Consider the following 56,463-nt stretch of genomic DNA (forward strand, 5'->3'; position numbering starts at 1 on the left):
TTCCAGGGTCAGCGAATGCTTCGGCTCGTACGAGGATCGCTGGATGGCGGTCGGGGACGCGTCGTACTTCGTCGATCCGCTCTTCTCCTCCGGCATGTCCTTCGCCGTCACGCAAGCGTGGGCGGCCGCCTTGGTGCTGCGCAAGACGTTCGACCAGGAGTTGGACGAGCAGTCCAAGCGAGATCTGTGGCGGGACTACGACGTCGAGTGGCGCGGGATGGCGGAGACCTGGGCGCTGAGTATCGACCAGTGGTACCACGAGATCTCTCGCTCGCATCCGGACAGCCCCTACTGGAGCGCGGAAGGCAGGCGAGTCGAAGCCGACAACGCGACGGAGGGAACCTTCCAGGCGTTGCTGAACACCGCGCTGGTGCCCGACCTGCTGAACATCATGACCAAGGGCACCCGAGATCCGCGCGACCTCGCCAACGAAGGACCGTACCTGCGGGCCTTCACCGCGGCCGACGCGGTCGAACTGGCGCAGGACGACATCGTGGCGCTGTCTCCGGACGCACGCATTCGCACCGGCGTGGCGGCGGACATCCCCGGCTTCAAGGGGATGTCGCCGCCGTTCGAGATTCCGCAGGTGGTTCGCGACGGACTGGCCGCCTACTGGCGGGACCCCATCGCCAACAGCGACGCGGCGCCGTCGCCGCTCGCCGACGCCGTTGCCTGCCATCGGATCTACTCCGCGGCCGACCCGGACATCGAGGTGCGGTGCCTGGAGCGCGACGGTGGCGAGCAACTGTGGGAGACGCTGAAGCGTGGTCCCGCCCGGTGGTCGGAGCTGGCGCCACAGTTGACGGTGCTGCAAGGGCGCGCCCTGAAGCGCTTGATCCGCGCCGGGTTGGTGGTGACGGGACCGGACTCGCAGCAGCGGGTCGACTAGGTCGAGGACATGAGGTCATTGGCTGTTCTGGCCGTCGACGACGTGATTCCGTTCGATCTCTCGGTTCCGCTCGAAATCTTCGGGCGGGCCATGCAGGAAGACGGCACCGCGGCGTACGAGGTTCAGGTCTGCGGGGTGCAGTCGGACGTTCCGTCGAAGTTCTTCGACATCTCATGTCCCGGGGGAATCGACTATCTCGAGGACGAGGCCGAAACCATCGTCGTGCCGGGAGCGATGAGTTATCGGTCGCAGATACCGGATCGGTTGCGAAAGGCGTTGGTGCGCGCCCATGAGCGAGGTGCGAGGGTGGCATCGATCTGCTTGGGCGCGTTCACCCTCGCCTCGGTGGGGTTGCTCGACGGAAAGCGCGCGACGACGCATTGGATGGCCGCTACCGAATTGTCGAGGAGCTATCCGCGCGTTCGAGTGGATCCTACGGTGCTCTACGTGGACAACGGGAGCATCCTGACTTCGGCCGGCGCCGCGGCCGGGTTGGATCTGTGCCTCCATATGGTGCGCACGGATTACGGGACCGCGGTGGCGGCGGATACCGCCAGGTTGTCGGTGATGCCGTTGACCCGCGACGGGGGACAAGCGCAATTCATCGTGGAACGTCCGCGCTCGGAGGCGGACAGCAAGTCCATCAATCCCACACTGGAGTGGGCGGAGATGATGCTCAGTGAGCAGATCACCGTGCTGGATCTCGCGGAACGAGCCGGAGTCAGCAAGCGCACGCTGATCCGGCGCTTCCACGAGCAGGTCCGGATGACGCCGAACGAGTGGCTCCAGACCGCCCGGGTGCGCAGGGCGCAGGTGTTGCTCGAGACGACCATTCTGACGATGGAGTGCATCACCGTTCGAACGGGATTTCCTTCGGTGGCCGCATTCCGGAAGGTCTTTCGCAAGACCGTGGGGGTGACGCCGCAGGAGTACCGGCGGGCCTTCCGCTGACCCGTCGCGCGGCTGTCCGCGTGACCCGTCGTCTCTCGCCGTGGATTCGCGTACCGGTCCGGATCCACGGCGAGAAGTCCCGGGCGCGAGGCCTGCGGGTTCCATGGGTCTGCCGAGGCGGGAGCCGCCGACACGAGAGTGTCGCTCTACTCCGTGTTTCCGCGGTGGCCGCAGTTTTGGTTCATAGTTGGTGCTTCGGTCCCCACGGCGAAGGAGATCATGGTGCCCACGGCGAATTTCGGTACGAAGGACGATCCTGGTTTCGAGCTGGCGCAGAGTCCCGATCTGATCGTGGTGCGCACGCACAGCGGTCGCGGGATCCGGCGGCAATCGGGGTCGGTGCGCACCCCGCTCGGCGCCGAACTCGACGACGCGACACTGGTGCAGGCCTACCCGGAGGCGGGGGTGGAGGTCTACCGGCTGCCCGCGGGATCGAGATCGGTGGAGCAGCGCAAGCCGGTGCTCGACGCCGCGCCGGAGGTGCGGTTCGCCGGGCACGTCCTGGTGGATCCTGGCACCGGGGAACCGGTGCTCTATACGGAGAACATCTTCGTGAAGTTCGTCGACCGCGTCGATCGGGAGCATTGTCTCGCTGTGCTCGAAGCTGCGAATCTTACTGTGAAGCAAGAGGTTTCGTACGCGAACAATGCGTACTTCACGGCGGCAACGGAGGGCACCGGCCAACAGGTGTTCGACATCGCCGCCGCGCTGCTGAATCGCGACGACGTCGAGTACTGCCATCCCGAGCTGATCCGCAGCCGCGCCAAGAAGACCATCTTTCCCCAGCAGTGGCATCTGAAGAAGACCGCCATCGGCGGTGTCACGATCGACGCGCATGCCGGAGTGGAAGCCGCCCACGCGATCACCCGAGGGGCCGGGGTGACGATCGCGATCATCGATGACGGCATCGACATCGACCATCCCGAATTCGCCGGTGCCGCCAAGATCATCGCGCCACGGGACGTCACGGCGAAGACCGGCGATCCGCGCCCGAAGGACAGTTTCGGAACCGGCCCCGACAACGGTGACAATCACGGCACCGCGTGCGCGGGCGTGGCCTGCGCCAACGGCACGGCCGGAGCATCCGGAGTAGCGCCGGAAGCCCGGCTGATGCCGATCCGGCTCGCCTCCGGGCTCGGTTCGCAGGCCGAGGCGGACGCCTTTCAGTGGGCCGCCGACCACGGCGCGGACGTCATCTCGTGCAGCTGGGGCCCGGCCGACGGCGCATGGTTCCAGCCCGGCGATCCGGCGCACAACCGGGTCGTGGCGCTGCCCGCGAGCACCAGGCTGGCAATCGAGCACGCCGTCACCAGCGGACGCGGCGGCAAGGGCTGTGTGGTGCTGTTCGCGGCGGGCAACGGCAACGAGTCCGTCGACAACGACGGCTATGCCGGTTTCGCGAAGGTCATCGCCGTCGCGGCCTGCAACGACACCGGTAAGCGCAGCGTGTACAGCGATTTCGGCAAAGCGGTGTGGTGTGCGTTCCCCAGCAGCGACATCGGGCACCGCCCGTTCGGGCATCCCGCCCCGCTCACGCCCGGAATCTGGACGGTGGACCGGCACGGTGCCGACGGCTACAACCCCGGCACGACGGCGTCGGGCGACGCGGCGGGCGACTACACCAACGACTTCGGTGGTACGTCCAGCGCTTGCCCGGGAGCAGCCGGGACAGTCGCCCTGATGCTGTCGGTGAATCCCGGGCTGTCCTGGGTCGAGGTGAAGAACCTGCTGAAAGGCGCCTGCGACAAGATCGATCCGCAGGGTGGCGGCTACGGGTCCGACGGCCACAGCGACAAGTACGGGTACGGCAGGATCAACGCCCTCGCCGCGGTGCGAGCGGCGCGGCCGGAGGGAGCCGAATCCGCCGCCGATGCGGTGCTCACCGTGGGAGGAGACTGAGGGGGTGACGGCGGAGGGCGTTCGGTTGATCGTGGTGGACGCCGCGAATGTCATCGGTTCACGACCCGACGGATGGTGGCGCGACCGCCCGGGTGCCGCTCGGCGACTGCTCGAGCGGATTGCCGGACTGCCGGAACGTCTGGCGGAACGCACCGAGGTGATCGTGGTGCTCGAGGGAGCGGCGAAGACCGCGGTCGATGCGGCGGACCCGGAGGTCGGCGGCGTGCGGGTGGTGCGGGCGGACGGTTCGGGCGACGACGCGATCGTCGGTGTGGTGGCCGCGGCTCGTGCGCAGGACGACCGCCGTCCGATCACCGTGGTGACGGCGGACCGGGGACTGCGTGACCGCGTGGCGGTTCACGGCGCGGATGCGGTCGGTCCACGCTGGTTGCTCGACCGCGTCGGCTCCTGACGCGGTCAGCGCCGGGCGGTAGGTCTCGCATTGATGACGCCCGGCGTTTCACCCATCTGTCCAGTCCGTTTTGCGGCAGTCTGAGCGGTATGACCGCCTCCGACGTCGTGGGGATGCCGTTGCTCTACCTGGTCGAGATCTCCGAGCCAGGTTACTTCAATCGGCCGTGGTGGAAGATCGCCAGCACCGGCGCGCCCGGTCAGGTTCGCGCGGCGCTCGCCGAACTGGCCGTGCGGGTCGAGCGGGACGTCCAGCGCGCCGGCGGCGCGGGTCGGTGCTGGTACCGCTACGACGTGCGGTGGTCCGACGGCGCGATGCTCGAGTGTTTCCAGGGCGCGATCCGATCGATACTGATACCAGGGGAGTTGCGCTGCCTGGCCGTCGCCCTGACCTCGGCGACGACCGTCGATTTGCGCTCCGCCGAGCGTCCGCCCCGCTGAGTTGGCACTGGTGACAGACGCGTAGAGCCCCGAAGGCTTCGGGGCTCTACCCGTATCCGCGACTCAGTCCAGCAGAGCCGGTTGTTTGGCGTCCTGCTGTGCGGCACTCGCGTGTCCCGCCTCGGTGCGAGCCTCGGCGCAGCAGATCGCGGCCATCATCCGTCGCCCGGATCAGGCGGGCCCGCTCATGAGCCGTATCGGGCGAGACTGCCATGGCCGCTCCAGACGAGATAAGTTGCTTGCGCTATGCAACTATATAGTGATTGCTTGCGCTAAGCAACTAGTGTTGCGACGGTCCTCGGCCGGTCACGGATATGTGCGGTCAGCAGATCGGCAGCTATCTACACGGCGGCGCGGGAATGCCACCACCCCAGGGGTGTCACGATGCCACCCTGTGGGTTTGCCGGGCGCTCCCTGCGGTCCCTGGTTCTGCGGTTGTGGCCAGCGCACAGTAGTAGCCGAACTCCCGATGCCGATCGCTACGAAGGAACCACGAGATGCAGCCGACTTTCGTTCACCACATGAGGCAACAGGTTGCCGAATATGGGGATGCCAGGTCATACACCTATCTTCGTGAGGCCGGGCTCGAGCTCAGCGAGGAGATCCGCACCTACCGTGAACTCGACCGTGACGCCAGAGCGTTCGCGGCTTGGCTCGCGGGCCGTCCGGAGTCGGTCGAGCCGGTCGTGCTGCTCTATCTCGACGGTATGGCCTTCTTGCGGGCGTTTCTCGGGTGTCTGTACGCCGGGGTCGTGGCAGTTCCCGCGCCCGTGCCGCACGATGCGAACAGCACGCGACGACTGGCAAGTGTGATCGCGGATTCCGGCGCCCGATTGGTACTCACGACCGCGCACTTCCAGCCGCTGGTCGAAGCGGCTGCGCCTGTGACCGTAGTCGCGGCCGACGGTCCGCTCGGTGAGCCCGACGCGTGGCGGATGCCCGCCATCGACGCCGCCACGATCGCCTTCCTGCAATATACGTCCGGCTCAACCGGCACACCCAAAGGCGTTGTCGTGACCCACGGCAATCTCATGCACAACGAGGCCGCCATCGCCGCGGGCGGGATGAACGATGCCGGCACCGGCGTCGGTTGGCTTCCGCACTTTCACGACATGGGTCTGATCGGGCTGCTGCTGGGGGCGGTATACGCCGGCGCGAACCTGGTGTTCATGGCGCCGACGACGTTCCTCAAGCGCCCGGTGCGCTGGCTGCGCGCCATCAACAAGTATCGCGGGACCTTCACCGCCGCACCCGATTTCGCCTACGACCTGATCGCGCGCCGGGTGACCGACGAGCAGTTGGCCGATCTCGATCTCAGCACGCTCGAGATCGCGCTCAGCGGCGCCGAACCGATCCGTGAGCGGACCATGACGGCGGTGCTCGAACGGTTCGCGTCCGTGGGTTGGCGGCCGACGACATTCCGGCCGGCCTACGGCCTGGCCGAGGTGACGCTGCTCGCCAGCGGCCGAACCGCCCCTTCGGCGCCGGTCTTCCTCGACATCGGCCACGAAACTCGGCTCGTCGGCTGCGGACACGCGGCCCGTGGTCTCGATATCCGGATCGTCGACCCGCACCGGCGGCAACAGCTGCCGGAGAACACCGTCGGCGAAATCTGGATTCGCGGCGGCAGTGTCGCCGTCGGTTACTGGAACCGCCCAGAGGAGACCCGCGAAACCTTCGAGGCTTACCTCGGCACCGAGGGACCGTTTCTGCGCACCGGTGATCTCGGTCTGCTGAGTGACAACGAGTTGTTCGTCGCGGGCCGCCTGAAGGATCTGTTGATCGTCAACGGACGCAACGTCTATCCCCAGGACATCGAGGGGATGATCGGCGAGTTGCATCCGGCGTTCGCGGGCAGTGCAGGCGTCGCCATATCCGTCGATGCGAGCGGCCGGGAGAGGCTTGTCGTGCTCCAGGGTGTCAAGACGGCGCTGCAAGGCGACACCACCCTCGCCCAACTCACCTCGACGATCAAGTCGGCGATCGCTCGCAGGTTCGACGTGCCCGCGCCGAATGTCGTTCTCGTCGCGCCCAGGTCGGTGCACCGCACTACCAGTGGGAAGGTCCGGCGCAGCTCGATGCGGAAGGCGTTTCTCCAGGGCCGCGTCGCGAATGTGCTGCACGAGGATCTCGAACCGGCGCTGAGCCGATCCATGACCGTCTGATCGATCGAAACCCGCCGAGGAGCCTGAAACATGTTCAGCGCCATCACTGTTCGCCCGAAGACGATCGAGGATTGGCTCGTGGAGCGCGTCGCGGATTACACCGAGCGCGCACCGCACGAGGTGGATCCGTCCGTCCCGCTCGCCGAGCTCGGCCTGGACTCCGTCTCGGCGGTGAACCTGTGCGGTGAGATCGAGGACCGATGGTCGCGCGAGGTCGACCCGATCCTGGTCTTCGAGTACCCGACCATCGCCGATATCGCCGCCTACCTCGCCGCCGAATTCACCCTCGCCGCATGACCGACATCGCCATCGTCGGCATCGACTGCCGATTCCCCCAAGCACCCGATCCGGCCGCGCTGTGGCGGCTGCTGATCGACGGACGTGACGCGATCTCCGAGGTCCCGGCGAGCCGCTGGAACGCCGCCGACTTCCACGACCCGGCCGGTGCGCCCGGCACCATCAACACTCGCGGCGGCGGCTTCCTCGACGACGCGGACGCGTTCGACGCCGAGTTCTTCGGCATCCCCCCGCGCGAAGCCGAGGCGATGGACCCGCAACAGCGATTGCTGCTGCAAGCCACGTGGCGGGCCTTCGAAGACGCCACACTCGACCCGCGCGGCGAGGCCGGTTCGCGGACCGGGGTGTTCGTCGGCGTGATGGCCAACGAATGGGCCAACCTGCAGATGAGCGACTACGCCGCGATCACGCCGCAGCACGGCTCCGGCAACGGCTACTTCATGACCGCCAACCGGCTGTCCTACCAGTTCGACCTGAGAGGACCGAGTGTCGCGGTCGACACGGCCTGCTCGTCGTCGCTGGTCGCGATCCACCTCGCCTGCGGCGCCCTGGCTTCCGGCGAGTGCGACCAGGCCGTCGCCGGTGGCGTCAACCTCGTGCTCACCCCCGCCGTCGGCGTCTTCTACACCCAGGCCGGTCTCTCCGCTCCTGATGCTCGGTGCAAGCCCTTCAGCGGCAGCGCCGACGGGATCGTGCGCGGCGAGGGCGTCGCGGTGCTCGTGCTCCGGCGGCTCGCCGACGCGCAGGCGGCCGGCCTGCCGATCTACGCGGTGATCAAGGGCAGCGCGGTCAATTCCGACGGGCGGAGCAACGGCATCACGGCGCCGAACCGGTGGGCGCAGCAGCAGGTGATCGGGGAGGCGTGCGAGCGTGCCGGGGTACGGCCAGAGCAGGTGGATTTCCTCGAGGCGCACGGCACCGGAACGGTGCTCGGCGACATGATCGAGGTCAAGGCGCTGGGGCAACTGCACGGGCGCGACCGGTCGCGGCCGTGCGGAATCGGTTCGATCAAGGGCAATCTCGGTCACACCGAGGGCGCGGCGGGCGTCGCGGGCCTGATCAAGGTGGCCCTCAGCCTGCGGCACGGTGTCGTTCCGCCGTCGCGGTTCGCAGATCAGGAGAATCCGCGGCTGCGGATGAGTCAGCAGGGTCTGCGTCTGCTCACCGACGCGATGCCGCTGGACGGTCCCGGCTACGGCGGAGTCAGCAGTTTCGGCCTCGGCGGCACGAACGCCCATGTCGTGCTGGGCAGCCCGCCCCTCACCGGAACGTCAGGGACGCCCGGTGGCGGAGTGCTCACCCTGTCGGCGACCGACGCGGAAGGCTTGCGGCGCAATGCCTATCGCCTTGCCGATGCCTTGGCGGCCATGCCACAGGACCAGTTCGCGCAAGTCTGCTGGACCAGCAACCGAATCAAGTCCTCCGGTCGCGCCAGGCTCGCTGTCGCCGCGGCCGATCGCGACGCCGCGATCGCCCGGCTGCGCGACGGTGCGGAGACCGGGGTGGTGCGGCCGGTCGGCGTCGGCTGGATGTGCACCGGCCAAGGTTCGCAATTCGCGGGCATGGCACGCGTGTTGGACGCGGCCGTCCCGCTGTTCCGGCACGCGCTGGAGCAGGTCGACCAGGTCATGGCGGCCCATCTCGGCCGGTCGGTGCGCGAGCTGATGCTCGACGAGCACACCGAGATCGACCGCACCGAACTGGCGCAACCGGCGATCTTCGCGATGGAGTACGCCTTGGCCGAGTCGCTCGCCCGCACCGGCGTCCGTCCGGCCTGGGTGATCGGACACAGCATCGGCGAGTTCGCGGCGGCGGCAGTGGCGGGCGTGTTCGACCTGGACGACGCCTGCCGTCTCGTCGTCGCACGAGGCGAGCTGATGCGGCAGCTCCCGGAGGGCGGCGCGATGCTCGCCGTGCGAGCGGACCCGGCGGAAGTCGCCGGAATGCTCTCCGGCCGAACGGACGTCGCGATCGCAGCCGTCAACGGTCCGGGGGAGATCGTGTTGTCCGGCGCCGCCCCGGCGATCGTCCGCATGCGGGAGGCGCTCGCGGCGCGTGGGGTCGCAACCAGGCCGCTCACCGTATCGCACGCCTTCCATAGCCCGCTGATGGAACCCATGGTGGAGCGGTTCGAGGCGGTCGCCCGCGAATGCGCCTATCGGACACCGGTTCTGCCGCTCTATTCGACAGTGCGCGGTCGCCTGCTCGACGCGAACGAGACGATGGACGCCACTTACTGGACCGAACACGTTCGCGCCACAGTGCGCTTCGGCGAGGCGGTCGAGGCCGCGCTCGGCACCGATCCGAGCCATGTGATCGAGATCGGGCCGCGCCGCGTCCTCGCCGCGCTGGTGGGCCGGATCCGTCCGGATCTGGCGCCGCGCTGCCTGACGCCGAACCCCGGCCCCGGCGCGACCGGCGGCGAATTCGCAGACGTCGTCGCCGCGCTGTACCGCGACGGACTCGACCCCGACTGGGACCGGCTCTACGAACCCGCGCAGCGCGTGCGCCGGAGGCTGCCCGGCTACGAGTTCGCCACCGACCAGCGATTCTGGGTCGACCCATCCACCACGCCTTCCCGATCCACGCAAGCCGAGGAAACCTCCATGGACCAGTTGATCGCACTCTTCCGGGAACAGAACGCCGTCCTGGCGAGTCTCGTCGGCGCGCCCGGAGAGCAGCGGGCGGGCGCCGCGTCCCTGACGGAGCCGACGGTGCGCCAGCAGATCCCGGTGCCGACGACCACCGCGAAGCCGCCGCCCGCACCGGAAGCGGTCGCGGCCGTCGTTCGCGCGGAATGCGCGAGGGTCAGCGGATTCCCGGCCGATCGGCTCCGCGATGCCCAAACCCTCGGCGCCGACCTGGGATTCGACTCCCTCATGGTGACCGACCTGATCGCCGCGCTGGTTCGCAAACTACCCGCGGCGACCATCGACCCCGCTCGGTTCACGCCAACGACGACGCTCGGTGACGTCGTCACCCATGTCACGACCTCGGCGGGTGCGACCATTCCGCCGCAGAGCGCGCAAGCCATGGCCGCCGAGCCGACCGAACCCCGGCACACGGTCATCGAGCCGGAGTACCGGATCTCGGAATTCGGGGAGGTCAAGGCGATCGCCGACCGGTTCTCCGGCGTCGAAGCACTCGGTCTGTCCAACCCATACTTCCTGATCAACGACGGCATCACGCGGGACACCTCCGTCGTAGACGGTACGTCGGTGCTCAACTTCTCCAGCTACAACTATCTGGGGTTGTCCGGTCATCCGGCGGTCGTCGCCGCCGTGCAGGAAGCCGTGGCGCGCTACGGCAGTTCGTGCTCGGCCAGCCGGATCCTCTCCGGCGAGAAACCGGTGCACCGCGAACTCGAGGCCGAAATCGCGGGCCTGCTCGGCACCGAGGACGCTATCGCGTTGGTCGGCGGCCACTCCACGAACGTCACGATCATCGGGCACCTGGTCGGCCCGGAGGACCTGGTGATCCACGACAGCCTCGCGCACGACAGCATCGTGCAGGGCTGCAAGCTGTCGGGCGCGACCCGCCGCCCGTTCCCGCACAACGACCACGCCGCCCTCGACGAACTGCTGACCGAGATCCGCGGCCGGTACCGGCGGGTGCTGATCCTGATCGAAGGCGTCTACAGCCAGGACGGCGACATTCCGGACCTGCCCGCGATCATCGCGGTCAAGAAGAAGCACAAGGCGCTGTTGATGATCGATGAGGCGCACAGCATCGGTGTGCTCGGCGCGGGCGGTGGGGGCATCGGCGAACACTTCGGCGTCGCCCGCGACGATGTCGAATTGTGGTCGGGAACGATGTCGAAGGCGCTCGCCGGATGCGGCGGGTACGTCGCGGGCAGCGCGGAGCTGATCCGATTCCTGAAATACACGACTCCGGGGTTCGTCTACAGCGTCGGCATGACGCCGATGAACGCCGCCGCCTCGGCCGCGGCGATCCGGCAGATGCGGTCCGACGGCGAACCGCTGGAACGCCTACGCCACAATTCCCGGCTGTTCCTGGGACTGGCCCGGGAAGCGGGCATCGACACCGGCGACAGCCATGACACACCGATCGTCCCGTGCATCGTCGGCGACTCGGTGAAGACGCTGAAACTGTCGAACGCGCTGCTGCGTCGCGGCGTCAACGTCAACCCGATCCTGTACCCGGCGGTGCCGGAGAATCTGGCGCGCCTGCGGTTCTTCGTCACCGCCTGCCATACCGAAGACCAGATCCGCGACACGCTCGAGATTCTTGCCGAGGAACTCGCGTTGCTCGCCGACAGCTGACGCGCGACTCGGCTGTCGCCGGTCGGACGCGTACCGACGGTGGCCACCGGTCCGCGGCGACCGGAACGGCTGCGTCTGTACCGCGACGCGCACCGGACCGCTGTAGCATCAGCCGGGTGCCATTGCCGCAGCTCAATCGGTAACGGCGACTTTCCGCGGGTTGGATGGACGATGAGGGCCGGGCACGGCGTCCGCTGTCGGGTGTTGTTCGAACGCCGTCGACGCAGTCGGCCAGGAGGGTTCACGGGCGCCGTACACGTGTGACTGCCAGGTGAAGGGTTCGAGCGGCGATTCGGTTCCCGCCGCGTGCGTCCGGTCGACTCCTGATCCGAGGGTGCACGCCGAGCCGATCGATGCCGGCTACCGCGGTGGACGAGGCCGCCTGCCTCGCCGCCGACCGTAGCGCTCGCATCGGAGGTAGGGCACAGCCATGATTCGCTCGATCGTGCGAACCGCGACCGCTCTGACGGTCGCCGCCGGTACGTGGTTCGCGGGTGCTCCGGCGCCCGTGGTCGCGTCGCCGCCGCTGGATGTGGTGGTGACCGGCGGCGCGATCTCCGGCCGCGCCGTCGACGGGATCACCGAATACTTCGGCATCCCGTTCGCCGCGCCCACCGGGGGCGAAGCACGGTTCGCGCCGCCGCGCCCCGTGTCGCCGTGGCCCGGCGTGCGCCCTGCGCGCGACCACGGGCCGCAGTGTCCGCAGACGGGATACCTGCCCGGCATACCGTCGCTCGCGCCTACCGGCGAAGATTGCCTGACCATCGATGTCTACGCGCCGGACGGCGACCGCGACCGCGCGCGGCCGATCATGGTGTTCTTCCATGGTGGCGGCTATCTCGACGGCTCCAACACCGAATACGACGGTCCCACCCGGATGGCCGCGGATGGCGACGTCGTCGTGGCCATCCCCAACTACCGCCTCGGACCGTTCGGCTTTCTGGCACTGCCCGAGCTCGCGGCCGAATCCGGCGGCGCCACCGGTACGGTCGCCATCCAGGATCAGCAAGCCGCGTTGCGCTGGTTGCGCGACAACGCCCACGTCTTCGGCGGCGATCCGGACAACATCACGATCTTCGGGGAGTCCGCCGGCGCCGTCAGTGTCTGCACCCACTTCGCCGCACCCGGCTCCGACGCCCTGTTCGCCAAGGCGATCATCCAGAGCGGTCCCTGTGCCCAAGCGCCCCTGGCACCGAGCGATCGTGCCGACGCTTTCGCGCGCTCGCAGCGCTATGCGGACAGCGTCGGATGCGGCGACGCCGCGACCCGGCTGGCCTGCCTGCGCGCACTGCCCGTATCGAGACTCCTGGACTCGCCGATCGCCCGATCCGAGGGGGAGAATCCCATTTGGTTTCCCGCCATCGACGGCGTCGTCATCACTCGGACACTCGACGAGGGCCTGGTGGGGGATCCGAGGAAAGCGCCGATCCTCATCGGGACCACCACCGCGGAAGGTGCGTTGATCGTCGCCGAAACCGACTATGCCCGCGGCCACATCCCGGACGCGGCGAGCTACGAGCGTTTCGTGCGCCGGTCCTTCGGCGCCGACGCGGACCGCGTCCTGGCCCGATATCCGCTGGACCGATTCCCGTCACCGGCAGCAGCCCAGGTCGCGGTGATCACCGACAGCGAGCTCGCCTGTCCCACCATGTCCACCAGCCGAACGGCGCGCGATGCCGGACATCCACTGTGGCAGTACGAATTCGATCAGGCGCCGCTCGGTGCCGCCAATCCGGTTCTGCCCGGCGCCTTTCACTCCGCCGAGCTCTACTATCTGTTGACCAGATTCATGGGCGTGCCGATTCCTTGGACCGGCGCGTCCGCCGCTTTCGCCGCGCAGATGCAGCGATGGTGGACCACCTTCGCCCACACCGGTGACCCGAACGCGCAGGGTTCCCCCGAATGGCAGCCCTGGCCGGCGTCGACGGGAAACGGCCCCGATGGATCCGCTCTGCTCATGCGGGCGACCGGCAGCGTGATGACGGACGATTTCGCCGCCAGGCACGACTGCGCGTTCTGGGCGGAAATCGACCGCTGATCCATCGCCCGAAGTCCGTGATGGACTGTGCTTTTCGTTGTTCTCCGGCTCTTGATCTTGCCGTGCCGCTTCGCGCTGGGTTATGGTCGTCGCCATGACTGCCGGGTCGGCGACACGCCGCACACAGAACGGTTACCCGGCCGCGCTGTGATCATCAGGCGGGCCAGGGGCCCGCCGCCTTCTTCGCGAATCCCATGTCACTACAGGGACGCCGGAAGGAGGTGAAACACATGTCCCATTCGGAATCACCGCAGCGCGGATGGCCGGACTTCGTCGCCGCACACGCTCGGGGCGGAGTGCTGGAGGCCACTGTCGTGCAGATCGCGCCGTTCGGCGCGTTCCTGGAGGTCGCTCCAGGAATTCACGGATTGCTGCACCGCACCGAGTGGTCCACCGAACCGCAGGTCGGTGCCACTCTGACGGTGCGCATCCTCGATATCGATACCGAGAGGCAGCGGGTCGCTCTGGCGCACGCTGAATAAGGCTCGGCACGGGCGTGCCGGGGCAGACTCCACCTGCCCCGGCACGACCCCAAGACTATCCCGGCCATGGTGACGGGCTCGCGGCGAATCGTCCGGCCGGCCCTGCCGCCGGGAATAAGATGATGTTGTCACCGCGTGCGGTGTGCGGTCGAAGTCCGCTTCGATCGCCGGGATCAGGTGAGACGCTGCAGGTAGGAGCATACTTACGCGATGAACGAATCGGGCGACTCAACCGTGGACACGGCCGAAGGCACCGTAGCCAGGGTAGTCGGTGCGGGGATCCCGCAAGCCACGGGAAGCTTCCGGTTCTGGTTCGCCGACCAGCACTGGGAGTGGTCGGACGAGGTCGCCGCGATGCACGGCTACGGACCCGACGCGGTGACGCCGACGACCGAGTTGCTGCTCGCGCACAAGCACCCCGAGGACCGGGATCACGTCGCGGAGGCGATCGAGAAGTCGGTGCGCAACGCCGAGCCGTTCTGCAGCCGTCATCGCATCATCGACACCGCGGGTGTGCCGCACCATGTGCTCGTGCTGGGCGACACCATGACCGACAAGAACGGCACCGTGGTCGGCACCGCGGGCTACTACGTCGACCTGACGGCCACCATCGCCGAGGACCGCCAGGATCTGCTCGACGACACGCTGCCGCGACTCGTCGAAGCGCGCGCGCTGATCGAGCAGGCCAAAGGCGTGCTGATGCGGGTCTACCGGATCAACGCCGACCAGGCATTTCACGTCTTGCAGTGGCGCTCGCAGGAGACCAACGTCAAGCTGCGCGACCTCGCCGCCCAGCTCATCGCCGAAATCGACCGGCTGCCCCCGGCGCCGCCCGGGGTGCAGACCGCCTTCGACCACATGCTGCTCACCTTGCACGAGCGCATCCCGAAGTCGTAGGGAGCGGTCCTAGTGGTCGCGCAGCACGGCGCCGACCCCGTCGTGCAGGGCTGCCACGGCGTCGACCAGGACGATCTCGGCCCCGATCGCCAGAGCGGCCACCGGCAGCGCCTCGTCGGCGCGGCGCATCTCACCGGCCGAGCCGTTCGTGGCCGGGCCGATCAGGGGGTTCGGGGCCGACCCGGCCAGCACCAATCGGTCGCCAAGCACCCCGCGATCGAGCAGTAGCCGCTCCACGGTGGCGGCGCGCAGCACGCTGGTGGTCGCGGCCAGTCCGGCCACCGCCAAGCCGTCCGGGCGCTCGATCTCGGCGGCGAAGCGCTCGAGGACCCGGCGGCGCCGCTGCGCCGCCACCCGGTGCAGAATCTCGCGGACCTCGGCGTCGAGCGCCTCGGGGTCCGAACCCGGTGTCAGCGTGCCGGTTTCGGCGTCGATGACATCCCTGCCCTTCGCATCGAACACCGCCCGAAGTTCCGCACGTGCCAAGGCTTCCCCGGCGAGCACGACGACCTCCGCGCGCACGGTATCGGCGAGCCGGTCCAGCTCGCCCGCGAACTCGCGGACGTCGCGTCGCGCCGTGTCCTCGATTCGCTGCCGGATCGTGCGGTGCGACCAGTCGTCGCGCCGAGGCTCGAGCGCCGGATGGCCGGCGCTGCGGAGGGTGTGCCTCGTTTCGCTGCCGTGGCCGTCGAGTCCGTACAACTCCGAGCCCACTCGGCCCACGAGGGCGACGACATGCGGTACTTTCTCCGCCTGCGCCTCGATCAGCGGCAGCAGGTAGGGCAGGGGCGACACGCGGACGGTCTCGATGTCGGGCGGGCTCGGTAGACGTTCGTCGGCGAGCACCTCGGTCTCGTCGGCGATGAGCAGCCTGCCGCATCGCCCCCGCGCAGGCGGGTGCAGTTCGATCGCCTGGGCGAGCAGCCTGCGGATGCGCGGCCGGGCTCCGCTGCGGTCCAGTTCGGCGTCGATCGAACGCCAGTGCAGCTCGGTGTCGCGCGCCGCGTCCTCGGTGTCGTGGGAACTGTCGAAGCAGACCGATGCGAAGGGCCCGTGCTTATGGATGATGCGGCGGAGGTCGGCCATCGGTATCACCTGGGCATCCCTGGCCGCGAAGGTCCGTGCCGGTGGCCGTCGGAAACCACCGGCGACCACTCGGTCCGTGCCGCTCGGCGCCAGGTGACTTCGTCGTGTGTGCCGACGGCTTCGGTTCGGTGCACCACAGTCGGCGGGTACCCGGGCGTGTCGAGCCGAATCAGCGAACGCAGGTGCTCGGGCGCGGCGCCTTCGTGTGGGAGCGCGCTGCCACACGAGTTGTAGCCGAGGAATTTACGAAGCTTCCGGCTTCGCGGTCGGGTGTGACGATGCGGGGAGAGCTCCGCGGCTCCGACCGGAGCAACCGCCGCCGCTACCGCGCCGCGTTCCGGAGTCGCGTACGCGCGGCCGAGGCCGATCACTGTCAGCGCGACTGCCGTGGATGAAGGCGACGAGTTGGCCGCGTGTGTTTCACCACCCGGTGCTTTTTCGGTTTCGTGTAAGAAACCCGGTCGAACCCGCTATTTCCACTGTTCAGCGCCGAAAAATGTAAACAAGCGACCGCTTGGTGTCCAGATCGTAAACCGAAAAGAGCGGTTTGTTTCACGTCGGCTGTGGTAAATGTGGGGTGTATCGGATCGACAGCGCGGTCATCCGATAAAAGGGGCGAGGAACCCGCGCTGCTCGACGTTCAGCCGATTCGAAGCGCTCTGTCGCGAAACTACCGGCGCGCACGGACACGAGGGCTCTCCGCAAGTATGTGTACGGCTACGTGCACCAGCGCAGAGGAACGTCATCGTGATCGAGAAACCCGAAGCGCCCGTCGCGGACGACGAAGAACGAGATCGGATCGTATGGCCCGACCCGAGCCCGCTGAGCAGTTGGTGGGCCGAAGTCATGGCGCATCGCCGGATCACCCGGCCACACGCCTCGGCCGCCGACCCGCGGCACAACTGACGAGCCGCGGGCTCGTCGGTTTCGCCGCGACGCGCAGAAGGCCGGCCGCCACGGGCCGGCCCTCGGCGCGCAATTGCGGGCAGTGAGTTGTTCTATGACTTCCGCCCGAATGTGTGCAAGTGTTTTCCGCGACATAGCCGAAAGCGCCGCGCGCACAGGGCGATGAGGAATGTCGTTCGTGGCGTGAACAGTGGGCCGGGAGCGAGTTCACCGAAAACCCCGCGCGTTTACATGGCATTCACATTTCGCGGAGTTCGAAATCGAGGACTCGCTCCGAGTTCGGCTCGACTTGCGAGGATGTAGCGACTCGTCCCATCCATGACCGCCCCGCGAATTCCGGGGCAGGTCCGACCTGCCTTCTGTGTGGTCGTCACGCCGTTTCCGCCGCCGCGCCGGTGGCGTTTGCGGCGAAGTGCCGTAATGGGTTTGCGGCGGGGCCATCGCGAGCGACGATCCACGGTGTCGTCCTATCCGCTGGGCGGCGGCTGGCCGGCCTCGACGCGCGCCCGCTCGGGCGTCGCGCTGAGCGGCTCGGCCAAATCCTCCAGCGACCGCCCTTCCGCACGCACCCCATACGCCAGTTCCACCAGACCGGCCGCGAACATGGCGAGCGCGCCGATGGTGAACGCCAGGGCCGTCTTCCCCGGCTCGCCGTTCGCGGTCAGCCCGGCGAACACCAACGGTCCCGCGACGCCGCCCGCGACGGTACCGATCGCGTAGAAGAAGGCGATGGCCATGGCGCGGGTCTCCATCGGGAAGATCTCGCTGACGGTCAGATACGCCGCGCTGGCGCCGCACGACGCGACGAACAGCACCGCGGTCCAGCAGGCGGTGAGCGTGGTCGCGTTCAGATGGCCCGCCGCGAAAAGCCATGCCGTGCCAAGCAGCAGCACGGCCGAGCCGAGGTAGCTGCCCGCGATCATGGGCTTGCGCCCGATCGTGTCGAAGAACTTGCCCAGCAGCAACGGACCGAGGAAGTTGCCGAAGCAGAGGACCGCGAAGTAATAGCCGACCCGGTCGTCCGGAATGCCGAACGATCTGGACAGGATGAGCGCGTAGTTGAACGTGACGGCGTTGTAGAGGAACGCCTGACCGATGAACAGCGACAACCCGAGCACGCTGCGCCGCGGATAGTGCCGCACCATCACAGCCGCGATCTCCCGGAAGGAGATGCTGCGCCGCTGCCGAATCCGGATCCGGTGATCGGAGACGTCGGCGAGCGAGGCGCCCGTGTCGTCCCGGACGCGCGCCTCGATCGCGGTGACCGAGCGTTCCGCGTCGTCTTCGTGACCGTGGATGAACTGCCAGCGCGGACTTTCCGGCACATGTCTGCGCACCAGCAGGATGATCAGGCCGAACACGGCGCCGAGCGCGAAGGTCAAGCGCCAGCCCACATTCGGCGGGAACAGATTCGTGTTCAATGCGACGATGGACAGCAACGCGCCGCCGACCGCGCCGAGCCAATAGGTGCCGTTGATGACGATGTCGATGCGTCCGCGGTACTGCTTGGGGATCAGCTCGTCGATCGCGGAGTTGATCGCCGCGTATTCGCCGCCGATGCCGAAGCCGGTGAGGAAGCGGAACAAGACGAACCACCACATCGAGAACGACAAGGCCGTCATGGCGGTCGCGAAGAGGTAGATCGCGAGCGTGATCAGGAACAGCTTCTTGCGGCCGAACCTGTCGGTCAGCCAACCGAAGAAGAGAGCGCCCGAGCCCGCGCCCGCAACGTACATCGCCGCCGCGACGCCGGAGACCTGTGCGGCCGTGATGGTCAGGCCGCTGCCCGGTTCCGAAAGCCGCGCGGCCACGCTGCCGACGACGGTCACTTCGAGCCCGTCGAGGATCCAGACGGACCCGAGCCCGATCACGATCATCCAATGCCACCGAGACCAGGGCAGGCGATCCAGCCTGGCCGGTATGTCGGTCGATATGGTTCGCACGGATCACCACCTTCGCAAGCCTGAGGGTCGGATACCCCGAGCCCGAGCGGCCAACCGCGCGGGTGGGTTAGGCTCGAACACGAGTGAAACGTGTTCTAGAAAGTGGCCTGTCGATGAAGACCATCTTTGCGCTGTGGGGCGTCGGTGACCTGCTCGCGGCGGACTTCGCGCCGCTCCTGACCGGGGCCGCCGCGGTGCAGGCGAACATCTCCGACGCGGCGGTCGAGACGGCGATGCTGCGCATCACGTCATTCGACGAACCGGTGCGAGCCGTCGTCAGCGTCTGGTGGGCGGACGCGCCGCAGGCGGAGGCGGCCGCGCGGGTGCTGAGCACCGTGGCCGAGCGGGTGGAAGGCTGGCATGTCGAGGAGGTGACGCCGATTCCCCCGCCGGTCACCGCGGTGCTCGAGCGTGCGCCGGGCCTGTCGAACTTCGCCTTCTTGCGTAAACCGGACGACCTGTCGCATGCCGAGTGGCTGGATCGCTGGCGCAACCAGCACACCGCCGTCGCCATCGAGACCCAGGCGACCTTCGGCTACGTGCAGAACGTCGTGACCGGGCCCGCGACGGCCGGTGCGCCGGACATCGCCGGGATCGTGGAGGAGCTGTTCCCGCTCGCGGCGCTCACCGATCCGCACGCCTTCTACGGCAGCGGCGGTGACGGAGCGGAGCTGGCGCGCCGCATCGATCGGCTGATGGCCAGCGTCGCGACCTTCGGCGGTGACCGGAACTTGGATGTCGTGCCCACCAGCCGATATCGGCTGCGCTGAGCGGTTCAGCGGCCGGAGCGTCCCGCCGATTCGCGCAGCGCGACGCGTGCGGCGCGTACGGCGGGATGGTCGCCCGTGCCGCGCCGGTAGGCGAGGTGCGTGCGCCGTCGCATCGGCAGCGCGCCGAGGATGACGCCCGGCGGGCAATCCCGCGTACCGAATTCCGGGACCAGCGCGACACCCTGACCCGCGGCCACGAGCGCGAGGACCGTGCCGAAGTCGTCGGCGTGATGCCGGATCCTGGGCGTGAAGCCCGCCGCCTCGCAGGCACGCATCGTCATGGTGTGGCACATTGTGCCGGGAGTGCTTGCGATCCAAGCGCTTTCGCGATGATCGGCGAGCGGTTCGGCGGTGCGCGCGGCGAGATGGACGATCTCCTCGAACAACGGCTCGCTGTGCAACGCGGGATCGGCGGGGACCGGAGCGTAGTCGTACTCCTGGATCAGCGCGACGTCCAGCGTCTCGGCGCGCAGCGCGTCGGGCGCCAGCGCCGGGTCCAATTCGGTCACACGCAATTCCAGCCGGGGATGCGCGCTGCTCAGCGCGACGAGCGCGGGGGAAAGGATGGTCCGCACCGCGGTCGGAAACGCGCCGATGCGCAAGGTTCCGGTGAGTTCGGTGCGGATCGTGGCCAGTTCGGCGGTGGCCTGCTCGAGCACCGCGAGAATCCGCTCGGTGTGCCCGACGAGCGCCACGGCCGCCGGGGTCAGCGTCACTCGCCTGCCCGTCCGCGTCAACAGTGGCACGCCCGCTTCCCGTTCCAGTGCGGCGAGTTGCTGGGAGACCGCCGAAGGGGTGTAAGCGAGGGCCTCCGCGACCGCCGCGATGGTCTCGCGGTGCGACAGTTCCCGCAGTAGGCGGAGTTTGCGGACGTCGAGCATAAGTTCAGCTTATGGTCTGCGACAGAAACGTGAACTGGATCTGATGAATTCCAGCGGCGAGGCTGATCGTCATGACGCTCGCAGGTCTTTTCGTTCCTCTGGTCACCCCGTTCACGGCCGACGGCGCACTCGCCGCGGACGCGCTGGAGCGGCTCGCCCGCCAAGTCCTCGACGACGGCGCGACCGGCCTGGTCGCGCTCGGCACGACCGGGGAGCCCGCGACTCTGACCGCCGCCGAGCGGGCGGAAGTGATCGCCGTCTGCGCGCGCGTGTGCCGGGAACGCGACGCGCCGTTGATCGTCGGCGCCGGATCGAACTCGACGGCGGCCTCCGTCGAAGCCCTCGCCGGTCTGGATCCGCGCACCACCGCGGCGCTCACCGTGGTCCCGTATTACACGCGCCCTTCCGAGGCGGGCGTGCTCGCGCATTTCCGCGAACTCGCGGCGGCCTCTCCCGTGCCGCTGATCATCTACCACATCCCCTACCGCACCGGACTTTCCCTGGGAACCGCGACACTCCTCGCGCTGGCCGACCTGCCCAACGTCATCGGCCTGAAGCATGCCGTCGGCGCCGTCGACGACGCCACCGTCACGCTGATGGCCGCCCGGCCCGCCGACTTCGCCGTACTGGCCGGCGACGACCTGTTCGCCGCGCCGCTGCTGGCCCTCGGCGCGTCCGGCGCGATCGCGGCCTCGGCCGCCGTGCACACTTCGTCGTTCGCGGCGATGGTCGCCGCGTGGCGCTCCGGTCCGGTCGATGTGGCGCGGACGCTCGGTCACCGGCTCGCGGTATTGTCGGCCGCGTTGTTCGCCGAACCCAACCCCGCGGTGATCAAAGCGGTGCTCGCGGCGCAAGGCCGCATACCGAGCCCTGCGGTACGGTTGCCTCTGCTGCCCGCGAGCGAGGCGGCGACTCGGGCCGCCTTGGTCGCACTGGCGGAATTTCCGGCAACGGGAACCCGTAATGACTGGTATTGCGGCCGTGAAGGTGCCACGCTTAAGCGGTGACACAACCTCCGGATACCCAGGCGGCTGGGCCCGACCCGGCCACCGACAAACTCGACGCGGCCGTCTTCAAGGTCGCCGGCGTCGTGGTGCTCGGCGCGATCATGTCGATTCTCGACATCACCGTCGTCAGCGTCGCGATCCCGACCTTCCAGCGCGAGTTCGACACGAGCTACGCCATCGCGGCGTGGACGATGACCGGGTACACGCTGGCGCTGGCCACCGTGATCCCGCTGACCGGATGGGCGGCCGACCGCTTCGGCACCAAGCGGCTGTACATCATGGCGCTGACCTTCTTCGTGCTCGGCTCACTGCTGTGCAGCACGGCGTGGAACATCGAATCGCTGATCGCGTTCCGCGTGATCCAGGGCCTCGGCGGCGGCATGCTGATGCCGCTCGGCATGACGATCATGACCCATGCGGCCGGTCCGCAGCGGGTCGGCCGGGTGATGGCGGTGCTCGGTGTGCCGATGCTGCTCGGCCCGATCGGCGGCCCGATCCTGGGTGGCTGGCTGATCGAGAACTTCAGCTGGCACTGGATCTTCCTGATCAACCTGCCGATCGGCGTGATCGCCTTGACGCTGGCGTTCATCGTGCTGCCCAGCGACAAGCCGGAGCCGTCCGAGTCGTTCGACTTCATCGGCATGCTGCTGGCCTCGCCCGGCCTTGCGCTGTTCCTGTTCGGCGTCTCCTCCATCCCGGAGCAGGGGACGGTGCTCGCGGCGCGGGTGCTGATCCCGGCCGCCATCGGCGCGGTGCTGATGGTCGCGTTCGTGTTCCACGCGCTGCGCACCGAGCACCCGCTGATCGATCTGCACCTGTTCCGCAACCGCGCGCTCACCTTCGCGGTGCTCACGATGGTGCTGTTCGCCATCGCGTTCTTCGGAGCGGGTCTGCTGCTGCCGACCTATTTGCAACAGGTGCGCGGTGAGTCGGCGCTGCAAGCCGGTCTGCTGATCGCGCCGCAGGGCATCGGCGCGATGCTCAGCATGCCGATCGCGGGCCGTTTCGTGGACAAGATCGGCCCGGGCAAGATCGTGCTGGTCGGCATCACGCTGATCTCGATCGGGACGGCCTACTTCGTCCAGCTCGACGCGGACAGCTCGTATCTCCCCATGATCGGCGCGCTGTTCGTGATGGGCCTCGGCATGGGCTGCACCATGATGCCGATCATGACCGCGGCGATCCAGACCCTCACCCACCAGCAGGTGGCGCGCGGGTCGACGCTGATGAACATCGTCAACCAGACCGCGGGCTCCATCGGCACGGCGACGATGTCGGTGGTGCTGACCAACCTGCTGAACAACCAGCCGCTGGCGCGCCCGGCGATCGCGGCCAACTTCGATCCCAGCTTGGCGAGCCAGCTTCCGCCGGGCGCCGTCGAAACCGGTCTGCAGCAGGCCGCGGAAGCGTTCAGCCACACCTATGTGGTGGCGCTGGTGCTGATCGTGCTCACCTTGATCCCGGCGTCCTTCCTGCCGCGGACCAAGCCGAAGAACCCGCAGGGGGCCGACGCGGCGACAGTGGTGCACGCCTAGCGGTACTCGTCCCGGGGTCGCCTGCCGATCCCGGGACCTACCGCCGTAGGGGCCGGGCGGATGCCGCCGCGGCCCCTATTTCTTGCCGTGGGCAAGGCCTGCGGTGGGCCGCCGCCGCGCCTCGCGGAGGAACGCCAGGACGGCCGGGCTCGCCACCGAGCGGAATTCGTCGAAATACGCGTGCCGTGCGCCCTCGATCAGATGTAGTCGCGCGTCGGGGATGCGCTCGACCAGCAGGGGAGCGTTCGCGGCGGGATTGAAGCGGTCCTCGGTGCCGTGCACCACGAGGGTGGGAACCCGTATGTCCGGCAAAACATCCCACGCATCGTGCTTGTTGCTCGCGTACAGATGCCTGCGCTTCGCGTAAACCGGCATGGCCGGGTCGCCGAGCGTGTTGTACGGGCCGGACGTGCTCGCCAGCCAGGCCGGGGTGTACATCAGTTCCAGTAGAGCCTGTCGCGCGGCGGCCGGGTCACGCTGCGCGAGCGACCTCCTGACCTCGGGACCGCGTTCGAATGCGTGCTTGCCGCCGGGGGAAGTGCAACCGAGCACCAGGGAGTGCACCCGGTCCGGATGGCGCGCGGCCAGCCACTGGGCCACCCGCCCGCCCATGGACGTGCCGTAGACGGCGGCCTGCCGCACGCCCAGGTCGTCGAGTACCGCGACCACGTCGTCGGCGAATCCCCGCGTGCTGTACACCTCGTCGGGCTTGTCGCTGTCGCCGGTGCCGCGCCAGTCGAGTGTGATGGTGCGGTGCCCGGTCTCGAAGTCCGCGCGGATGCCGTCCCACCAGTGGTGGGTGTTGGCCTGACCGGCGAGCAGGACCAGCGCGCTGCCCGTGCCCGCCACTTGATAGGCGAGGCGAACTCCGTCGGCCGCCGTTGCGTAGGGCACCTCTACGAAATCCTTTCGTTCAGCGATCGCCGCGAAGCCCGTCGAAGACGATCTCCAGGCCGCGCCGCCACGACGGCGAGCCGGTGGTCTCGCCGAGCAGCGACAGCGCCCACACCAAGTTGACGACATCCTCGTCGGTCGCGTCGGCGCGCAGCGCGCCGGCATCCCGGACGCGCGCGAGCACCGCCGACAGGTGCGACATCCCGCGATGACAGGCCTCCGCCAGTTGAGCCGCCGCAGGATGATCCCCGGTGAACGCCTCGAGCAGTCCGCGATCGGCGGTGAGCCTGTTGAGCAGGTCTTCCACGAATCCGGTGAACGCCGTCCACGCGTCCGGTTCGGCCGCCGCACGGGCGGCGATCTCGTCCACCGCCGCCAGCCGGGGCGGCAGAAGGGCATCGATCAGGGTGTCGCGGGTGGGGAAGTGGTTGTACAGCGTCCCGATACTGACGCGGGCGCGCCGCGCGATCTCCTCCAGCGAGCCGTCGAGGCCCTGCTCGGTGAGCACTTCGGCCGCTGCCCGCAGCAGATTGTCGCGATTGCGAGCGGCGTCCCGGCGCAGCGGTTTGGTCACGCGATCATCCTACAGAACCTGAGGCCCACCTCAGATTCTGTGCTACGGTGATAAATCGAGGGGGGCCTCAAATTAAGGAGAACGCATGGCGGATCAGGGAACAGCAGTGATCGTCGGTGTCGGCCCCGGCCTCGGGATGTCGATGGCCCGGCGCTTCGGACGGGAAGGGTTCCGCGTCGCGCTGATCTCGCGCAGCGATGCACGGCACGCCGGGTACCTCGCGGACCTGGCGGAGCGTGGTGTACACGCCACCGCTCACGTCGCGGACGTCACCGACCGGTCGCGGCTCGGCGTGGTGCTCGGCGACATCCACAAGGAGGGACCGATCGGAATGGTCTATTACGGACCCGGTTCCACGCAGCAGCCCGTGCCGATCACCGACATCGACGCGGCCACGGCGCGATCGGCGTTCGAGTGGGTGTGGCCCGCGGTCGACGTGGTGAGCGACGTGTTGCCGGGCATGCTCGATCGCGGGAAAGGCGCATTACTTTTCGCCGGCGGGCTCTCCAGCGTCCGCCCCATGCCCATGCTCGGCCACCTCGCCCTCGCCGCGGCGGCACTGCGCAACTACGCGCTCACCTTGAACGCGGCATTGGCCGAGCGCGGTCTCTATGCGGGCACGCTGACCATCGGCGGACTCGTCGAGCGCGGGGACATCCACGCGATGGTCACCGCCGACCCGGCGCGCTTCGGCAGCGCGGACGGCCACACTCTCGATCCGGACGACTTGGCCGATACCGCGTGGGGCATGTATCGCACCCGCGACCGCGCCGAAACGATCTTCGACGCCATCGGCGTATGACGGCGGAGGTCAGCCGTACAGGGCGATGAAGCGGTCCAGGGAACGTTCGATATCGCCCTTGACGGCGCGGGCCACACCGGATCCGATGGGGCCGAACAGCGGCGCGCCGCCGAGTTCGATGTCGACGGTGACCTCCGAACCGGAGCCCTTCGGGGCGACGAGCAGCTGCAACCCCAGTTTGGTGCCGCCTTTGCCCGCGCCGGTCAGTTGCAGGCGGCGCGGCGGCTCGGCGGCCCGCACGGTCCAGGTGACCCGGTTGCGCAGGCCCTTGACCGAGGCGATGCCGACCAGTTGGGTGCCGACGGTCAATTCGGCGGGAACCTCGCCGCGCCACGCTTCGTGCATGGTCAGCCATTTGTCGAGTTCGGCGAGGTTGGAGGTGTGCGTCCAGGCCTCCTCGGGCGAGATCGGAACGTCGACCGAGACCTTCAGCTTTGCCATGGGCGCATGGTATCCGGCTCCGGCGGTCCGGTCGGTGCGAGGCACGGCCGGTCCGGGCGGACTCCCCGCACAGCGGTGGACGCTACTTCGCGGAATCGAATTCGAGCACCCGCCAATACATTCGTTGATGCGTCAGCGAACGGCCATTCCGCCTGTTCGGCTCGGCCGCCGTGGGCGTTCGCGGCATCCGCGCCGCCACCCGCGCTTCCGGTGCTGGTCCGACGCGCGGGCCCATACGCAGGACAAATGGTCCACGGGTTGCACGGCAGCCCAACATTATTGCGCAGCAATGTCGCGATCCGCGGCACCTATCGTCCCAGTTCCGGGAATCCGGAAAGTGTCTGTGGGATCGGCAGAGAGTTCGTTGGAATGCTGCTAATGTGCGAATGGTCGGGTTCTGGTTACCGTTCGGACACGATCCGGGCGGTCGGCGATTGACATGTAATCGCCTGTCCTGCGGGCACTGTGCGGTAGGCGCTCTCGGTGAGCGCCGGTGCCGTCGCGGGATTTCCGGTACTCCGACGCGGACCCCACCGACCGGTCCGTTCATGGTCGGCAGGCGAGGGAAGGCGAGCGAAGCAGGATGGCAGTGGGCCGATTCCTCGAGACCAGTCAACGACGAAAGAACTGATGAATCAAGATATCGCCGTGGTGCTTTCATGGATCCTCGCCGTCGCTTTGGTGATCGCCGTAGCGGGGGCGTTGTACGCAGTACAGTATGCCAGGGCTCAGCGGGCCAAGCTCGAGGCTCTGGCCAGGGAACAGCGCGCGACGGAGGACACGCTCGAGCGGTTCGCCGCCACTACGCTACCCGCGGTGGCCGAGTCGATCCGCCGGTTCGAGTCCCAGGTGCCCCCGGTCGAAGTCCAGGCGGGCATGGAGAATTCGCGGCTCGCGCAGATCCTGCGGTGGATCTCCGAGCGGTATGCCGACGATCTGAGCCTGATGCGCTCGGAGACCAGGGAGCTGACCAACAACGAAGGACAGCAGGCGATCAAGGCGGCCGAGGAGGCCGCGCGCAACGAGGTCGCCTCCGCATCGCGCCAGGCGACCAGCGCCGCGGTCCGCTCGTTCGGCACCTCCGTGGTCAGCCTCGGCGCTGACGTCAGCCAGGTGGTGAGCGCCGCGCTGCGTGAGCATCGCGACGATCAGGTGTACGAAACCCTCACCCGCATCGACCACACGGTGCAGCAGATGATCCGCCAGGCGCAGTCCTACGTGATCGTCTGCGGTGGTCTGCCCGGCCGCCGCTGGCCCGCGCAGACGCTGACCGACGTGGTCGGCGGCGCCATCGGCCGTGTCCGGGAATACCTGCGGGTGCGGCCCAACCAGCTCGACCGTGTCGTGATCAGCCGCGCGGTGGAACCGCTCGTGCACACACTGGCGACCTTGCTGGACAACGCGTTGCGGTACTCGCCGCCGACTTCCTACGTGGACGTCAACTTCCAGGAGGGTCACCACGGCGTCACCGTCATCATCGATGACGCGGGCGTGCGGATGAACGCCGAGCAGATGGAGGAGGCCCGCCAGGTGCTCGCGCACGAGCGGCCCGTCGACATCCACCAGCTCGGTCCGTCGCCGAAGGTCGGCTTCCCGGGCATCGCCGCGCTGGCCCGCCGTTACGGCTTCACCGTCTACATCGACGGCCCGAACGTCTACGGCGGCATGCGCGCGATGGTCTACATCCCGGAGTCGCTGCTGGTCACCCCGCAGAACGTCCAGGAGGTCGCGCCCGTGACCGAGGCAAAACCGGAGCCGGTCACGGTTCCCGCGCAGGACGCGCCGAGCGAACAGCCCGGCGAGAACGAGCCGTCGCTGTCGGTGAGCGAGATCACCAGCGGCGGGCTACCCAAGCGGCGACGCAGGACGGTCGCACTCGCCCCGGTCGGGCCGCGCACCGAACCCGGCCTCGCTCGCCCCGAGGTCGCCGCAGCTTGGCATACCGGCTCCAAGAGCGGCCGCGCCGCCGCATCTGATGACACGGAAGGGATGACATCCTGATGGCCACACCCGTGACCGACAGCAGCAACAAACTGGGCTGGCTACTCGAAGATCTCAGCATCACGGGTGTGCGGTTCTCGGTGTTGCTGTCCGACGACGGCCTGCGGATCGCGCACTCCACGGGGATCGCCCGCGACGAGGCGGAACGCTTCGCCGCCGCGGCCTCCGGCCTGCGTTCGCTCGGTAAGGCGCTCGGCGAATTCTGCGGTGACGCCACGAACGGCGTGCGGCAGAACATCACCGAGTACGACCAGGGGATGATCCTCATCACCGCGGCAGGCGAGGGCGCGCTACTCGGCGTCGCGACCACCAACGACATCGACGTGGGCCTCGTCGCCCACCGGATGAACGAGCTGGCAGGCCGGGTCGGACGCGAGCTCGGCAGCCAGCCGCGCAGGCGCGTTGACGGCAGCGAAATGCCATGATCGAGCGCAGCGAGCGAGTCAGAGGTACTGCGCCGCTGGGCAGCACGGAGCCGAGCGAGAGCGAGGTGCCGTCATGAGCAAGCCGCGGCGCGATCCGGACCTGGTCCGGGCTTATGTGCGCACCGGAGGGCGTACGCGCCCCACTCGCGAGCTGGACCTGGTTACTTTGGTCCTGACCGCCAAAGATCCACTCCCCGGCGCGTCGCCCGATGCGCGCCGGGTCATGGCCCTGTGCAGCCGTCGGGGTGCGCTGTCGATCGCGGAGATCGCTGCGTACCTCGACCTTCCGCCGTCCGTCGTGAAGATCGTCGCGTCCGATCTCATGGACGGCGGGCACCTGGTCACCCCCACCCCGGCCGAGTCCCTGCCGGAGATCGCTCTGCTGGAGGAGGTACTCAATGGGCTCCGTGCTCTCGCCGTCTGATCGCACCGTCGATTACGTGCCGGAGACCGTGACCCGCTCGGTGAAACTGCTGGTGGCCGGCAACTTCGGTGTCGGCAAGACCACGTTCGTGAGCAGCGTCTCGGAGATCAAACCGCTGCGCACCGAGGAGACCATCACCGAAGCCAGTGTCGGCGTCGACGATATGGCGGGGCTGCCCGGCAAGTCGCAGACCACGGTCGCGATGGACTTCGGCCGCATCACGCTCAGTCCGAAACTGGCGCTCTACCTGTTCGGCACTCCGGGGCAGCAGCGTTTCGTCCCCTTGTGGGAGGAGCTGGCCCGCGGTGCGCTCGGCGCGCTCGTGCTGGTGGACACCCGCCGCATCGAGAAGTCCGACGAGGTCCTCTCGGTGCTGGAGGAGCGCGGCGTCCCGTATTCGGTCGCCGTCAACCAGTTCGAAGGCGCCCGGCCCTACCCGCTCGACGAGGTGCGCGATGCCCTCGACCTGGAACCCGGGACTCCCCTGACGTCACTGGACGCCCGGGACCGAGGCACGTGCCTGCGTTCGCTGATCACGCTAGTCGAATTCTTGTTCCACCGTTTGGAGTCTCGCATTTGACCACGTCCCAGTCCTCGACCCACCCCGGGCACCTATCCAGCGGCGCCTGCCCGGTCGCACACGGATCGCCGATCGACACCGACGGTCCCAGAATTCCGCTCTATGCTGAGGGATTCGCGGCCGACCCCCACGGGATCTACCGGGAAATGCGCAGGCGCCACGGTTCGTTGGTCCCGATCGAACTGTCGCCAGGGGTGCCCGCCACGCTGGTGATCGGCTATCAGGAAGCCGTGCGGATCCTCAACGATCCCGAGCACTTCCCCGCCGATCCGCGCATCTGGCAGAAGAACATCCCCGAGGACTCGCCCATCCGTCCGATGATGGAGTGGTACCCGAACGCGCTGCGCAACAGCGGCGCGGCGCATGCCCGCTACCGGGGTGCCTACGTCGCGAGCATCGACGCCATCGACCTGCACGAGGTGCACTCGATGGTAGAGCGCATCGCGATTCCGCTGATCAATACCTTCTGCCAGGCGGGGTCCGCCGATCTGGTGACCCAGTACGCGTTCCCGCTCGTCTTCGAAGTGCTCAACCGGATCGTCGGCTGTTCGACGGAACTGGGGCAGCGGGTCGCCACCGGCATGGCGATGCTCTTCGACACCGTCGAGGCGGCCAAGGGCATGCAGATGCTCTCCGAGGCGCTGATGGAGCTGATCCACCAGCGCCGCGCGGAGCCGGGCGACGACGTCACGTCCCGGTTGGCGCATCACCCGGCCCGCCTGAACGACGAGGAGATGCTGTCGAACCTGATCAGCCTCTACGGCGCCGGGATCGAGCCGCAGCAGAACCTGATCACCAACACCCTGCTGCTGATGCTCACCGACGACCGTTTCGGTGGCGACATGCTCGGCGGCGCGCTGTCGACGCGTGACGCGCTGGACGAGGTGTTGTTCAACGACCCCCCCATGGCGAACTTCTGTATCACCTATCCGCGCCAGCCCATCCTGATCGACAACGTCTGGTTGCCCGCGCACCAGCCGGTGCTGATCAGCCTGGCGGGGTGCAACAACGATCCGGCGATCCGCGGCGGCGACCGCACCGGTAATCGCTCGCATCTGGCGTGGGCGGTCGGCCCGCACGCCTGCCCCGCGAAGTCCGTCGCGTCCGTGGTCGTGCAAGAAGCCATCGACCAGCTGCTCGACGCACTCCCCGAAATGCAGCTGGCCGTGCCCGCGGACGAAGTGGTCTGGCGGCCCGGCCCATTCCACCGGGCGTTGGCGGCCCTGCCGGTCGTCTTCCCCAAGTCCCCTCCGTTGAACATGGTGTAAGGAGAAGCGTCCGATGTCGCAAGAGCCGATAGTCTTGGATCTGACCGGTTCCGATATCCAAGGCGAAGCGGCGCGGCTGCGCGAGCGTGGGCCGGTGGCCCTGGTGGAACTGCCCGGCGGGGTGCCGGCGTGGTCGATCACCGATGCCGTCGTGCTCAAGAGTCTTCTGGCCGACCCGCGCGTCTCGAAGGACCCCAGGCAGCACTGGGCCGCGTTCATGAACGGCGAGATCACCGAGGAGTGGCCGCTGCACCCGTGGGTGGCGGTCGACAACATGTTCACCGCCTACGGCGCCGAGCATCGGCGGCTGCGCAAGTTGGTCGCCCCCGCGTTCACGCACCGTCGTACGGTGGCGCTTCGACCGCGCATCGAAGCGATCACCGCCGAGTTGCTCGACGAGTTGGCCGCGACCCCGCGCGGCACGGCCGTGGATCTGCGTGAGGGTTACGCGTATCCGGTGCCGATCCAGGTCATCACCGAGCTGATGGGTGTGCCCGAGCATCTGGGCCCAGGCGTGCGGAAATGTGTCGACGGATTCTTCGACACCTCGTTCGGTCCGGAGGAGGCCCAGGCCAACTACCTGGAGATGTACCGGCTCGTCAGCGAACTGGTGGCGTACCGGCGGGAGGCGCCCGGCGACGACATCACGAGCGTCCTGATCGCCAGCCGGGACGAGGAGGACGGCTCACAGCTGACCGAGAAGGAACTCGTCGACACCCTGATGCTGGTCATCAACGCCGGGCACGAGACGACGGTGAACCTGCTGGATCAGGCCATCTTCGCGTTGCTCACCCGTGCGGACCAGCGCGCCGACGTGGTGGCGGGGCGGATCCCTTGGTCGGATGTGGTGGAGGAGTCGCTGCGCTACGAGGCGCCGGTCGCGCACCTGCCGCTGCGCTACGCCGTCGAGGACATCGATATCGCCGACGTCCGTATTCCCAAGGGGGAGGCGATCCTGGCCTCCTACGTGGCGGCCAACCGCGATCCGAAGGTGCACGGTCCGAACGCCGACCAGTTCGACCTGCGGCGCTCGGTCAAGGATCATGTGGCCTTCGGTTACGGGGCGCATCATTGCCTGGGCGCGCCGCTGGCCCGGATGGAAGCCGAGATCGCCCTTCCGGCCATCTTCCGCCGCTTCCCGGACATGCGCCTCGCGGTCGATCCGTCCGAGCTGGGCACCGTGCTCAGCTTCATCTCCAACGGTCATTCCGAACTGCCGGTGTTCTTGGAGGCGACGGAGTAGGTCGGCCGGGAAGAACATCTCGATCACACCCGGCATGGGCGCTCAGCTGTCCCGCGCCGGGACTCGACAGCCCGCGTGTCCCTCGGGGATACGCGGGCGGAGGTGTTCCACCGTCGGCGTACGCGCTTGGGAACACGCACGATCGCACCGTTTCGGCACACGAGATATGCTCTGCTGCAGCGGAATTCGACGTAGTGTCGAATTCGCAACGCTCGCATGGCAATTCGCTTCCCGGGCTCCGGGGCGCTTGTCGTGTGCCCACCCTGCTCGTCGAACGTTCCGACTTTGGAGTCACGTTTTGACCCACCCACAGTCCTCGACATCGTCCTTCTCCACCGGCTGCCCGGTCCCGCACGGTTCACCGGTCGGCTCCGACGGACCCCGGGTCGCTCTGTACTCGGACGATTTCGCGGCGGATCCACACCGTGTCTATCGAGAAGCGCGCGCGAGATACGGTTCGCTGGTGCCGGTGGAACTGTCGCCCGGCGTGCCCGCGACGCTGGTGATCGGATATCACACCGCGGTGCGCATCCTGAACGATCCCGACCACTTTCCCGCCGATTCGCGGACCTGGCAGCAGACCGTGCCCAGTGACTGTCCGGTCCTGCCGCTGCTCGAGTGGCGTCCGGCCGCGATCCGCAACTCCGGCCTGGAGCACGCCCGGTACCGGCAGGCCACGGTGGCGGGCATCGATGAGATCGACCAGTTCGCGCTGCACAACACGGTGGAGCAGATCGCCGTCCCACTGATCAACACATTCTGCGGCGACGGCTCCGCCGATCTGATCTCGCAATACGCGTTCCCGCTCGCGTTCGCGGTGATCAACGCGATGCTCGGCTGCCCGCCGGAAATCGGGCAGCGGGCGGCGATGGGACTGGCCGCCATGTTCGAGGGCGTGGACGCCGAGCAGGGCAATGCGATGTTCAACGAGGCGATGTCGGACCTGGTGGCGCTCAAGCGAGCCCATTCAGGCGACGACATCGTTTCCCGGATACTGCGGCACCCTGTCGATTTCGACGACGAGGAGATGGTCCAGCAGGTGCTGATGCTGTACGGCGCGGGGATCGAGCCGCAGCAGAATCTGATCGTCAACACCCTGCGCCTGATGCTCACCGACCAGCGTTTCGCGGGCGGCATCCTCGGCGGCAGCCTGTCGACCAGGGACGCGCTGGACGAGGTGTTGTTCACCGACCCGCCGCTGTCGAACTACTGCGTCACCTTCCCGCGACAGCCGATGCTGATCGACGGCGTCTGGCTACCCGCGCACCAGCCGGTGGTCATCAGCATGGCCGGATGCAACAACGACCCCGCGATCAACACGGGCGCCTACACCGACAATCGCGCTCATCTCGCCTGGAGCGTCGGGCCGCACACCTGTCCGGCCCGGTCGGTGGCCTATCTGATCGCCCAGGACGCCATCGATCAGCTGCTCGACGCGCTGCCCGAGATGCGGTTGGGTGTTCCTGCCGAGCAGCTGACCTGGCGACCGGGTCCGTTCCATCGATCGCTGACCGCCCTGCCGGTCCTCTTCCCGGAATCACCGCCCCTGCCCGTCTATGTCCCGCAGCCGGAGGGGAGCGCGGCGCAGTAGCCGTGCTCCGTCCGGCAAGCCGCCGTCGCCGCGTTCCCGTCCAGAAGGAGGTTGCCGCTCAGAGGTCGTCGTGCACACAGCTGATGAGGGTGTGCGCCGGCCTGTCACCGATCCCCACGCATCACGCCGACCTTCGCCGTCGCGGCGCGCACGCGCCCGGTCGATCGCGTTCGTCGCATGTTCGTTCCTCTGGAGTTTCGTCTTTGACCACGCCACACTTCCCGCCGTCCACTTCCGCGAATGGGTGCCCCGTCTCGCACGGATCGCCGATCGACACCAGCGGCCCTCGTTACCCGTTGTATTCGCAGGAATACGCGGAAGATCCGCACAACGCATACCGCGAAATGCGCCGCCAGTTCGGTTCGCTCGTCCCGATCGAGCTGTCGCCGGGCGTGCCCGCCACCCTTGTGATCGGCTACCACACCGCGCTGCGCATCCTCAACGATCCCGACCATTTCCCGGCCGATCCGCGGATCTGGCAGAAGGACATTCCGGGCGAGTGCCCGGTCCTGCCGATGCTGGAGTGGCGGCCGAACGCGCTGCGCAGTGCGGGCCTCGAGCATCTGCGCTACCGCCAGGCGAACGTCGCCAGCATCGCCGGGGTGGACCTGCACGCGCTGCACGGAACCGTCGAGCAGATCGCCATCCCGCTGATCAACGCCTTCTGTGAGGACGGCGCGGCGGATCTCATCAGCCAATACGCGTTCCCGCTCAGCTTCGCGGTGCTCAATGCCATGCTCGGCTGTCCGGCGGACATCGGCCAGCAGGTCGCGACCGGTATGGCCGCCATCTTCGAAGGCGTCAACGCGGACAAGGGCAACGCGATGCTCACCGACGCGCTGTTCGAACTCGTGCAGATGAAGCGCAAGGACTCCGGCGACGACATCACGTCCAGGCTGTTGCAGCATGAGGCCGGGCTGGACGACGTCGAGATGATCCACCAGCTGGTCACGCTCTACGGCGCGGGCATCGAGCCGATGCAGAACCTCATCGTCAATACCCTGCTGCTGATGCTCACCGACGAACGTTTCGCGGGAGACTTTCTCGGCGGCAGCCTCTCGACGCGCGACGCCCTCGACGAGGTGCTGTTCAACGACCCGCCGATGGCGAACTACTGCGTCAGCTTCCCGCGCCAGCCGATCCTCATCGATGATGTCTGGCTACCCGCGCACCAGCCGGTGCTGATCAGCATGGCCGGATGCAACAACGACCCGGCGATCGGCGTCGGGCAGCGAACCGACAGCCGTGCCCATCTGGCGTGGAGCGTGGGCCCGCACGCCTGTCCCGCCCGGTCGGCCGCGTACCTGGTGGTGCAGGACGCGATCGATCAGATCCTCGACGCCTTGCCCGAGATGCGGTTGGGCCTGCAGCCCGGTCAGTTGAGCTGGCGGCCGGGACCGTTCCACCGTGCGCTGGTGTCCCTGCCGGTCGTCTTTCCGAAATCCCCTCCACTGACCGTCTTCTAAGGAGTCATCGATGGACACACAACCCCTGGTCCTCGACCCGCTGGGTGCCGACATTCAGGGTGAGTCCGCCCGTATTCGTGCGCGCGGGCCGGTGACCCCGGTCGAATTGCCGGGCGGCGTGCGAGCGTGGTCGGTCACCGACGCCGACGTGCTCAAGCGGTTGCTGGCCGATCCCCGGGTGTCGAAGGACGGCAAGCAGCACTGGCCCGCGTTGATCAACGGCGAGATACCCCAGGACTGGCCGTTGTTGCCGTGGGTCGCGGTGAACAACATGTTCACCGCGTACGGTGCCGACCACCGCAGGCTGCGCAAACTCGTCGCGCCCGCCTTCACGCACCGCCGCACCCAAGCGATGCGCCCGATGGTCGAGCAGATCACGACGGACCTGCTCGGCGCGCTCGCCGCGACGCCGGCGGGCGAAGCGGTCGATCTCAGGGAAGGTTTCGCCTACCCGCTGCCGATCCAGGTCATCAGCGCGCTGATGGGCGTTCCGGAATACCTGAACGCCGGTCTGCGCACATGCGTCGACGGCATCTTCGATACGTCGCTCGGGCCCGAGGAGTCCCAGGCGAACTACATGGAGATGTACCGGATCCTGGGTGAGCTCGTCGCCTATCGGCGGGAGACACCCGGTGACGACATGACCAGCCTGCTGATCTCGCACCGGGACGAGGAGGACGGCTCGCAGCTGACCGAGCAGGAGTTGATCGACACGTTGTTGCTTGTCATCAGCGCGGGGCACGAGACCACGGTCAACCTGCTCGATCAGGCCGTCTTCGCGCTGCTGACCCACCCGGACCAGCGTGCCGAGGTGACCGAGGGGCGTGCGGCCTGGTCCGATCTGATCGAGGAGGCGCTGCGGTACGAGGCGCCGGTGGCGCACCTGCCGCTGCGCTTCGCCGCCGACGACATCGAGATCGACGGCCTGCGCATCGCCAAGGGCGAACCGATTCTCGCCTCCTACGCCGGGGCCAATCGCGATCCGAAACTGCACGGCCCCACCGCGAGCGAGTTCGACGTGCGGCGAGCGAGCAAGGAACATCTGGCATTCGGCTACGGGGCCCATCACTGCTTGGGCGCACCCCTGGCGCGGCTGGAAGCCGAGGTCGCCCTGCCCGCGCTCTTCCAGCGCTTCCCGAACCTGCGCCTGGCGGCCGATCCCGCCGAACTCGGGAGCGTGTCCAGTTTCATCTCCAACGGGCACGCCAGGCTGCCGGTGTACCTGGCGGCGGACTAGGGGCTGGCCCGCGCCTCCGGTCGCTGCCGGGGGCGCGGTTCAGCGCAATGCTTCGACCAGGCCGGACTTGCGTGCCTTCGCGAGTCCGCGCCGGGCGAGAAAACCGTTGCCCAGCAACAAAATCGTCTTGTTCGGCGGCGCTTTGAACCCGGACGCGGTGTGCGGCGCGTACACCGCCTCGGTGCCGGAAACCTCGAGCCAGCCGGTGTTCTGCCGCGATTCCAAGCCGATCAACTGGGACCGATACTCGTGGGCCAGCAGCCCGGCGCGGCGTCCGCCTTGCGGCAGGCCCGCCGGGACGGTCAACCGCACACCGTCGGCGCTCGACCCCGTCACCTGCACCGGGACGACCGCCGGGTAGCCGTCGGCCTGCCGGTAGCCGAGCAGCCGGTGCGGCAGCTTCGTCGCCTGGGCCGCGGTCCGGGCGACGTCCACCCGGGGGCCCGTCCCCTTCGCCGGAGGCTGCTGTGTCGCTGGTTCGACAGAAGGCGCTGCGGCACCGAGGATCTCGGGCGTGCCCGCCGCGTCGAGGTCCGGCCATACGACGATGCGGTCGACGGTCACGGTCACGACCACTCGATCGGCGTAGTAGGCGCGCAGCCACCGGTCCCAGAACACACCGCGCCGCGGTGCGCCCAGGTAGGGCGTGGCCTGGGCGCCGAGGCGGTCCAGCGCCTCCTGGTCGGGCGTCGGGTCGAACGCCGCGGTGCCCTGCACCAGCACGAATCGCGAGTTTTCCCGGCTTCCGATGCCGTGCTCGCGCGCGTGATATGCCAGCGCCACTTTGGGTTCCCGCTTCATTCGCTCCAGCTTGCGTCCGAACCCGAGTGAAGTCGTGAACCCCACCGTGCCCGCGGCCCGGTCGCGCAGCCCGATCGGCGACACCGCCGACACCACCGCGCCGCCCGCGGGCGTCACATACGCTGCGGCGCAGGTCAGATCGCCGCCGAGAACGTCGTCCACCTCGTCCGGCCAGGTAACCGCCATGGGACGGATTTTACTGCGCCGCCCTTGACGACGCGGCCGTCCGGAGCCGAGAGTGCGCAGATGGTTTCCACCGCCGAGGCGGCAGACACGACGCTGCGCAAGGTCACGATTCGCCTGCTGCCCTTTCTCGGGCTGCTGTACTTCGTCAACTATCTGGACCGGGTGAACATCGGGTTCGCCGGGCCGAGCGGCATGAAGACCGAGCTCGGGCTCACCGAGACCGCGTTCGGATTCGCCTCCGGCATCTTCTTCGTCGGATACCTGCTGCTGGAGGTGCCGAGCAACCTGGCGCTGCACCGGTTCGGCGCCCGGCGCTGGATCGCCCGGATCATGGCCACCTGGGGGCTGGTGGCCACGGCGATGGCCTTCGTACCCGACGCCACCGTGCTGTATCTCCTGCGGTTCCTGCTGGGTGTGGTGGAGGCGGGCTTCTTTCCCGGCATCCTGCTCTATCTGACCTATTGGTACCCGCAGGCGCAACGGGCGCGGATCGTCGCGTTGTTCATGACCGCGGTGCCCATGTCCACCGCGTTGGGCGCGACGGTGTCCAGCTTGATCATTCGATACGGCGACGGCGTCTTCGGGCTCAGCGGTTGGCGTTTCATGTTCTTGGTCGAGGGGTTGCCCGCCGTCGCGCTGGCGGTGGCGACCTGGTTCTATCTGACCGACCGTCCCGAGCAGGCGGGCTGGCTGGCCTCCGCCGAACGTGAATGGCTGATTCGCGAACTCGCCGCGGAGCAGGCCACGTTGCGGCGCGCGGAGCACTGGACGGTGCGTCGTGCTCTGACCCATCCGCGGGTGCTCGGCCTCGCCTTCGTCTACGGCGGCATCGTCTACGGCCTGTATGCGCTGGGATTCTTCCTGCCGACGATCATCGACGGCTTCCAGCAGCAATACGGAACGCACTATTCGGTGGTGCAGCGCGGACTGATCAATGCGGTGCCCTACCTCGTCGGGGCCGTGGTGATGGTGTGGTGGGGCAGGCACGGCGACCGGACCGGTGAGCGGGCTCGGCACGTCGCCCTGCCCGCGCTGCTGGGCGGTCTCGCCATCCCGGTGGCGCTGTATCTCGGCGATCCGTTCGCCGCGATGATCGCGGTCACGGTGTGCGCGGTGGGCGTGCTCGCGGCGCTGCCGACGTTCTGGGCCCTGCCCGGCACCTTCCTGTCCGGCGCGGCGGCGGCGGGCGGCATCGCGTTGATCAACTCGGTCGGCAACGTCAGCGGTTTCGTCGCGCCGTACGTCACCGGTGGGCTGAAGGACGTGACCGGCAGCCAGCGCGCCGGGCTCTGGGTGGTGGGATTGTGCATGATCGCCGCCGCGGCGGGCGTCATGACGCTGCGGCGGCGAACCGGCGACGCTGCCGTCGACCGGAACGCGGATCTGTGATCCTCGGCCTGCCCATGGCCTCGCTCGCCGCCGAGTCCGTGGCACGATCCGTGCCGCCGAACCGCGGCCGCCGAGGTGAGGGCCAGGCCGTATGCAGAGATGCGCTCGCAATGTGGCGACCGCCACCATGCGTTTTCAGTGTCGGCCCGGAAGTCGTTGTGGTGGACTATCATCCACGGCAATGTAGATCGGAAAGGGCTGATCTACCGGGCCGTCGTACGGGCGTCTCACCCTTGCCGACGTCGGCGTCTCAGACGACTTGCCGCCGCGGTTGTAGGGTGAGCGCTGCTCGTTCCGGCATGTTTGCGCGACGGTCGCGCGGGCATCCGGGGAAGACGCCGCATCACGCTGGGAGGACCGATGGCTACCGAAGACCGGACCGCAGTGTTCGACGCGGTGGTCGCGGCGGCGGACTATCCCGTGCTGCTGGTCACCGTGCAGGCGGACGGCCGGCGCGCCGGTTGTCTCGTCGGCTTCGCGACGCAGGTCAGCATCGAGCCGCGCCGGTTCCTGATCGGCCTGTCCAAGAAGAACTACACCTATCGGGTCGCGCAGCACGCCGACCGGCTCGCGGTGCATTTGCTCGGCAGCGAACAAGTTTCCCTCGCACGGCTTTTCGGCGGTGAGACCGGCGACGACATCGACAAGTTCGTGCACTGCGACTGGCGCCCGGGTCCGGGCGGCATCCCGGTGCTCAGCACGGTGCCCAGCTGGTTCGTCGCTCGTATCCGCGACCGCTACGACCTCGGTGATCACGTCGGGATGCTGCTGGAACCCGAGGACGGCGCCGTGCTGCGGCCCACCGCGGAGACGCTGCATTACCACTCGGTAGCGGATCTGGTTGCGGGCCATACCGTCTGAGTTGGTTCGGGACCGCCGCCCGGGCGCGAAAGCTATTTCAGTGCGTTCGCAAGTTCGAATCGTTCGGCGAAGGCGGACAACTCGTCTCTGGCTTGCTCAGGGTCCCCTGTGCTCGCGCTCACCACGATGCGCGTGACACCCTGTTCGGCCAGTCCCTCGACCCGCTCGACCGGCATGTCGATAGATCCCCAGCGCGTGTACTCGAACGCGCCGGGATCCCGGCCCGCCGCAGCGGCCGCGGTATGGGCGATCTCCAGCTGGGCGGCGCGTTCGGTGGGCCCGAGCACCCCGCCCGGGAAGTAACCGTCGCCGCGGGAACCGGCGCGCCGTGCCGCGGCGCGGCTCGATCCACCGACATGGATCGGCAGGTCGCCGCCGAGGGGTTTCGGATAACTGCACAGGTTCTCGAACCGGAAGAACTCGCCTTCGAAGCTCACCCCGTCCGCGCCACCGGACCACAGCAATCGCAGCACATCGATGGCCTCGTCGGCGCGGCGGCCTCGGGAGGCGAAATCGACGCCGACGGCCTGTGCCTCCCCGGGCAGGGTTCCCACCCCCACGGTGAGCAGGCGCATCCGTCCCTTGGACAGCACGTCGATCGTCGCGAGGCGTTTGGCCAGCACCACCGGATGGTGGTAGGGCAATAGCAGCACCGCGGTGCCGAGCAGGATCCGCTCGGTCGCTGCGGCCACGAAGCTCAGCGCGTCGAGGGGGTCGGCGAACGGCACCGACGGCGTGATCTCCATCGGTCCGACCGCGGCGCCCGGGTACAGCGCGACGTGCTCGGGCAGGTAGATCGCTTCGAATCCGCAGCGCTCGGCGTGCTGGGCGTAGGCGATCAACCGGTCCGGGTCGACGCCGAAGAAGGGAGTGCTGTAGCTGACCGCGAACCTCACCGCGGCTCCTCGATCCGGTCGAACTCGCAGGCCGCCGCGAGCCGCTCGTGCAGCTGACCCCGTACTCGCTCCAGCCGCGCCAGGTACGAATCGACCTCGGACAGCTTGCGCCGCAAGGTGGACACCGAGTCCGGGCAGACGTCTCCGGAGCCATTGCCCGCCCGCAGGCAGGCGACGAACGGACGGATGTCGTCGAGATCGAAGCCCGCGCCCAGCAGTTCGCGGATCTGCGCCACGATCAGCACCTCCGCGTCGTCGTACGAGCGGTAACCGTTGGCGGCGCGGTGCGGCCGCACCAAACCGTGCTCCTCGTAGTAACGCAAGGCGCGCGTGCTGGTGCCCGCCCGCTCCGCCAGTTCGCCGATGCGCATCCGTCCTCCTTGTCTCCGCTACCGCCACGCTAAACCTTCTCGTCGACGTCAAGGCAAGTCGGCGCGGGCTGCGTACCCTCGGGGGAGATCAGCCGGCGAGCTCCGCTCGCCGATTCCCCTCGACCAGAGAGCATTTCGTGACGAATGCGCATTTCATCGTTCCGGTCCGCGACGGCGAGCGGGAATTGCTCGACCGGGTCGCCGACTTGGCGACCGGATTCGCGGCCGTGGCGGCCGACTAAAACGAGCGCGCCGAGCTCGCCGTCGAGCATCTGGACGCGTTGCACGAGGCCGGCGCGGATGACGCGGTGCTGCCCGAATCGTCCGGTGGCGCGGGCCTGAGCTACCTTGGCCTCGGTCGTCTCGTCAGAATCCTGGCTCGAGCCGATCCGTCCACCGCGACGATCTGGACCATGCACGCGGGGGCGGGCGTCGCCCTCGCGGAATTCACCGGCGAGAGTTCGGGATCGTTCTTCGCCGACGAGCTGCGGGCGGGTAAGCGCTTCGCGAACGCGTTGTCCGAACCGGCGAGCGGAAACCGCTTCCTCCAGCCGCAGCACGTCGCCGAGCCGACCGCGGGCGGGTGGTTGCTGAGCGGGGCGAAGCGGTTCGTCTCCGGCAGCGAGATCGCCGATTATCTGCTGGTCAACGCGCTCGTGGCGGGGGAACCCGCTTTCTTCGGCGTGGTCCCCGACGAAACGGTATCGATCGTCCCGATCTGGGACACTCTCGGCCTGCGCGCCACCCGCAGCCAGCTGCTCGCGTTCGACGACACCGTGCTGCGTGCCGAGTACCGCGGCCGCGCGCCGCGTCCGGGAGATTTCGCGGTGATCCCGGCCGGGCTTCCCGCGATTTCGCTCGGCATCGCCGATGCCGCGCTGGACGCGCTGGTGGAACACGCGCGCACCAGGGAAATTCTCGGCAAGCCCTTGGCGCGCCAGCAGTGGGTGCAGTACGAGGTCGCGGACGCGCAAACCCGGCTCGCCGCCGCGCACGCGCTCTACGAACAGGCATTGTGGCAGGCCGACCATGGGATCGCGCTGTTCTTCGACAACCTGTCCCGAGCCAAGTACCTCGCGAACAAGGTGGCGGTCGACGTGGCGCAGCTCGGCGTTCGGGTCGGCGGCGGCTCGGGGTATCTGAAGCGGTCGCCGATCCAACGTCATCTGCGCGATGCCCAGGCCGGCCAGCTCATGGCGTATTCGACGGAGGTGATCGCCGGGGTGATCGGGCGGGGTGTCCTCGGCGTGCCGGACGAAGCGTGACTCGCGGGCGCTAGCGCGGCGAGCGCTTGTCGCGCCCCGGTGCGGTGTGGTTGTCGAGCAGGAACGCCGACATCGCCTCGGCTACGGCGGCGGGCTGGTCGAGCATGGACAGTACGTACGCGTCATCGATTTCGACCAGCCGGGCCGCGGGAATGAGTTCCGCGAGCCGGGGGCCGTGCTCGCGCGGCATCACCTTGCCCGCCGAAGACCACAGGATCAGGGCGTCTCCACGGAAGTCGCGCAGCGCTTCGGTATGGGCGATCAATTCTCGTTTCGGGAACGCCGACTTGGTGTAGGCGAGCAGGTCCCGCCGGATCCGTGCGTCGCGCAGCCCCGGCTCGGTCCAGCCGCGCACCAGCGCATCGGGCAATGGGCGCCGCGCCATCCAGCCGAACAGCAACGGCGAGCGGCGCAGCCACCGAACGCGCAACTGCCGCAGCGCCAGCGAGATGCCGCCCGGGAGGTGAGTGGCGACGGTGGCCATCTTGCCCGGCAGGCCGGGCGGGAAGTTGTCGAACGCCTCGCACGGCAGCACGATCAGCCTGCCGACGCGTTCGTCCAACCCGTAGGCGGTGAGGAACAGCGCACCGCCCCAATCGCTGTGTACGAGCGTGACCTCGCGCAGGTCGAGTGCGGCGAGGAAGTCGGCGATCAGGTGGTTCAGGCCGCGCAAACTCAGGTCGACGCCGGGGCGCAGCGGCAGGGGATGGGCGCCGAGCGGCAGGTCCGGCAATAGGTACCGGAAGCCTTCGGGGAGGGCGTCGATCACCTGGTCCCAGACCGTGTGGTTCATCAGGAGGCCGTGCAGCAGGACGACCGGAGGTCCCTCGCCGCGCTCGACGTAGTGCACCCGTCCCGCGGGCAGTTCGATCACAGGCATGTCCGACTCCATTCGAGCGATCACTCTAGAGTGTTTGCTCTAGTCTGGAAGGGTGACCGAGAAAATGTCAACCAGCACCCGGGAGCGCCTCGTCACCGCCATGGCCGAGTTGATGCGCACGCAGGGCTATGCGGGTACCAGCGTCAAGCAACTCACCGTCGCCGCTCAGGCTCCGATGGGGTCGCTCTATCACCACTTTCCCGAGGGCAAACCGCAGATCGCCGCCGCGGCGCTGCGCACGTCCGGGGCCGCGTACATCCAGTTGCTGCCGCTGCTGCTCGACGCACACGACGACTTGCGCGAAGCGATACCCGCCGCCTTCGCGGCGGCCGCCGAACAGATCGAGCAGACCGGCTGGATCAACATGTGCCCAGTCGGCACCGTCGCGGGTGAGATCGCCGACAGCGAACCCGCGCTGCGCGACGTCGCCGCCGAAGTCATCGTCTCCTGGATCGATGAGGGCACCGACTACTTCGTCCGCCGCGGCCTGTCCACGGCGGACGCTCGCGATCTCATCCTCGCCGTTCTCACGAGCCTCGAGGGCGCTTTCGTCCTCAGCCGCACGCTGCGCTCGACGGAACCATTGCACGCGGCCGGCCGGTCCACGAGTGCCCGTATCGAACAGGTACTGGCCGGGGCGCGCGGTCAGCGCGCCGCGCACTCGGCCGAGTGACTAGCCGACGCCGATTTCGCGGCCACCGACTCCCGAGGTGAACTCCTTCCAGCGCCATGGCCCGCCCGCGTCGCTGGCCAGCGGCGGGGTGTCTTCCCCCGCGCCCGCCCGCAACCCGGAGATCAGGTGCCGGAGTGCGTCGACGGCGGTGAACCGAGGAGTCCAGCCCAGCTCCGCCCGCGCGCGGCCGGTGTCCATGATCGGCAGGTGCATCACCCCGTCCAACAGGTCCGGCGTAGCGGGCAGTGTCCGCGCGTGCCAGCCCATCGCGAGTGCGGCGCGGATCACCGAGGGCGGAACGGACACCACCCGGGCATCGAAGACCGCGGCCAGCCAGGAGCGATCGATCACCGGCTCCGCGGCCAGGTTGAACGGGCCACGGGCATCGGTCGCGATCGCGAGCGCGTACGCGCGTCCGACGTCGGCGCTGTGCACCGCCTGGAACCGCAGTCCGCGCGGAATCGGCAGGATCGGCGGGAGGCCCGGCCGCATCAGGCGGTTCGGCAACAGCGGACCGGCGAACAGACGCCGTTGCTGACTGGCGGTGTGCCTGCGGAAGATGAACGCCGGACGCATGCGAACCACGCGGCGATCCGGATTCTCGGCCTCGAACCGATCGAGCAGCCTTTCGACGTAAGCCTTCTCCCGCATATAAGCGGCGGGTGGCCAGCCGTCGGTCGGCCAGCTCTCCGGCACCGGCTCGTCGCTCTGGCACGGGGAGTAGGCGCCGACGGAGGAGGCGTAGACCAACGCGGGGACCTGCGCCGCGGCGACGGCGCGCAGCACGCGTTCCGTGCCGCCGACATTGGCGCGCCACGTGACCATGGGCTGATGGGTGGGCTGGAACAGCCATGCCAGATGCACGACCACGTCGGCTCCGTGGAAATGGGACTCCAGGTCGTCGGTTCGCACATCCGCGCGCACCCACTCCACACCCGGGCGAGGGATGCCCGGCACGCGCCGCGCGATCCCCACGATCGAACTGACTCCCGCTTCGGCCGACAGTGTCTCCAGCACGCTCGTTCCGACGTTTCCGGTGGCACCGACCACGACGACGCGCATATCTGCTCCTTGGCTCGGTGACGAGGTTCGAGAGCGACTTACCCAGGATGTCGGCGACGACACCGCGGTAGACCGGTGAATCGGATTCTTCCCGGCCGGGCCCGGCGACCGCCGGGTGCGGTAGCCCGAAGGCGCGGCCAGGACCGCGTCACGACGGGCCGGTGCGCATCCGGACGACCTGCGAACCAGCGGCGGACGGGAACCCACTCGGGCTCCCGTCCGCCGCTCGTCTGCTAAACGTCACATATTCGATTGGGCGAGACGGTTGGCAAGCAGTTCCTTACCCATCCGGCCGCCCTTGCGGCTGTCGGCCTGCGCCTTGCGGAAGAACTCCACCAGCTCGGTGTCTCCGGCGCGTTCCGCGTCCTGGATGAACGTGTCCAGACGCAGTGCGTTCTCGAGGGACGCCTCGACGAACCAGATCAGGTTGTAGTCCTTGTCCCTGGTGCCGGTGATGGTGCCCGTTTCCTGCTGCTCGGTCATCTCCACTCCTTTCGCTTCTTCGTCGCCGAGCCGCGCGTCGCGTCAGTCCCGTCCGAGCGCGTGCGCCAGCTCCTTCTTCGTCATCTTCGAGCGGCCTTCGACATTGCGCTTCTTGGCCTCGTTGTACAGCTGGTCACGGGTCGGCCCTTGGGCGCCGCTGTGCGAACGCTGACCACCGCGCTGCTGCGGGGACTTGTCGTCGGTCGACGTCTTGCTCGCGGTCTTGGATTGTCCGGACTGGGCACGGTTCTTGTTGACCGTGCGAGCTGCGATCTCCTTCGCGCGCCCGGTGCTCGCGCCCCGGGATTTCGCCGAGTCCGCGATGTGCTCGTACTGGCGTTCCTGCTTGTCGGTCCAAGCCTTCGGCATGTCATCACCTCCTGTATCTGCGGTCTACCCCGGGAATCTCCGCGCAATCCGGATCGGGTCCGAATCGTCCGCCGGGCCCGGCCATCCGAAGCTTCCGAGAGCGCGACCGCTACTCCGGGAGGTGGTGAGCTGACGTCAGCAGGTGCTGGGCGCGGGCTCGCCGCGAACCCGGCCTTGGAGCCACGGCAGCACCGAGGGGGCGCCGAGGACCGCTGCGGTCAGATGCTCCACGTCGGCCACGCGCAGTGTCTGCACGGGCACCCCGGCCGAGCACCAATGGCGATTGGTGTTGTCGATGGCATCGATCGGAATCAGCCCATCGCTAGGTGAATGCCATTCGAAAATGGGGATTTCCGGGGCGCTCGGGTAGAGCTCCACACTGTTCTCCTCGACCACCGACCATGCGGCCGGAGTGTCGAAGACCGACGTGGAGGTCACATAGTCGCGCGCGCTGCCGTTCACGCCCGCGGCGAGGATGTCGTTGGTGCAGCTGTTGGCCATCTGGTCGCGAAGCGCCAGACCGCGCTCGTTGAGTGATTGGCTGGTCGGCACACGGTCCGGGTACTCCCGTTCCAGGCCGATCGCCGTCGCCATGGCCAGGCCGAACGCCGGATGCGGTTCGAAACCCAACGCTTTGGCCATCGTCACCAGGTTCATCGGGGCACCGCCGATGGCCGCGCCCGCGAGCCGCAGGTCGGGCGCGTAGGTCGGTTGCAGCTCGGCCGCCCATGCCGTGGCGAGACCGCCGCCGGAGTAACCGGCCAGCGCGGTCGGACTGCTCTGCAAGCCGAGTTCGGGTAGCTGTTTGGCCGCGCGGATACCGTCCAACGTGATCTGGCCGCCCAAACGCCCGGCGCCGAGCGCGAACTGCGGACCGAGATGGTCCGGCAGCGCTACCGTCCAGCCCTGCGCCAGCATGACGTTCAACATCGGCGTCGTCAGCGACAGGTTCGGATCGTTGTGGTAGAGCAGGTGCGACACCGCGCAGTGCGTGCCGAGCGAGTTGATGAAGTGCTGGTACGACAGCAGCGGCATGCCGGGCCGCTGGCCGAGGGGGGTGAGGATCGTTGTCGTCGCCGAGATCGGCGCGCCCCGCGAATTCGTGGACCGGAACTCGACCAACCGGACGGTGGCGCCGGGGAACAGCGGAAGCGGTGGCAAGACGCGCGCGTCGAGTATGTCACCGGGACGGTGCGCCGCCAGATCGGCGGGCGCGGCGTAGAACGGGTCCGGATCGGGCTGCGGATAGAGCGGGTCCGCGGTTGCCGCCGTCCCGAGCAGAAGAGTGACTGCCATTCCGCAGCACGCGCCGATGGCACGGGCGGAACCGATGCGTTTACTGCCGAGCAAACGAAGAAACGGACGAGTCACGACCTTGACCTCCAGGGGTAGTTCGCCGCATTCGCCGAACAGTGGCGGGCATAAGAGTGCATCGTCGGCAAACTATCAGCAACCTGAAGTGGTGAGTTCGTGAATGCGCGAAAAATCCACTGGCCTCGAAGATAACTGGCGATTTTGGGGCGCTTCATTGTGGGTATCGTGATGCATAGCAACTGAACAGCCACTACTGGGAGAATCCCAGGGTCCGAAGCGGAGACCGCACATCCGCGCTGGGCATCCGATCCGCCGTCGGCCATGGCCGCGAACGTCCGGCGGTGTCCGTTCGTTTGTCACTTCGCGACCGAACGCATCCCGACGAGGGGTTGCGATGCGGGGCGAGCACGGCTTGGCTGGATCACATACACAGCGACGAGGTGCAGGGCGCAGGAAGGAGCGGTCATGGCCAAGACAGCAACCGAGAAGGTCCGCGAGTCCGGTTCCGAATCACCGGAGAAGGCACGTTCCGCGCCGCCCACCGAGACCGAAGCGCCGACCGGCTCCGACACCGCGACCGCAGAGCGCGGCGGGGTGCGTGTCCCGGTTCCGACGCTCGGGATGCGGATGGCGCGAGTTCCGCTGCCGCCCGGGCCGCGCAGCGTGGCGACCGGTGTTTCCTCGGCGACCACGGCGGTGCTCAATCGAGTACCGGACCGGGAGTCGTTGCTCTATTTCGGCGGGCTCGGGGCGGCGGCGGTCACCGGACTGGTCTCGTGGCCGGTCGCCGGAGCGATCGGCGTCGGCGTCTGGGTGGCCGAGCATGCCCGTCGTTCGCCGGTGCCTGCGGGAGACGGGGCCGAAAAATGACCTGACCACGCGATGCCACCTAGCGCCGCCTCAACCGCGCCAGCTTTCGAGGACGCGGTCGACGGTGGGTCGGATACGAGCCCTGGCCTCCGAGCGGGGGATACCTGTCATGAGGAGATGGTCGTAGTCGGTGTCGCGGTGGCGGATGGAAGCTATCACGGCGAGGGTGAGCGCTTCGGCGGACAGGAGTTTGGCGGCGGCGGTGCGGCCTACGCGGCCGCTGCCGCGGGCGGCGGCGTGTTCGGCGATCTCGGTGGCGCGGTCGGCGGGGCAGCGGGGGAACAGCCGCCGGATCTCGTCGGACATTCGGGCGCGGTATTCGACGTCCTCGGCGGCGCGGCGCACACGGTCGCGGTCGCGGCGGCGGGAACGGGCCTCTTCGTCGGCCAGGCATTGCTGTTCGGCGCGGGTGAGGGCGGCTTCCTCGACGAGGATGCCCAGCCGTTCGTAGCGTTTGCGCCGCCGGTTGAAGCGGACGACCACGGCGGCGAGGGTGCTCTCCTTCTTGGCGCGCCGGCTCAACGCCGCGTTCCCGGCCGGCAGGAACTCCAGATGATCCAGGTCCGAACAGGTGAGGCACAGCGGCCCGGCCGCGGAGGTGATCAGATACGAGCCGCTCTCGGCGCATTCCGCGCACGTCCAAGGTTCGGCGGCCTCGACCACCGTCAGATCCGGGGCCCGGTTCTGGCGCTGGACGACCTGCTCGCGCCGCGCCGGGCTGAGTTCCGCCGAGAGCCAGTGCACCCGGAACACCGTGTCGTCGCCGTCGTCGACGAACCGCAACGCCTCGCGGTCGCGGCCGCTCGACAGATACGCCGCTGTGCTCGCGTTCAGCCCGTGCTCGCGGGCCCACTCGCCCAGCAGATCCGCCGCTTCGAGCATTCGTCGCCCGTCCACCGCCGTGACCTGCTCCAGCGACGGCGCCTGCCCCTGTCGCCAGCGATCGACCTGGCCGGACCGCACCCACCCCAGAACGGCGAACACATCGACCGCCGACACGTATTTGCGTTGGGCCAGCGCCGCTTCCGCAGCCTCGACCACCCGTCGCCGCAGCTTGGACACGAGTTCGAACCCTAGCGCACGCCGCGATGGGCGCAGGACGGTGCCGATGCGGCGGATTCGCTGCGAAAAAGTGTCCTATCACCCGATCGAATGTCGGTATGCAAGCGGATGCCGTCGGGTGGCGTTCATCGGGCACTGGTCGAATAGCGGGGCAACGTTCGCAGGGAGGAAGAGCCATGACCAGCATCGACACTCACGCCAACGGAACCGTCGCGTCCCGTGTCACCGAACTGACCACGGTTTTCGAGCGGGGACTTCGCGAAAACCTAGGCGTCGGCGCATCTCTGGGCATTCGACTGGAAACCGCGGGCGACGGCTACACCCGGTACTACCTCGACCCGAACCCGGCCACGATCAACGCGATGTTCACCGTGCACGGCGGTGTGCTGGCCACGTTGATGGACACGGCGATGGGCAGCGCCGTCTTCACCGAACTCGGTGACGGCGTGGCCTACACGACATTGGAGTTGAAGGTGAACTTCATCCGGTCGGTGACGCTGGACGGTTCCCGGCTGACCTGCGAGGCCAACGCCGTGCACGTCGGGCGGCGCACCGCGACGGCGGAGGGCCGGATCACCGACGCGAACGGCAAGCTGATCGCGCACGGTTCGACCACGATCCTGGTCTTGCAGCCCGAACACTGAGCACAGCGGACGGCCCGGCTCCCGGAACACGATCGGGAGCCGGGCCGTCCGGTGTCGAAACTCAGGCCAGTGATCGGCATTCGTCGATGAAGCGCACCAATTCGTCGAGGCGGTCGCTGCGGGCGTCCACCGCGCGGTCGATCACCTTCACCAGGTGCTCGTAGGCCTCGGTGTGGTCGTAGGAGGCCACGTCGGCGATCTTCAGCGCCCACCGCCAGTAGCCGCGCATGGTGTCGGCCAAGGGCATGCGGAAGGTGGCGATCACCTCCCGGATCGGCTCCGCGGCGGCGTCGCCGTGCACCCGCAGGTAGCGGCCGACCACGTCGGCCATGAAACTGAAATGCCGCGCCTCGTCGCGCGACAGCCGCGCCAGCACCGCCCCGAGCACCGGATCGTTCACCACCTCGCGCAGGTGCTGGTAGTACATCTGCGTCGCCTTCTCCTGCACCAGCGCGTAGGCGAAGAACTGCACCGGATGCCGGTAGGGCAGGTCGAACGGTTTCTGCCCCTCGATCGCCAGCTCGGCGCGCAGGGCGCCGCGCTCGGCCATCCCGGACGCCACCTGGTAGCGGCTCAGCGCGCGTGCGTGGGTGTCCTCCTCCAGCGCCCAGCGGACCGTGAAGTGGTAGAGCTCGCGGTTGTGCGCGAACGCGTCCCGGTCGACGGTGTCGTCCACCGGGAAATAGCGGTGGTAGACGTCGAAGTAGCCGGGCAGATGGTCCTCGATGAGGGTGACGAACTGGACCGCGGACCGCTGGCCTGCGGTGAGGCGGCCCGCGTCGGCGCGGGACCAGTCGAAGGCGGTCTCCACGTCCCAGGCGCGCGTGGCGGGCGAGGCCGCGAGGAAACCGTCGACGGCCGCGACCACTTCGTCGACGGGAATCAGCGCCGATTCGATGTTCATCTGTCGCTCCTGCGGCTCAGCGGGCGTTACGGCAGGTCAGCGCGTAATGCTTGGTGGTGTAACCCCATCCGGCGTTCGCGATCTCCAGGTAGTGCCGCAGCTTCGCGGCCAAGCCGGGCCCGTGCGCGTCGATGCGTTCGGCGGCGGCGTCGACGTTCGCGATCCAGTCGTCGATGGTGCGGCGGTAGTGCTCGGTGAGGTCGTCCACCGCGATGACGGACAAACCCGCGTCCTCGGCGGCGGTGACCAGGTCGGAGAGCGGACGCAGATCGCCCCACCCGAAGATGTCCGCGCGCACGAACTCGGTTCCGGCCTTGGCGTCGAACGCCGTGCGCGCGGACGCGTTGCGGAAGCAGCTCTCCGACACGTACAGCGTGCCGCCGCGCCGCAGCACCCCGCGGGCTCGGCGGAAGACCGCGCCGAGATCGGGCATGTGCACGATCGAGCCGAGCAGCGTCACGGCGTCGAAACCGCGCGGCGGCAGTTCCATCCGCTCGAAGTGGCCGACCCGGGTGTGCACCCGATCCGCGAGACCGCGGGCGCGGGCCTGCTCGGCGATGTACTCGTGCTGGCGTGGCGCCGGGCTGACACCCGTTGTCTCGCAGCCGAATTCCGCCGCCATGAACAGGATCAGCGAGCCCCAGCCGCAGCCCACATCGAGGAGGCGTTCGCCGCCGGTCAGCCCGAGCCGGTCGGCCACGAACCGCAGTTTGCGCCGCTGCGCCTGCTCGAGGGTGTCGGACTCGGATTCGTAGAGCGCCGAGCTGTATTTGCGCAGCGGGTCGAGGAATTGGCCGAAGATGTCGGGGTCCAGGTCGTAGTGCTGGTTGGTGTCGGCGGTGACCGGCTGGTCGGTGACGGTCACGCCGCCGCCTCGCGCAGCGCCTTGCCGACCACGGTGACGACGTCGTTCAACGAGGACAGGCCGAACACGTCCTGGTCCTCGAGTTCGATGTCGTAGGTGCGCTCGATCTTGGCGACCATGCGCAGCACGCGCACCGAGTCGACGCCGGCAATGCCGCGCAGGTCCAGGTCGGGGCGCAGCTCGGTCTCGGGGATGCCGGTCTCGGCGGTAGCAATGCCGGTGACCGTGCGCAGGATGTCGTCGGCGGTGTGGGTGGTGGTCATGACTCGACTCCGTTCGGGGCGAGGGCGGTGCCGGTGGACAGGGCGTGGGAGAGCGCGGCGACCTCGTCGTCGCCGAGGGTGAGCTGATGGCGCACGTCGTCGAGCGCGAACGGCTGGTAGGCCGCGGTGGAGCCGGCGCACACGAGGCCGTCGGCGTCGCGGATCTCCGCGGACGCCCGGATCGGGCGGTCTCCTTCGTCGCCGGGCAGCGTTGCGACACAGTGGTATTCGCGTCCGACGAGCAGCGGGGTGAGGAACCGGGTGCGCTGGGTGACGGTGAACGCCGGGTGGTGGCGCGCCAGGACGATGAGATTGCCCATCACCTCGTCGCAGATCACGCCGATCAACCCGCCGTGCACGACGCCCGGGTAGGACTCGAACTCGCGCCCGAGCCGGAACCGGGCCTGCAACCCGTCCGGATGCGGGGTGAACCGCAGGCGAAGGCCGGTCGTGTTGTGCGGCGAGCAGCCGAAGCAGCGGTAGTCCGGGATCACCGACCAGGGCACCCGGACGGTGTCCACTCCGCCGTGGCCGGTGTCGTCGAAAGCGCTGTCGCGGTCCATGGCGCTAGGCGATCGCGTCGGCCAGGGCCCGGCGAACCTTGGCGTTGCTGGACAGGTCGAGTCCGGTCATGCCTGCGAAGGTGCGCCGGACCTTGTCGTGCAGGACATCCAGCTCACCTTCGGCGGCGACCTGCTCGAGGAACAGGTCGAAGCCGGTGTCGATGGTCTCGTGGTCGCCGAGTTCGCTGATCCCGGCCTTGAACGTGCTGACCGGGTGCTTGATCTTGGCCTCGGAGCTGTACACGTAGAGGGTCTCGAGCACCGACGGCAGCTCCTCGGGCCGCCGCCGCAGCCGCACGGTGGCGTAGTGGATGAACTCGCGCGCGTGGCCCGCCTCATCGCGACTGGCGTTGAGCAGCAATCCCTTCAGCACGGGCTCCTCCACCCAGTTCGCCACCGCCCGGTAGATGTGGTTGACGGTGAGCTCGGAGATGATGTTGGTGGCCAGGGTCGCCGACGGAGTGGTGCCCGGCGCGTACGGCTCGCGCATCGAGTCGACGGCCTTGTCGTCCACGCGCTCGCCGAGCGCGTTCAGCCAGGAGCGGAACGCGTAGTGGTGCTGCACTTCCTGGTAGCCCCACACCACCGCGAACGTGGAGAAGTCGTAGTCGTCGACGAACTCGTTCAGGAATCCGTGCACCGCGGCGATGACGTTGGACTCGCCCATCGTCGCGCTCTTGGCCAGGGTGATGTACTCGGGACGGACCAGGGTCGCGTCGACGGCGTCGAGATCGAGGTCGGCCAGCTTCCAATGCAGGCGCTCGTAGTGGCGGAAGACGTCATAGCTGTGCACGAAAGGCTCCGGTTCGGTCGGGATTACCTGCGGTGGGTGATGAGATCGCGGGCGGCGAGCCGCTGGAGCTTGCCGCTGCTGGTACGGGGAATGCTGCGCGGCGCGACCAGGTGGACCTGGACCGCGGCCAGGCCGAGTTCGGCGGAGACCCGGGCGCGGATCGCCTCGGTCAGCGCGTCGGCGTCGGCTCCGGTGCGCTCGGATTCGGCGATCAGCGCGATCACGTCCGCTCCGTCCGGGTCGATCGCCGCCGTGCACCGGCCCTTGTACACGCCGTCGAGGTCGCGTACCGCCGCCTCGACGTCCTGGGCGTAGTAGTTCACGCCGCGCACCGTGATCATGTCCTTGCACCGGCCGGTGACGAAAAGCTCGCCGTCCCTCAGGTAGCCGAGGTCGCCGGTGCGTAGCCAGCCGTCGGCGAACAGGCCGGACACGCGCGCGGGGTCGGCGGTGAGATATCCGCCGGTGACCGCGTCGCCCTGGATGAGGATCTCGCCCACCTTGCCGTCGGGCAGGTCACGGTCCCGGTCGGGGTCGACCACCCGCACCCGCATACGCGGTACCGGCGAGCCCACTCCGGCCACCGGCCGAGCACCCGAGGCGTCCGGTGGAACACGCTGTGCGATCGCGTCATCCGACAGTGCGGCGCGATCCACCCACTCGAAGACGGGCGCGCGGCCCAGCGGCGGGAAGGTGACCGCGAGGGTCGCTTCGGCCATGCCGTAGACGCCGAACATCGTCGCCGGTCGGAATCCGGCGGGGGCGAAGCGTTCGCAGAACGCGACGACGACATCTCGGGAGATCGGTTCCGATCCGTTGAACGCGATCCGCCAGCGGCTCAAGTCGTAGTCGCGCACCCGCTCGGCGGGCACGGCGGCCAGCAGCGCCTCGTAGCCGAAATTGGGCATCGCGGTGATGGTGGTTCCGCTGGCGGCGAAGTCGGCGAGCCAGCGGGCCGGGTCCTTGACGAACGACAGCGGGGACCACACGTGGGCGGGGATGCCGCGCAGAATCGCCGAGAGCGTGCCGAACAGACCCATGTCGTGGAACAGCGGAAGCCAGAACCCGCCCTGATCGTCCAGGCTCAGATCGATGCCGGTGCGGATCGATGCCAGGCCGCTGAGGACGTTGTGGTGGGTCAGGCGAACGCCTTTGGGTGTCGCGGTGCTGCCGGAGGTGAACTGGATGACGGCCGGATCGTCGCTCGACAGCTCGGGAAGGGCGTCGGCCGTCGCAGTGTCATCCGCGAGAAGCGCTGCGGTGTCGATCAATTCGACATCCAGCGGGTCGCCGAGCAGTGCCGCCAAGTCGGCGAAGCGATGCGACACCAAAATTGTGCGCATGCCCGCCGCCGCGACGATGGCGGCGAGCTTCTGCGGGTAGCCGCTCGCCGCGCGGGCGCCTGCGGGCAGCGGAAGGGGAGTCGCGGCGCCGCCCGCCGCCGTCACACCGAACAGGCAGGTGAGGAACTCGGGAGCATTCGGACTAAGGATGCCCACCGGTTCGCCGCGCCGCACCTCGCGCCGCAGCAGCGCCGCCGCCGCGACCAGCGACCGCCGGTGCAGCTCGGCGTAGTCCACCGTTTCCGGCAGCGACCAGAACGTGGCGGCCACCGCGGGATGGGCGGCGGCGATCTCGGCGAGGCGACCGTGCAGGGTCCCGGCCGAATCCGCGGAATTCATGTCCGCCACGGAAACAGCGAATTGTGACGGCGCATTGAACTCGTTGTGAATTGACGTCGGCGATAAACAAGGCCGATCATCCGATCGCACTGCGCGATAAAGTATTTCGGCTATGGCTCGATAGGAATGGGTAATCGCCGCCACACCGCGCCGGTGCCGCGCACCACGATGGACGAGAAATTCTCTCCCGCGTCCCGGAATTGTCCGCAGCGATCCGGCGGATGCTATGGCCTTTTCCGTGCCGCGTCCATTTCTACCCAGGAGTCGCCGGTGAATTCCGACCAATCCGCGGTCGAGGAATCGACCCCGGTTCAGCTGGCGGTCGTCGAGAGCGTCGCCGCGCACATGCGGCACAACCCGTACGGCAGTTACGACGTGCTGCGCGCGGCGGCCCCGTTCGTGCCGGGCCCGCACGACACCCACCTGGTGGGCCGCCACCACGAGGCGCAGGCGATCATGCAGGACCCGCGCTGGAGCCATGCCGAGGAACCGGAACTGCTGCACGGTGACAGCGAGGTCGAACTGCCCGGCTCCTTCCTCTGGATGGAACCGCCGGAGCACACCCGCCTGCGCGGACTGGTGAGCAAGGCGTTCACCGCGCGCACCGTCAGCGGTATGCGCGAGCGCGCGGAGCGTTTGGTCGAGGACCTGATGGCGAAGATGCTCGCCGAGCGCGACGTCGACCTGCTCGAGGCGCTGGCCTATCCGCTGCCGCTGACCATGGTGTGCGAACTGCTCGGCGTGCCGCCCGAGGCGCACGAGCACGTGCGGGAGATCTCGGCGGGCATCGCGCGCGGCCTCGACCCCGACGTGCTGCTGTCGAAACCGGAGCTGGACGCGCGCACCGCCGCCGTGCACGCCTTTCTCGAATTCTTCGGCGACCTGGTCGAGCAGCGCCGCCGCACTCCGCGCGCCGACTTGATCACCGCGCTGGTGCAGGCCGACGACGCGGGCGCGCGCCTGACGCGCACCGAATTGCTCGGCACGCTGCTGATCCTCGTCGTCGCCGGGCACGAGACCACGGTCAACCTGATCGGCAACGGCGTGCTGGCGCTCATCCGCAATCCGGAGCAGTTCGAGCGGTTGCGCGGCTTCCCCGAGCTGTCCGAGCCCGCGGTGGACGAGGTGTTGCGCTACGACGCCCCGGTGCATCTGACCACACGCACCGCGCACGACGAGATCACCGTCTCGGGAAGGACTTTCGCGCCGGGCGATGCGGTGATCGTGCTGCTGGCGTCGGCCAACCGCGATCCGGCGGCGTTCCCGCGGGCCGACGAGTTCGACATCGCGCGGTATGCGCGCGGTCGAAAGGCCGAGCGGCACTTGTCCTTCGGGCTCGGCCTGCACTACTGCCTCGGCGCGCCGCTGGCGCGGCTGGAGATGAGCGTGGTGCTACGGGCGATCGCCGACCGGGTCGCGTCCATGTCCCTGCTCGAGGAACCGCTGTACCGGCCGAACGTGGTCGTGCGCGGCATGTCGCAACTGCGTGTCCGGATGGAGGCCCGATGAACGCCGTTACGCCCGCCGAAGTCACCTTCGACGCCTTCGATCCGAGCGAGCGCGCCGACCCGTATCCGGCCTACCGGCGGGTGCGGGACGCGGCGGCGCTCTTCCCGTTCGCGTTCGGCGATGTGCCGGTCACGCTGGTCACCCGTTACGAGGAGTGCGCCGCGATTCTGACCGGCGCGGACTGGGGGCACGGCTACGCGGCGGGCATCAGTCCGTTCCGGGACACCACGGCGGCGATTCCCGGTTCCTTCGTCCGGATGGATCCGCCCGAGCACGGCCGCTACCGCAAGCTCGTCGCGAAGGCGTTCACCCCGCGGCTGATGGCCGAGATGGCCCCGGTCGCCGGGCAGGTCGTGCGGGAGATCGTGGACGCGGCGCTCGTCCGCGGCGAACTCGACGTCCTCGACGGCCTGGCGGTGCCGCTGGCGGTGGCGATGGTGCCGGTCCGGTTGCTCGGCGCCGACCCGGCCGACGCCGCGAAGTTCCGGGAGTGGCAGCTGGCCATCGCGCGCGGCAGCGACCCCGATTCGCTGCTCGGGCCGCAGGATGTGGCGGCCCGCACCGCCGCGGCCGTGGAGTGCATGGGCTACTCCGCCCGGCTGGTCCAGCGCAAGAAGGAGAATCCGACGCCGGACCTGCTGAGCGCGCTGGTTGCCGCGAGTGCGGACAGCGACCAGCTCACCGAGCCGGAGGTGATCGGCATCGCCCTGCTCACCCTGGTGGCGGGGATGGAGACCTCGATCAACCTCATCGGCAACGGCATGCTCGCGCTGCTGCGCAGCCCGGACCAACTCGCCCTGCTGCGCGACCAGCCCGACCTCATCGCGCCCGCGCTGGACGAGATGCTCCGCTACGACGCGCCCACCCAGTTCACCATTCGCGTAGCGCTGGCCGACACGGTGGTCGGCGGACACCGGTTCCGCAGGGGCGA

The 56,463-nt window shown here is 68.4% G+C and carries 54 protein-coding genes and 1 pseudogene (2 of these 55 running past the window's edge); 34 read left to right on the forward strand and 21 right to left on the reverse strand.

Going from position 1 to position 56,463, the window contains the following annotated elements; genetic code table 11:
• The 11 genes from ACWESM_RS13720 to ACWESM_RS13770 form a co-directional block, all read left to right on the forward strand.
• On the forward strand, positions 1–889 hold the 3' portion of the coding sequence (locus ACWESM_RS13720; protein ID WP_452491976.1) for an NAD(P)/FAD-dependent oxidoreductase. 908 nt of this gene lie to the left of the window's left edge; the window shows 889 of its 1,797 coding nt (coding positions 909–1,797); its start codon lies off the left edge, out of view; the stop codon is at positions 887–889.
• A 9-nt stretch (positions 890–898) separates the two neighbouring features.
• The gene (locus tag ACWESM_RS13725) at positions 899–1,840 is read left to right on the forward strand and encodes a GlxA family transcriptional regulator (protein WP_356965410.1); all 942 of its coding nucleotides are present in this window, start codon (positions 899–901) and stop codon (positions 1,838–1,840) included.
• A 219-nt stretch (positions 1,841–2,059) separates the two neighbouring features.
• Positions 2,060–3,739, forward strand: coding sequence for a S8 family peptidase (locus tag ACWESM_RS13730; RefSeq protein ID WP_452491978.1), 1,680 nt, complete (start codon positions 2,060–2,062; stop codon positions 3,737–3,739).
• On the forward strand, positions 3,711–4,151 hold the full coding sequence (locus ACWESM_RS13735; RefSeq protein WP_452491979.1) for a hypothetical protein: 441 nt from the start codon (positions 3,711–3,713) through the stop codon (positions 4,149–4,151). Before ACWESM_RS13730 ends, ACWESM_RS13735 begins: the two co-directional genes overlap by 29 nt.
• A gap of 89 nt (positions 4,152–4,240) precedes the next feature.
• The gene (locus ACWESM_RS13740) at positions 4,241–4,591 is read left to right on the forward strand and encodes a hypothetical protein (RefSeq protein ID WP_356965407.1); all 351 of its coding nucleotides are present in this window, start codon (positions 4,241–4,243) and stop codon (positions 4,589–4,591) included.
• 521 nt (positions 4,592–5,112) lie between these two features.
• Entirely contained in the window at positions 5,113–6,756 is a 1,644-nt protein-coding gene (locus ACWESM_RS13745) for a fatty acyl-AMP ligase (protein WP_452491980.1), read from the forward strand.
• 30 nt (positions 6,757–6,786) lie between these two features.
• Positions 6,787–7,053, forward strand: a complete 267-nt coding sequence (locus ACWESM_RS13750; RefSeq protein WP_356965404.1) for an acyl carrier protein — start codon at positions 6,787–6,789, stop codon at positions 7,051–7,053.
• Complete coding sequence (locus tag ACWESM_RS13755; protein WP_452491982.1) at positions 7,050–11,336, forward strand: aminotransferase class I/II-fold pyridoxal phosphate-dependent enzyme; 4,287 nt, start codon at positions 7,050–7,052, stop codon at positions 11,334–11,336. The genes ACWESM_RS13750 and ACWESM_RS13755 overlap by 4 nt, the downstream gene beginning before the upstream one ends.
• Positions 11,337–11,766: 430 nt before the next feature.
• Positions 11,767–13,374: a carboxylesterase/lipase family protein gene (locus tag ACWESM_RS13760; protein ID WP_452491984.1), complete on the forward strand. Its 1,608-nt coding sequence runs from the start codon at positions 11,767–11,769 to the stop codon at positions 13,372–13,374.
• A 230-nt stretch (positions 13,375–13,604) separates the two neighbouring features.
• A complete protein-coding gene (locus ACWESM_RS13765; protein ID WP_355076594.1) occupies positions 13,605–13,856 on the forward strand; it encodes a S1 RNA-binding domain-containing protein in 252 nt (83 codons plus the stop codon).
• A gap of 210 nt (positions 13,857–14,066) precedes the next feature.
• A complete protein-coding gene (locus tag ACWESM_RS13770) occupies positions 14,067–14,753 on the forward strand; it encodes a PAS and ANTAR domain-containing protein (RefSeq protein WP_355076592.1) in 687 nt (228 codons plus the stop codon).
• A gap of 9 nt (positions 14,754–14,762) precedes the next feature.
• On the opposite strand, the gene ACWESM_RS13775 is transcribed toward ACWESM_RS13770, so the two are convergent.
• Positions 14,763–15,839: a baeRF2 domain-containing protein gene (locus ACWESM_RS13775; protein ID WP_356965402.1), complete on the reverse strand. Its 1,077-nt coding sequence runs from the start codon at positions 15,837–15,839 to the stop codon at positions 14,763–14,765.
• Positions 15,840–16,586: 747 nt separating this feature from the next.
• On the opposite strand from ACWESM_RS13775, the gene ACWESM_RS13780 reads away from it, so the two are divergent.
• The gene (locus tag ACWESM_RS13780) at positions 16,587–16,745 is read left to right on the forward strand and encodes a hypothetical protein (protein ID WP_355076589.1); all 159 of its coding nucleotides are present in this window, start codon (positions 16,587–16,589) and stop codon (positions 16,743–16,745) included.
• A 467-nt stretch (positions 16,746–17,212) separates the two neighbouring features.
• Here the strand turns inward: ACWESM_RS13780 and ACWESM_RS13785 are convergent, their stop codons facing one another.
• Positions 17,213–18,688, reverse strand: a complete 1,476-nt coding sequence (locus ACWESM_RS13785; RefSeq protein WP_355076587.1) for an MFS transporter — start codon at positions 18,686–18,688, stop codon at positions 17,213–17,215.
• Between the two features lie 113 nt (positions 18,689–18,801).
• On the opposite strand from ACWESM_RS13785, the gene ACWESM_RS13790 reads away from it, so the two are divergent.
• Positions 18,802–19,458, forward strand: coding sequence for an EthD domain-containing protein (locus tag ACWESM_RS13790; RefSeq protein WP_355076585.1), 657 nt, complete (start codon positions 18,802–18,804; stop codon positions 19,456–19,458).
• Positions 19,459–19,463: 5 nt separating this feature from the next.
• On the opposite strand, the gene ACWESM_RS13795 is transcribed toward ACWESM_RS13790, so the two are convergent.
• Positions 19,464–20,339 (reverse strand): LysR family transcriptional regulator, encoded by an 876-nt coding sequence (locus ACWESM_RS13795; RefSeq protein WP_397281284.1) that lies wholly within the window; start codon positions 20,337–20,339, stop codon positions 19,464–19,466.
• Positions 20,340–20,410: 71 nt separating this feature from the next.
• Between ACWESM_RS13795 and dapA the strand changes: the two genes are divergently transcribed.
• Positions 20,411–21,346 (forward strand): 4-hydroxy-tetrahydrodipicolinate synthase, encoded by a 936-nt coding sequence (gene dapA / locus ACWESM_RS13800; RefSeq protein ID WP_355076582.1) that lies wholly within the window; start codon positions 20,411–20,413, stop codon positions 21,344–21,346.
• Positions 21,343–22,881, forward strand: coding sequence for a DHA2 family efflux MFS transporter permease subunit (locus ACWESM_RS13805; protein ID WP_355076580.1), 1,539 nt, complete (start codon positions 21,343–21,345; stop codon positions 22,879–22,881). Before dapA ends, ACWESM_RS13805 begins: the two co-directional genes overlap by 4 nt.
• A gap of 75 nt (positions 22,882–22,956) precedes the next feature.
• Here ACWESM_RS13805 and ACWESM_RS13810 read toward each other — a convergent pair whose 3' ends face one another.
• Positions 22,957–23,775 carry an alpha/beta fold hydrolase gene (locus ACWESM_RS13810; protein WP_364435680.1) on the reverse strand — a complete coding sequence of 273 codons (819 nt, stop codon included), beginning with the start codon at positions 23,773–23,775 and terminating at the stop codon, positions 22,957–22,959.
• Positions 23,776–23,794: 19 nt separating this feature from the next.
• Entirely contained in the window at positions 23,795–24,349 is a 555-nt protein-coding gene (locus tag ACWESM_RS13815) for a TetR/AcrR family transcriptional regulator (protein WP_364435677.1), read from the reverse strand.
• A gap of 85 nt (positions 24,350–24,434) precedes the next feature.
• On the opposite strand from ACWESM_RS13815, the gene ACWESM_RS13820 reads away from it, so the two are divergent.
• A complete protein-coding gene (locus ACWESM_RS13820) occupies positions 24,435–25,151 on the forward strand; it encodes an SDR family NAD(P)-dependent oxidoreductase (RefSeq protein ID WP_355076575.1) in 717 nt (238 codons plus the stop codon).
• Positions 25,152–25,160: 9 nt separating this feature from the next.
• On the opposite strand, the gene ACWESM_RS13825 is transcribed toward ACWESM_RS13820, so the two are convergent.
• Entirely contained in the window at positions 25,161–25,592 is a 432-nt protein-coding gene (locus ACWESM_RS13825; protein ID WP_067809684.1) for a type II toxin-antitoxin system Rv0910 family toxin, read from the reverse strand.
• A 630-nt stretch (positions 25,593–26,222) separates the two neighbouring features.
• Here ACWESM_RS13825 and ACWESM_RS13830 point away from each other — a divergent pair.
• From ACWESM_RS13830 to ACWESM_RS13870, 9 genes are all read left to right on the forward strand, one after another.
• Positions 26,223–27,593 (forward strand): ATP-binding protein, encoded by a 1,371-nt coding sequence (locus ACWESM_RS13830; RefSeq protein ID WP_364435667.1) that lies wholly within the window; start codon positions 26,223–26,225, stop codon positions 27,591–27,593.
• Positions 27,593–28,018 carry a roadblock/LC7 domain-containing protein gene (locus ACWESM_RS13835; protein WP_355076570.1) on the forward strand — a complete coding sequence of 142 codons (426 nt, stop codon included), beginning with the start codon at positions 27,593–27,595 and terminating at the stop codon, positions 28,016–28,018. Before ACWESM_RS13830 ends, ACWESM_RS13835 begins: the two co-directional genes overlap by 1 nt.
• A gap of 73 nt (positions 28,019–28,091) precedes the next feature.
• Complete coding sequence (locus ACWESM_RS13840; protein ID WP_039805398.1) at positions 28,092–28,442, forward strand: DUF742 domain-containing protein; 351 nt, start codon at positions 28,092–28,094, stop codon at positions 28,440–28,442.
• Positions 28,417–29,022, forward strand: coding sequence for a GTP-binding protein (locus tag ACWESM_RS13845; RefSeq protein ID WP_355076568.1), 606 nt, complete (start codon positions 28,417–28,419; stop codon positions 29,020–29,022). The genes ACWESM_RS13840 and ACWESM_RS13845 overlap by 26 nt, the downstream gene beginning before the upstream one ends.
• Positions 29,019–30,290, forward strand: coding sequence for a cytochrome P450 (locus tag ACWESM_RS13850; protein WP_356965394.1), 1,272 nt, complete (start codon positions 29,019–29,021; stop codon positions 30,288–30,290). Before ACWESM_RS13845 ends, ACWESM_RS13850 begins: the two co-directional genes overlap by 4 nt.
• Before the next feature lie 13 nt (positions 30,291–30,303).
• Positions 30,304–31,533: a cytochrome P450 family protein gene (locus ACWESM_RS13855; RefSeq protein WP_364435660.1), complete on the forward strand. Its 1,230-nt coding sequence runs from the start codon at positions 30,304–30,306 to the stop codon at positions 31,531–31,533.
• 298 nt (positions 31,534–31,831) lie between these two features.
• Positions 31,832–33,124 (forward strand): cytochrome P450, encoded by a 1,293-nt coding sequence (locus ACWESM_RS13860; protein ID WP_452491988.1) that lies wholly within the window; start codon positions 31,832–31,834, stop codon positions 33,122–33,124.
• Positions 33,125–33,420: 296 nt separating this feature from the next.
• The gene (locus tag ACWESM_RS13865; protein ID WP_364435654.1) at positions 33,421–34,590 is read left to right on the forward strand and encodes a cytochrome P450; all 1,170 of its coding nucleotides are present in this window, start codon (positions 33,421–33,423) and stop codon (positions 34,588–34,590) included.
• A gap of 10 nt (positions 34,591–34,600) precedes the next feature.
• Positions 34,601–35,827 carry a cytochrome P450 family protein gene (locus ACWESM_RS13870; protein WP_364435651.1) on the forward strand — a complete coding sequence of 409 codons (1,227 nt, stop codon included), beginning with the start codon at positions 34,601–34,603 and terminating at the stop codon, positions 35,825–35,827.
• A 39-nt stretch (positions 35,828–35,866) separates the two neighbouring features.
• Here the strand turns inward: ACWESM_RS13870 and ACWESM_RS13875 are convergent, their stop codons facing one another.
• A complete protein-coding gene (locus ACWESM_RS13875) occupies positions 35,867–36,814 on the reverse strand; it encodes a hypothetical protein (protein WP_364435648.1) in 948 nt (315 codons plus the stop codon).
• A gap of 60 nt (positions 36,815–36,874) precedes the next feature.
• Here ACWESM_RS13875 and ACWESM_RS13880 point away from each other — a divergent pair, with 60 nt between their 5' ends.
• Together ACWESM_RS13880 and ACWESM_RS13885 are read left to right on the forward strand one after the other, a co-directional pair.
• Positions 36,875–38,203: an MFS transporter gene (locus tag ACWESM_RS13880; RefSeq protein WP_364435645.1), complete on the forward strand. Its 1,329-nt coding sequence runs from the start codon at positions 36,875–36,877 to the stop codon at positions 38,201–38,203.
• Positions 38,204–38,563: 360 nt separating this feature from the next.
• Complete coding sequence (locus ACWESM_RS13885) at positions 38,564–39,064, forward strand: flavin reductase family protein (protein ID WP_355076557.1); 501 nt, start codon at positions 38,564–38,566, stop codon at positions 39,062–39,064.
• A gap of 32 nt (positions 39,065–39,096) precedes the next feature.
• Here ACWESM_RS13885 and ACWESM_RS13890 read toward each other — a convergent pair whose 3' ends face one another.
• Together ACWESM_RS13890 and ACWESM_RS13895 are read right to left on the reverse strand one after the other, a co-directional pair.
• Positions 39,097–39,960, reverse strand: coding sequence for a TIGR03619 family F420-dependent LLM class oxidoreductase (locus ACWESM_RS13890; protein WP_364435640.1), 864 nt, complete (start codon positions 39,958–39,960; stop codon positions 39,097–39,099).
• On the reverse strand, positions 39,957–40,331 hold the full coding sequence (locus ACWESM_RS13895; protein ID WP_355076553.1) for a MerR family transcriptional regulator: 375 nt from the start codon (positions 40,329–40,331) through the stop codon (positions 39,957–39,959). Before ACWESM_RS13895 ends, ACWESM_RS13890 begins: the two co-directional genes overlap by 4 nt.
• A 263-nt stretch (positions 40,332–40,594) precedes the next feature.
• Here ACWESM_RS13895 and ACWESM_RS13900 point away from each other — a divergent pair.
• Positions 40,595–40,768, forward strand: a pseudogene (locus ACWESM_RS13900) (acyl-CoA dehydrogenase family protein); the annotation flags it as partial.
• Entirely contained in the window at positions 40,745–41,596 is an 852-nt protein-coding gene (locus ACWESM_RS13905; protein WP_452492183.1) for an acyl-CoA dehydrogenase, read from the forward strand. The pseudogene ACWESM_RS13900 and the gene ACWESM_RS13905, both read left to right, overlap by 24 nt.
• A gap of 10 nt (positions 41,597–41,606) precedes the next feature.
• Here the strand turns inward: ACWESM_RS13905 and ACWESM_RS13910 are convergent, their stop codons facing one another.
• A complete protein-coding gene (locus ACWESM_RS13910; protein WP_364435636.1) occupies positions 41,607–42,476 on the reverse strand; it encodes an alpha/beta fold hydrolase in 870 nt (289 codons plus the stop codon).
• A gap of 64 nt (positions 42,477–42,540) precedes the next feature.
• On the opposite strand from ACWESM_RS13910, the gene ACWESM_RS13915 reads away from it, so the two are divergent.
• Positions 42,541–43,149 (forward strand): TetR/AcrR family transcriptional regulator, encoded by a 609-nt coding sequence (locus tag ACWESM_RS13915; protein ID WP_452491992.1) that lies wholly within the window; start codon positions 42,541–42,543, stop codon positions 43,147–43,149.
• Here the strand turns inward: ACWESM_RS13915 and ACWESM_RS13920 are convergent, their stop codons facing one another.
• The 4 genes from ACWESM_RS13920 to ACWESM_RS13935 form a co-directional block, all read right to left on the reverse strand.
• Positions 43,150–44,211, reverse strand: coding sequence for an NAD-dependent epimerase/dehydratase family protein (locus ACWESM_RS13920; protein ID WP_355076545.1), 1,062 nt, complete (start codon positions 44,209–44,211; stop codon positions 43,150–43,152).
• A 240-nt stretch (positions 44,212–44,451) separates the two neighbouring features.
• The gene (locus ACWESM_RS13925) at positions 44,452–44,694 is read right to left on the reverse strand and encodes a hypothetical protein (protein WP_452491994.1); all 243 of its coding nucleotides are present in this window, start codon (positions 44,692–44,694) and stop codon (positions 44,452–44,454) included.
• A 42-nt stretch (positions 44,695–44,736) separates the two neighbouring features.
• On the reverse strand, positions 44,737–45,063 hold the full coding sequence (locus ACWESM_RS13930) for a plasmid stabilization protein (RefSeq protein ID WP_355076542.1): 327 nt from the start codon (positions 45,061–45,063) through the stop codon (positions 44,737–44,739).
• Positions 45,064–45,198: 135 nt separating this feature from the next.
• Positions 45,199–46,359, reverse strand: a complete 1,161-nt coding sequence (locus ACWESM_RS13935; RefSeq protein ID WP_355076540.1) for a lipase family protein — start codon at positions 46,357–46,359, stop codon at positions 45,199–45,201.
• A 483-nt stretch (positions 46,360–46,842) separates the two neighbouring features.
• On the opposite strand from ACWESM_RS13935, the gene ACWESM_RS13940 reads away from it, so the two are divergent.
• On the forward strand, positions 46,843–47,247 hold the full coding sequence (locus ACWESM_RS13940) for a hypothetical protein (RefSeq protein WP_355076538.1): 405 nt from the start codon (positions 46,843–46,845) through the stop codon (positions 47,245–47,247).
• Between the two features lie 30 nt (positions 47,248–47,277).
• On the opposite strand, the gene ACWESM_RS13945 is transcribed toward ACWESM_RS13940, so the two are convergent.
• On the reverse strand, positions 47,278–48,309 hold the full coding sequence (locus ACWESM_RS13945) for a DUF2293 domain-containing protein (RefSeq protein ID WP_364435626.1): 1,032 nt from the start codon (positions 48,307–48,309) through the stop codon (positions 47,278–47,280).
• Positions 48,310–48,485: 176 nt separating this feature from the next.
• On the opposite strand from ACWESM_RS13945, the gene ACWESM_RS13950 reads away from it, so the two are divergent.
• On the forward strand, positions 48,486–48,953 hold the full coding sequence (locus ACWESM_RS13950; RefSeq protein ID WP_355076534.1) for a PaaI family thioesterase: 468 nt from the start codon (positions 48,486–48,488) through the stop codon (positions 48,951–48,953).
• 61 nt (positions 48,954–49,014) lie between these two features.
• On the opposite strand, the gene ACWESM_RS13955 is transcribed toward ACWESM_RS13950, so the two are convergent.
• Genes ACWESM_RS13955 through ACWESM_RS13980 form a run of 6 tightly spaced genes read right to left on the reverse strand, consistent with a single transcriptional unit; the run spans position 49,015 to position 54,023 of the window.
• The gene (locus ACWESM_RS13955; protein ID WP_452491996.1) at positions 49,015–49,857 is read right to left on the reverse strand and encodes an acyl-ACP desaturase; all 843 of its coding nucleotides are present in this window, start codon (positions 49,855–49,857) and stop codon (positions 49,015–49,017) included.
• 16 nt (positions 49,858–49,873) lie between these two features.
• On the reverse strand, positions 49,874–50,722 hold the full coding sequence (locus ACWESM_RS13960) for an SAM-dependent methyltransferase (RefSeq protein WP_355076530.1): 849 nt from the start codon (positions 50,720–50,722) through the stop codon (positions 49,874–49,876).
• The gene (locus ACWESM_RS13965; protein WP_355076528.1) at positions 50,719–50,985 is read right to left on the reverse strand and encodes an acyl carrier protein; all 267 of its coding nucleotides are present in this window, start codon (positions 50,983–50,985) and stop codon (positions 50,719–50,721) included. Before ACWESM_RS13965 ends, ACWESM_RS13960 begins: the two co-directional genes overlap by 4 nt.
• A complete protein-coding gene (locus ACWESM_RS13970) occupies positions 50,982–51,548 on the reverse strand; it encodes a PaaI family thioesterase (RefSeq protein WP_452491999.1) in 567 nt (188 codons plus the stop codon). Before ACWESM_RS13970 ends, ACWESM_RS13965 begins: the two co-directional genes overlap by 4 nt.
• 4 nt (positions 51,549–51,552) lie before the next feature.
• Positions 51,553–52,341: a ferritin-like domain-containing protein gene (locus ACWESM_RS13975; RefSeq protein WP_452492001.1), complete on the reverse strand. Its 789-nt coding sequence runs from the start codon at positions 52,339–52,341 to the stop codon at positions 51,553–51,555.
• A 23-nt stretch (positions 52,342–52,364) separates the two neighbouring features.
• Positions 52,365–54,023, reverse strand: a complete 1,659-nt coding sequence (locus ACWESM_RS13980; RefSeq protein ID WP_452492003.1) for a fatty acyl-AMP ligase — start codon at positions 54,021–54,023, stop codon at positions 52,365–52,367.
• Between the two features lie 270 nt (positions 54,024–54,293).
• Here ACWESM_RS13980 and ACWESM_RS13985 point away from each other — a divergent pair, with 270 nt between their 5' ends.
• Positions 54,294–55,532: a cytochrome P450 gene (locus ACWESM_RS13985; protein WP_452492004.1), complete on the forward strand. Its 1,239-nt coding sequence runs from the start codon at positions 54,294–54,296 to the stop codon at positions 55,530–55,532.
• A protein-coding gene (locus tag ACWESM_RS13990) for a cytochrome P450 (RefSeq protein WP_452492006.1) crosses the window boundary here: on the forward strand, positions 55,529–56,463 show its 5' portion. The gene runs 289 nt beyond the window's last position; the window shows 935 of its 1,224 coding nt (coding positions 1–935); the start codon lies at positions 55,529–55,531; its stop codon lies off the right edge, out of view. Before ACWESM_RS13985 ends, ACWESM_RS13990 begins: the two co-directional genes overlap by 4 nt.

The sequence above is a fragment of the Nocardia sp. NPDC003999 genome (assembly GCF_053604885.1).

Coding starts and splice junctions, on each gene's coding strand:
- ACWESM_RS13725 (WP_356965410.1), top strand. CDS start 899: ATGAGGTCATTGGCTGTTCTGGCCGTCGACGACGTGATTCCGTTCGAT.
- ACWESM_RS13730 (WP_452491978.1), top strand. CDS start 2,060: ATGGTGCCCACGGCGAATTTCGGTACGAAGGACGATCCTGGTTTCGAG.
- ACWESM_RS13735 (WP_452491979.1), top strand. CDS start 3,711: ATGCGGTGCTCACCGTGGGAGGAGACTGAGGGGGTGACGGCGGAGGGC.
- ACWESM_RS13740 (WP_356965407.1), top strand. CDS start 4,241: ATGACCGCCTCCGACGTCGTGGGGATGCCGTTGCTCTACCTGGTCGAG.
- ACWESM_RS13745 (WP_452491980.1), top strand. CDS start 5,113: ATGAGGCAACAGGTTGCCGAATATGGGGATGCCAGGTCATACACCTAT.
- ACWESM_RS13750 (WP_356965404.1), top strand. CDS start 6,787: ATGTTCAGCGCCATCACTGTTCGCCCGAAGACGATCGAGGATTGGCTC.
- ACWESM_RS13755 (WP_452491982.1), top strand. CDS start 7,050: ATGACCGACATCGCCATCGTCGGCATCGACTGCCGATTCCCCCAAGCA.
- ACWESM_RS13760 (WP_452491984.1), top strand. CDS start 11,767: ATGATTCGCTCGATCGTGCGAACCGCGACCGCTCTGACGGTCGCCGCC.
- ACWESM_RS13765 (WP_355076594.1), top strand. CDS start 13,605: ATGTCCCATTCGGAATCACCGCAGCGCGGATGGCCGGACTTCGTCGCC.
- ACWESM_RS13770 (WP_355076592.1), top strand. CDS start 14,067: ATGAACGAATCGGGCGACTCAACCGTGGACACGGCCGAAGGCACCGTA.
- ACWESM_RS13775 (WP_356965402.1), bottom strand. CDS start 15,839: ATGGCCGACCTCCGCCGCATCATCCATAAGCACGGGCCCTTCGCATCG.
- ACWESM_RS13790 (WP_355076585.1), top strand. CDS start 18,802: ATGAAGACCATCTTTGCGCTGTGGGGCGTCGGTGACCTGCTCGCGGCG.
- ACWESM_RS13795 (WP_397281284.1), bottom strand. CDS start 20,339: ATGCTCGACGTCCGCAAACTCCGCCTACTGCGGGAACTGTCGCACCGC.
- dapA (WP_355076582.1), top strand. CDS start 20,411: ATGACGCTCGCAGGTCTTTTCGTTCCTCTGGTCACCCCGTTCACGGCC.
- ACWESM_RS13820 (WP_355076575.1), top strand. CDS start 24,435: ATGGCGGATCAGGGAACAGCAGTGATCGTCGGTGTCGGCCCCGGCCTC.
- ACWESM_RS13825 (WP_067809684.1), bottom strand. CDS start 25,592: ATGGCAAAGCTGAAGGTCTCGGTCGACGTTCCGATCTCGCCCGAGGAG.
- ACWESM_RS13830 (WP_364435667.1), top strand. CDS start 26,223: ATGAATCAAGATATCGCCGTGGTGCTTTCATGGATCCTCGCCGTCGCT.
- ACWESM_RS13835 (WP_355076570.1), top strand. CDS start 27,593: ATGGCCACACCCGTGACCGACAGCAGCAACAAACTGGGCTGGCTACTC.
- ACWESM_RS13840 (WP_039805398.1), top strand. CDS start 28,092: ATGAGCAAGCCGCGGCGCGATCCGGACCTGGTCCGGGCTTATGTGCGC.
- ACWESM_RS13845 (WP_355076568.1), top strand. CDS start 28,417: ATGGGCTCCGTGCTCTCGCCGTCTGATCGCACCGTCGATTACGTGCCG.
- ACWESM_RS13855 (WP_364435660.1), top strand. CDS start 30,304: ATGTCGCAAGAGCCGATAGTCTTGGATCTGACCGGTTCCGATATCCAA.
- ACWESM_RS13870 (WP_364435651.1), top strand. CDS start 34,601: ATGGACACACAACCCCTGGTCCTCGACCCGCTGGGTGCCGACATTCAG.
- ACWESM_RS13875 (WP_364435648.1), bottom strand. CDS start 36,814: ATGGCGGTTACCTGGCCGGACGAGGTGGACGACGTTCTCGGCGGCGAT.
- ACWESM_RS13880 (WP_364435645.1), top strand. CDS start 36,875: ATGGTTTCCACCGCCGAGGCGGCAGACACGACGCTGCGCAAGGTCACG.
- ACWESM_RS13885 (WP_355076557.1), top strand. CDS start 38,564: ATGGCTACCGAAGACCGGACCGCAGTGTTCGACGCGGTGGTCGCGGCG.
- ACWESM_RS13895 (WP_355076553.1), bottom strand. CDS start 40,331: ATGCGCATCGGCGAACTGGCGGAGCGGGCGGGCACCAGCACGCGCGCC.
- ACWESM_RS13905 (WP_452492183.1), top strand. CDS start 40,745: ATGCACGCGGGGGCGGGCGTCGCCCTCGCGGAATTCACCGGCGAGAGT.
- ACWESM_RS13910 (WP_364435636.1), bottom strand. CDS start 42,476: ATGCCTGTGATCGAACTGCCCGCGGGACGGGTGCACTACGTCGAGCGC.
- ACWESM_RS13915 (WP_452491992.1), top strand. CDS start 42,541: ATGTCAACCAGCACCCGGGAGCGCCTCGTCACCGCCATGGCCGAGTTG.
- ACWESM_RS13920 (WP_355076545.1), bottom strand. CDS start 44,211: ATGCGCGTCGTCGTGGTCGGTGCCACCGGAAACGTCGGAACGAGCGTG.
- ACWESM_RS13925 (WP_452491994.1), bottom strand. CDS start 44,694: ATGACCGAGCAGCAGGAAACGGGCACCATCACCGGCACCAGGGACAAG.
- ACWESM_RS13930 (WP_355076542.1), bottom strand. CDS start 45,063: ATGCCGAAGGCTTGGACCGACAAGCAGGAACGCCAGTACGAGCACATC.
- ACWESM_RS13935 (WP_355076540.1), bottom strand. CDS start 46,359: ATGGCAGTCACTCTTCTGCTCGGGACGGCGGCAACCGCGGACCCGCTC.
- ACWESM_RS13940 (WP_355076538.1), top strand. CDS start 46,843: ATGGCCAAGACAGCAACCGAGAAGGTCCGCGAGTCCGGTTCCGAATCA.
- ACWESM_RS13950 (WP_355076534.1), top strand. CDS start 48,486: ATGACCAGCATCGACACTCACGCCAACGGAACCGTCGCGTCCCGTGTC.
- ACWESM_RS13955 (WP_452491996.1), bottom strand. CDS start 49,857: ATGAACATCGAATCGGCGCTGATTCCCGTCGACGAAGTGGTCGCGGCC.
- ACWESM_RS13965 (WP_355076528.1), bottom strand. CDS start 50,985: ATGACCACCACCCACACCGCCGACGACATCCTGCGCACGGTCACCGGC.
- ACWESM_RS13970 (WP_452491999.1), bottom strand. CDS start 51,548: ATGGACCGCGACAGCGCTTTCGACGACACCGGCCACGGCGGAGTGGAC.
- ACWESM_RS13980 (WP_452492003.1), bottom strand. CDS start 54,023: ATGAATTCCGCGGATTCGGCCGGGACCCTGCACGGTCGCCTCGCCGAG.